Source organism: Dorea sp. AGR2135 (assembly GCF_000420885.1).
Lineage (GTDB): Bacteria > Bacillota > Clostridia > Lachnospirales > Lachnospiraceae > Dorea > Dorea formicigenerans.
Window position 1 is genome coordinate 1 of sequence record NZ_ATVU01000018.1, and the last position, 57,671, is coordinate 57,671.

Here is a 57,671-nt window from a genome sequence, read left to right on the forward strand (position 1 = left end):
ATTTTTCCATACACAATATAGGTTCCGGTATGTAGCTGTCCGATTACTTCATCACGAAATGCATTAGCTTCTCTTTTGGTTGTGAATCCCGCATGTTGCTGTGTCTTTGTACTTTCGTCTGCAAACGTCAGCAACACACGAAATCCATACCCATTTTTGATTGTTGTCACCGAATAGACCTTATATTCTACATATTTCTTAAAATCAAAGGTCTTATGCATGGCTATCCCTCCGTTCCGTTTTGTTGTGGTACAAACGTATTATTTACAAACGCAATAATCTTATCCTGCTCGTCCATAATCTCACAATAATATTCGTAAGTCGTATGAACGGAACTATGACCTAACAGACCAGATATTTTAAACAATGGAACTCCAAGCTCAATTAAAATGGTCGCAAACATATGCCGTTACGGTATAATAACGACAAACAGAAAAAGCCTTTATTTTCAAGGGGTTTGAGCGTTTGTCGTCTTTTATTCAATTCCTTTTCCAAGTTGAAAATTGACGAAAACTATAAAGAAAAAAGGAGGCTGTTTTATTAACGACAAAATTTAATAGTGCCAGCGGTCCGGCTTTATGTCTGACCGCTGATTGCCGTGGGCGTTTCACTTTTAAGGTGGGCGCCCTTTTTTCATACCTATTTTCAAGAGAAAGGAAATCCCCATGGAATTAAACGAAATGGAAAAAAAGCTGCTCTTTCAGGTTGAGGGCGATTATCAGACAAAGATCCTGAATGAACTTTATATGACCGTGCGGTATTCAAATAATTCCGAGCAACGGGAGGCGGCAGAAGGTCTTATGGCAAAACTTCGTGTTCTGTCAAATGCAGAGTGCATGGACTTGGTAAAAGATATTCAGAAGAATTACCGTCTGCCCTATCCAGCCCGGACGATTGGAGAAAAGATCGCAGAGGCCAGACAGCAATCAGGTGCAGAAAAATTGGAGGGGCATGACATCATGGCGCTTGAACGCTTTGACCCGGAGGTAAGGCACATGATCGTTTTTGATGTATTGTCTTACGATTCCCCTGTTGGCGACAAAGGCGATAAGATGCGCTTGTTCCTTACAGATGCCGGCTATCAGAAATTTTTAGAGAGCCAGGAACGGGGCGAAGTGAAACTGAAAAACCATGCGAAGGTCTCTGGCGGTCATCTCCATTATGACCACAGGGATCATGCCTTGTAACGGAATAGTCGAAGAAAGGAGGCGATACAATGGCAGTATTCCGTGTAGAGAAAACAAAGGACTTTACGATAATGAGCAATCACCATCTGCGCAATACGGAGTTGTCCTTAAAGGCAAAGGGGCTTTTATCACTTATGTTGTCGCTGCCGGAAGATTGGGATTATACCACGAAGGGACTCGCCCATATCTGCAAGGACGGTGTGGATTCTATCACTACTGCCCTGAAGGAACTGGAGCGGCATGGTTATCTCACCAGACAGCGCCTCCGCTATGATAACGGGCAGTTGGGAGACATTGAATATACGATCCATGAGCAGCCTGTAAGTACCGAAAACACAGGGCTTTCACCTAAACGGGAAAATCCAAGACAGGTAAAACCTGAACAGGCAAAACCTAAACAGGAGGAACCTGAACAGGAAAATCCGGCACAATTAAATACTAATCCATTAAAAACAAAAAAATCAAAAAAAGATAAATCAATAACTTATCCATCAATCTATCCGGCAGAGCCGGAAGCGGCGAGCCGCACGGATGGGATGGATCGGATAGAGCTGATAGAAGCCTATCGTGAAATCATCAAAGAAAATATCGAATATGACTTACTGGTCTTACGGTATGGCAGGGAACGTCTGGACGAAGCCCTTGAACTTATGCTTGAAGTGATTTTGTCGAAACGCCCTTACATTCGCATTGCCGGAGATGATTTTCCTAGGGAGATCGTCAAGAGCCGGTTCCTGAAGATCAATTCCGGCCACTTAGAGTATGTCTTTGACTGTATCGACAAGAACACTACGAAGGTCGGAAACATCAAAGCCTACCTGTTGGCGGCGCTGTATAATGCCCCGGCTACAATGGACAGCTATTACCGTGCCGAGGTCAATCACGACCTGTACGGCTGTTAGGCACCTTTGGGTGTCTTTTTTCATTTCATCACAGAAAGGAGGCAAAGCACAATGAAAAGAAACACTGTGCCGGTACTATGCCCGGCGTAACCAAAGAACAGATTCAGGCAGCGCGGGAAGCTGACTTGTTTACTTACCTGCAATTCCATGAACCCGGCGTGCTGAAACGGGATGGACCTAATTTCCGGCATAAGGAGCATGACAGTCTGGTATATGTGACCGGGAAAAGGTACTGGTACTGGAACAGCCGTGGACGGAGTATCAATGCGCTGGACTACCTGATCCAGATTCGGGGATATGGTCTTGTGGATGCGGTTCATGCTCTGGTAGGTGGCGAAATCCGACATACACCGGCTTACCGAAGTACGGCAGAAATACAGGTATCAAAAGAACCGGAAAAGAAAGCATTCTCTCTGCCCTGGGCCAGACGTTGCGCGACCGCTGCGGTCTCCTATTTGCAGAAACGGGGAATCAGCTCAGAAGTCATTCGCCAGTGTTTACAAGCCGGGATTTTTTACGAAGCCCGGTATCATGGAGAACCGGTTTGTGTGTTTGTAGGGAAAGATGATTCCGGGAAAGCGAAGTTTGCCTGTATGCGCAGTATCAGTGGCAATCTCAAAAAGGATGTCTATGGCAGCGACAAAGGATATAACTTTTGTTATCCCCCGCAAAGTCCGGGCAGCCGGCATGTGGCAGTTTTTGAAGCTCCTATTGATGCACTTTCCCATGCAACACTTCAAGAGCTGGAGGGATGGAAATGGAATGGTTATCGCTTGTCTTTGGGAGGTACTTCCCATGTGGCGCTGACTTCTTTCCTGGAACGCCACCCGGAGATCCGGCGTGTTACCCTTTATATGGACCACGACCTTGCCGGATTTGTCAATGCCCGGAAAATCAAGACCATGCTCCACGAAGATAAACGTTTCCGTCATATCCGGGTAAGTGTTAACCCTCCCCGGATGGGAAAAGATTACAATGAGAAATTGCTGCAGGTTCGGGAACAACTGCAAACCAGCCAGCACCAACGCCGCCCAAAAGAGGCGGCTGTTTCAATTTAGGGAGGATTTCAACATGAATGGATCTCAACAGATCTGCTTTACAGACAGCGCCGGAAAAGCATTGTTTTCCATTCCTGACAATGGTTTACTCTGCCTGTTCTATGGAAACGGGGACAGGCACTTTGCTGTTTGCCATCGTCTGGATGACACCCATGCAGAAATTGACGGGGTAAATTATTCGCTGCCGGACTTTGCCAAAAGGATGAAACACAACCAGATCAGCTTTGCTCCGGCATAAGGTTGGCAAACAAATAACAGGAGGATTTGAAAATGAAAAAAATTGAAAATACCGCTTTGCAGATGATTGCCGAGGCTTCCCGGTGTCCAGACTACGGCCCCGATATGGTGAAATCGCTGATGAAAAAGCTGGACATGAACGAAAAGGGCTTTGCGCTTTTGATGAATGTTGCCCCATCCACAGTGCGTCTTTGGACCAGCGGAGCTGCACAGCCCTGCGGCACAGCAAAACGCCTCATGCAGATTTATGAAACCGGTCCGGAGATTGTTGGCAAGATTGCCGGAGGGCAGCTACCGGCAGATGGGAGGGATTGATGAATGACGGAGACAGATAGCCAGCCGATTGCGGAAAATGAGCTGGTCAAAGAGCTGCTTGCCCTCCTAAAAGACAACAATACACCGGGATATGAAGAATTTGCCAGGCTGATCGAGCATGTGACCGGAATGGAGCAGCGTCTTTTGGAGGCAACCGAGGAACTAAAGGCAGTGCGTCAGGAAATGCAGGGATTACAGAACCATTCACTGAAAGACACTCTCCAAAAGAACTGTAAAGCTATGGAGACGAATATTTCCGTTATGCGTCACCGTCTTTCCGAACTCAAAGGCCAGATCATAAACGGGTGCAGGAATATCCTTGCCGATTTCAGGGAACGCGGTACTGTTGCTTTGAATGGGATCACACAGTTTTTACATGTCAGACCAGCGTTGGAATCCATTCAAAATGCAGCAGAAAAAAGTATGCAGGCCAGCAACAGGGCTGTTGCCAGAATTGACGCTTTCAGTACGGAATACCACGAAATGGGGCGGCATCTCAAAAATATGGGCCGTACCCTTCAAGGAAAACCTGCGGAGACAGATGCAAAAGAAAATGGGAAGATTGCCAGAGTGTTCAAAGGTGCTTTCAAAGTGGAGGGCGCCCTTATATCCTCCATTAACCGTAATGCGGAATGGGCGCTTAATACCCTTGCCCGGTTGGAACAGACTGCGGAAAGGCGCCCTTCTGTTTTGGAAGCAATGCGGGAACAGGCAGCAAAAACGGAACCGGCAAAAAAACAGCCGACACCTTCCCATGATAAGGAAAGCCGGTAATTGTCAGGTTCACATGAAAGGAGGAATTTGATTGGATCAGGAACCACTACCGCAGATTTATTTGATCCGCGATACAGACTTATCCGTCTTTGCGTATGAGATCCATATTTTTGCCGGAGATTTTCTTAGGGAATGCGAATTTAATATGCGTTCTCTGGCGACAAATACCGGGGCTGATTCCATTGCCATCATGGGGAAAAATCACATGTGGCTTTCCGACGCCTTGTTTGCTTATTGTTCTACGGCGGACCTTCATCAAATGATCTCAACAACGGAGTTTATCGGAGCGAGGGCTTTCCTGTTTCATACGGACCGCAGAGAGGGCGGTCACTTGTACGGAGATCTCCTGATGATGGATTTAGATACGCTGCGGCAGGATATAAAAAGAAATATCCTCTATCCTTGCGGTGTCAATATCGAACGCAAAGATGGTTCAGCGGCTACGGTCAGCCTGAAAGAATGGACTGAAATGGAGCTTTACGAAAAAGATGCTCTGAAAAGTTGGGGATTTTCTTATGCCCCGAATCAAGTTACGGAATGGCAGTACCACTATTCCGCGATGTTCAGACAGTGGATGGATCAGGCATTTCGTTATATGCCCCAGGATTTAGAAGAACGCCTGAATATGCAATATATGGAGGCAGCCCAGAACCCGGATATGGATAAGTACCGCATACCACAGGGAACGGCAAAGCAGATGCTTCTTTATGACGAAGTCCCTGTGTATCGCCTTCTTCCATCCGGTTCGGAGAAAATTGCGCCCATCGCGGCAATCTCTACGGGCCTGTGGTATGAAAATTACCGGGAGTTTGCCATTGCACCGGAGGATTTAGGCGCTCTGGACAAACTGATCCGCAGGGAAACTGACCGGCTCACAGGAAACCTCCCACAACTTCACAAAAACGAAGAACGCCGCCCTGCCCCGGAGCGATAAGAATTTTACACTGACTGGAGGTGATGAAGATTGGCAGGAGTGCATGAAGATTTCGGCGAAAAGATCGGCGGTGCGAAAAAAGACCTGTGGAAAGACCGCGGGCTGTATGCAGATGATCTGGAAGCCATGAATGAGCGCGAAGCCGAAAAATTTGTGAAAAAAGATAATGTCTGGAAAAAGCCGGACTATGCAGCCATGCTGGAGGAAGGGATTCCTCTTGGCGTGGTCTATTTTATAAAAAAAGCAAGGGACGGCTTAAACGCTTCCCCTCAGTATTACCGCACAGATGACACCCCGGAAAAACGGACTGCGAGACAAAAGGAATATATAAAAACAGTCCGGGAATTGCAGACAGTGCTTTCAGATGTCCGTACTGTGGAGGATGCTGTGAGAGCCTATGACCGCTTTTTCGTTGACAATGGATATTTAGAAAAGGTACAGGGCTGGGGAAGCGGAATCCATTACCGGGTAACGAAAAAGGGACAGGACAATCCCGTGATCACAAACAAATTGTCCAATACCATGCTGATCCGCTCGGCTGAATATTTTGAGCGCAACTTTACTCAGAAAGCAAAAAAGGAACAGTTTTGTGTTTCCAAAGAGCAGAAAATACCGAAAGGTTATGCGATCCACTTCAACGACGGGAAACATACCTATTCTAAAAATGAGGACTGGAAACCCGGTACCTATTATGTGACAAAAGGCTATTCGATCCTGCGGACCAATTTTGAGACCAAAGAAGCTGCCCTGAAATGGGTGCAGGAACTTGCCAAAGGCAGGAACAAAAACGGAAAGATCCGGTTTGTCCCTCCCCAGCTCGCCCATGTCAAACGTACCGGGCCGGATTACCGGAATGGTGTGGAGATCACCGGACAGCATTATCTTGATACATTTGGGTTCCGCGGCGGCGAGTTTGGAAACTGGATGAACCAGAACGACCGTCAGACCTCCCTTAACATGGGATTTGAAGCACTAAAGGATCTGGCGTCAGCCCTTAAGATCAGCGATAAAGATATTGCTTATCAGGGAACGCTTGCTATCGCTTTTGGTGCAAGAGGCAGCGGCAATGCTGCGGCTCATTATGAACCTTTGCGTACAGTCATCAATCTTACGAAAATGCACGGGGCAGGTTCGCTGGCACATGAATGGTGGCATGGACTTGACGATTATCTTGGTACAAAGATGGGCGCAAAAGGGATGCTGTCAGAACAGCCCCGCCTCTATGCGCCGTTCCAAAAACTCATTGACACCATGAAGTATAAACCGGAAACACCGGAACAGGCAGCAAAGCGCACGGAAGCACAAACAGAACGCACCCGGAAAAATGCGGCAAGCTGGCTGGATTCCTCGGTTCTTGCCTCCTTGAAACGGTATGGCAATGAGGAACAGATGGAAACCTACGCAGTCTTGCGGGAAGCATTTTTGTCCGGCGAACCCGGCTCTGTGGAACAGATCAGCGCATTTAAGAAGAATGTTACCGGCCGGGTAATTCCCAAAAGTGAACGGGAACGGCTGGAAATTTTTGAGCGTATGCTTTCCGGGATGCAGGCGCAGGAAGCTCCGCAGATTGGACGGACGGAAACTGATTTTTACCGTAATTCGGTACGCATGGGAAAAGAATGTGAAAAAGACGGCAGTTATTGGGACAGCAACGTGGAAATGACAGCCAGAGCCTTTGCCTGTTATATCAAGGACAAACTGCCCTACACATCGGATTATCTGGCAGGCCATGCCGACTGTGCCCTTACCCTGGTTTCCGGTAAAGATGGAGAAATGGAGGTATTGAAAGCCTTCCCTGTGGGGGAAGAACGCCGTGCGATCAACGCTGTTTTTGACGAGATCATTCAGGATTTGAAACGGGAACAGCTATTGACCCATGCCGATGTAACGCTTCCCCTCCCTGTTTCTGAACTTCGTGAGGCAGCGGACGGTCAGCTATCCATGTTCGGCGTCGGCCGTCCTTCCGTGATGGATCAACTTGCGGCAAACAGACCGGCAGATAAAAAATCACCGGCACAGACGGTTTCCAGAAAAAACCATGAGCCGGAAATATAGCAGGAGGTGAACAGCATTTTGGAAGAAAATAAAGATTACCATGCCTACCGGTATGGCGACCACTTGACGCCGGGATCAGAGCTTAAAATTGAACACAGCGTAGTTTGTGAAAATGTGGACATTTCTACTCTAATCACAATGGGAACAGATAGCCTGGAAGCTATGCGCCAAGGAAGTATCGACGGGGAGCAGAAAGCCTATGAAATCGTGGTGGCTGCCGCAAAACAGTGGGAACAGCAGGCAGCGGCAACACAGACGATCAACCGGGCTTTGGAATATCTTCGCACACCGGAGATCGAACATACCGGCAACCAGTGGAAAGACACCGATAACTGGAGGGCGGATCAGAAAATCAGCAACCGGGTCTATCAGATGACCTGCAGTATTTGGGAAGATACGAAATATGACCGGGAAACCAAACAAAGTGTTCCGATTGCCTGGTATGTGACATGGGAAGTCCGTATTCATTCCCCGAAGCAGGGATATGGAGCAAAGATTGCCGGACAAAACCAGAAACGATATACAGATAAGAACGCAGCCATAAAATACCTGAACGGGCGAAAGAAAGCCTATTCCCATTTATTCACGGAAATTTCCCCGCCAATCCCGAAAGAATATGAGCACCATTTTATGGTTCACGGTACTCTTTTACCTGGCTATACGGTTGAAGGACTGGAACAGGCCAAAACGGAACATGCCGCCGCCGAGGTTTCGGAGGGCGGTATTTTTACACCCGAAAACCGGGAGAAGCCTTCCGTCCTGGGGAAGCTCTCTGTGGCAAAAACTCAGGAAAAAACGCCAACCGCTCCCGGTACGGCAATGAAAAAGAAGGAGGATATACAATTATGAAAGTGTTAATGGTAGAGCCGGGCAAGTCCCCTTATGCTGCGGAGATCGAAAGTGGTCTGAAATCCTTGCAGGCGGCAGTGGGCGGAGATATTCAGGCGGTCTATCCGTATGAGGACCCGGTGGCTCTGATTTGTAATGAAGAAGGCAAGCTGATGGGGCTGCCTCTGAACCGGGCTCTCTTTGACGATGACGGCCACATCTATGATATTGTGTCCGGGAATTTTCTGATCGTTGGTCTTGGCGAGGAAGATTTTACAGACCTTTCCCCGGACCTGATGGAGAAATATGGGGAGCAGTTCAAGTACCCTGAAAAATTTGCAAGGATTGCCGGCGAGATCATTGCAGTCAAGCAGCCTGCAACCAATGAACACCGGGAAAAACCGATGATGCACCATTCCGGCCCGGATTTGTAGAAAGAAAGGAGCCAATTATGTTAATGGCAGTAAATGAACCTTATGCCCTTATGGTGCAGCCGGATGATATTCTGATCTCTCCCCGTGAGGTAGATGAACATTTTGGGACGATGGTATGCTTCCATCCCCGCTATGCGCTGGGCGACCATCACAACTATATGGACAAAGATGACTTCCTGCGGGAAATGTATTTAGATACCGTAGGACATGATGAAGCCGGCATGAAACGCTATGAACGGATGGTAAACATTGTAAGCAGCCGTTTCCGGCATGGACCAAAGACAGAGGAACGGGCAATCGATGAAGCAATGCAGAAAGTAATTTCGGAAAAGTATCTGATGCTCCCCCTCTATCTCTACGACCACTCCGGTCTTGCCATGAGTACAGAAAGTTTCTTAGGCAGGGCTCCTCATGCAGAATGGGACAGCGGACAGGTCGGCTGGATCTATGTTTCCAAAGAAGATGCCCTAAAGGAATTTGACGCTGACAAGATGACCGGTGCTATCCGTCAGAAAGCAGACGCACTGATGCGCAGCGAAGTCGCTGCTTACGATTCCTATCTGCGTGGCGAATGTTATGGGTTTGAGCTTTATAAAAACGGGGAGCTGTCGGATAGCTGCTGGGGCTTTATGGGTAACTTTTCCGATGTGTTGAAAGATATGGCGGAATACCTCCCGGATGAGTGCAAAGGGATGGTCGATCATCTGGAGGAACAGGATCGCCCGGCTACGATCATCAAGACGCTTTTGAAACACGCTAAAATTCAGGTCGCTCAGGCAGCAAAAGCCTTTGAACACGCTTCCCGACAGCAGGTTCTTGGGGAAAGCCGGTAAAAAGTTATTTCCATATTATAAATACCGATTTTATCAGAAAGGAGGATGCTCTTGCAGGAAGATCTCGAACAACGAACGGTTTCTGTTTCTATACAGGCAGCAAAACTGTCAGGGCGGGTACTGCGTGCGGCTATTGCTGCGGTACTCCAAAAGATGGAACAGGAACGCACAATGCCAAAAGTCGGGCGCAACAGCATGAAACGGCTGACTTATAAAGACCCAGGAGCCAATACCATTGAAGTTTCAGGGCGAATCCGCTCTTTTGAACGGTATGCCAGGAAACATCAGGTACGCTACCATATAGAAAAGGAACTTGGGACCGATCCCCCAAAATGGACGGTATATTTCAAGGCAAACCAGGCGGATGCACTGACGGCAGCTTTTAAGGAATATACAAAGAAAGACCTTACACGCAGCACCAGACCGTCGCTGCTTACACAGCTTCATAAGTTCAAAGAACTTGCGCAGTCGCTTGGCCGTGACCGTGTAAAGAACAAAGAACACGGAGGGCCGGAACGATGAAGATCGATGCAGAAACACTGAAAAAACAGGTTATTCTCCATCTTCCGTATCTTCTGTTCCTTCTGGTATTTGCCAAGCTGGGCGAGGCGGTGCGGCTGGCTCCCGGAGCAGACGCTTCCCAAAAGCTGTTAGGACTGTCCGAAGGCTTTGCCCTTGCGTTTCAGAGTATGTGGCCGGGGGCGGCAATGGACTGGCTGATCGGTTTATGCGGTGCAGCCATTATGCGGCTGGCAGTCTATCTTAGAGGGAAAGACGCTAAGAAATACCGCAAAAATGTGGAATACGGTTCAGCCCGTTGGGGAAATAAAGCCGATATTGCCCCGTTTATGGACCCAAAGCCGGAAAACAATATCATTCTTACCCAAAGTGAAGGACTGATGTTAAACGGAAGGCCCAAAAATCCGGCCAATGCAAGAAATAAAAATGTACTGGTAGTCGGAGGATCAGGTTCGGGAAAAACGCGCTTTTTCATCAAGCCCAATCTGATGCAAATGCACAGTTCCTACGTCGTCACCGATCCGAAAGGTACAGTCCTTGTGGAATGCGGAAAGATGTTGCAGCGAGGCACACCAAAGCTGGACAAAGACGGAAAGCCTGTGCGTAATGAAAAAGGAAAGATCATCTATGAGCCCTATAAAATACGGGTATTCAATACGATCAATTTCCAGAAAAGTATGCACTTTAACCCATTCGCCTACATTCATTCCGAGAAAGATATTCTGAAGATCGTCACTACCCTGATCGCCAATACCAAAGGCGAAGGAAAAGCCGGAGACGATTTCTGGGTCAAAGCAGAAACCCTGCTCTATACGGCACTGATCGGATATATCTACTATGAGGCCCCGGCAAACGAGCAGAATTTTGCCACACTGGTAGAAATGCTGAACGCAATGGAGGTCCGTGAGGATGATGAGTCGTTCAAAAATGCCGTTGACCTTCTCTTTGACGCACTGGAACAGAAAGACCCGGATCATTTTGCCCTGCGTCAATATAAGAAATATAAGCTCGCTGCCGGAAAAACAGCGAAGTCGATCCTTATTTCCTGTGCTTCCAGACTGGCTCCTTTTGACATTAAAGAAGTCAGGGAAATTACCATGTATGACGAACTGGATCTGGATATGCTGGGAGATGAACGGACTGCTCTTTTCCTTATTATGAGTGATACGGACGGAACCTTTGCATTTTTGATCAGTCTGATCTATTCCATTTTGTTTAACCGCTTGTGCGAGCGGGCGGATGATGTGTATGGGGGCAGGCTTCCCATCCATGTGCGCTGCCTGATCGATGAGGCGGCAAATATCGGACAGATTCCGAACCTGGAGCGTCTTATGGCGACCATCCGAAGCCGTGAGATCTCTGCCTGCCTTGTGCTGCAGGCGCAAAGCCAGCTCAAAGCCCTGTATAAAGACAACATGGACACCATCATCGGTAACTGTGACGCCTCTCTTTTCTTAGGAGGCAAAGAAGAAACTACCTTAAAAAGCTGGAACTCCCTATTGGGGAAAGAGACTATCGACCTGTATAACACCAGTGTCACAAAGGGCAATCAGGAATCCCACGGACAAAATTTTCAAAAGCTTGGAAAGGATCTGATGTCAGTGGATGAACTGGCGGTCATGGATGGGGGTAAATGTCTGCTGCAGATCAGGGGTGTGCGGCCGTTCCTCTCCCGGAAATACGATATAACCAAACACCCAAATTACAAACTGCTTTCCGATTTTAATGAGAAGAACGCTTTTAATATCGAAAAGTTTCTTTCTACCTGGATGCCGATGCGTCCCGGTGAACGATACCGCAATTATGAAGTCACAGCCGAAGATCTGGCTTCCCAGACTTTATAGAGTTGTTCCTGCCTGTCAAAGCATGATGCCCCGGCAGGCTTTGTTTTTGTCACGATGAAAGGAGGATTTTTTGAGGATTCGTGATTCTCCCTGAAAAGTAAATAACCGCAGGATTCTTCCTGCCCCATGCCGCCGTGCTGTTTGAAACAGATTTTTTTCTAAAAACAGTGCGGCGGCTTTTTTTGTTTCCGGCCTGATACGGCCATATCACAAATTAAAATTTCTGAAATTAAAGGAGGAACTATATGGAATTTTTTGCGAGCGCGATTGATACTTTGAAGATCCTTGTGATCGCCCTGGGCGCAGGTCTGGGCGCATGGGGTGTTGTAAACCTTCTCGAAGGTTACGGAAATGATAACCCAGGTGCAAAATCCCAGGGGATCAAGCAGCTTATGGCAGGCGGAGGTATCGCTCTGGTTGGTGCAACGCTGATCCCGCTGCTTTCCGGCCTGTTCGGTTAAGGGCTGACTTATGGGCAGTCTGTTTGAATGGATAACAGACTGGATTAAAGAGGGCCTGATCGATGCGATTACCGGACAGTACACCAGCATTTTCAACTCCGTCAACAATCAGGTTGCGGATGTGGCAAATCAAGTAGAACAGACCCCGCAGGGCTGGAATGGCGGCGTGTTCTCCATGATCCAAAATCTTTCGGAAACCGTCGTCATTCCCATTGCGGGCATGATCCTGACCTTTGTTCTGGTGTATGAGCTGATCCAGATGATTCTCGAAAAGAACAACATGCACGAATTCGATACATTCAACATCTTCAAGTGGATTTTCAAGACTTTTGTTGCCACTTACCTGCTCACCAACTGTTTTACGATTGTGATGGCGGTCTTTGATGTGGCCCAAAATGTGGTGTCGCAAAGTGCCGGTGTCATAAACGGGAACCTGGATGTGCAGGCGGCGTTGTCTGATCTGGAAACCCAGCTTGAAGCAATGGGAATGTGGGAACTGATTGGACTATGGCTGGAAACCAACATCATCAATCTGTGTATGTGGGTACTGTCCATCGTGATCTTTGTCATTGTATATGGCCGTATGATCGAGATTTATTTAACCGTGAGCCTTGCACCGATCCCGTTTTCCACAATGGCAAACCGGGAATGGGGACAAATGGGAACCGGGTATCTGCGTTCCCTTTTTGCCCTGGGCTTTCAGGGTTTTTTAATCCTGATCTGTGTTGCCATTTACGCAGTGCTGGTCCAGTCTATCCCATCGTCCGGCGACGTGCACGGCGCGATCTGGGGAACGGCGGGTTATACGGTACTGCTGGCCTTTGCCCTGTTTAAGACAGGTTCGTTATCCAAATCCATATTTAATACAAGATAGCATGAACAAAACCAATTCTAAAAAGGAGGATTTCATATATGAGTAAAACCAATACAGAAAAAATGGCGCCGGAGACACAGACGCCGGAAATGGCAAACGGCATGAAGCTGGATGTCCGCGTGCGTCCGATCGCCCCAATGGGAAACCTGCTGGCGTTTGCCAATGTTACGATTGGCGGATGCTTTAAGATTGAAGGTTTCCGTATCTGTTCCAGTGAAAAGGGGCTGTATGTCAATATGCCCGCAACCCAGGATAAGGGAGGCAACTGGAAAGATGTCTGCTGGCCGGTTACGGCAGAGTTCCGCAAGCAGCTCAACGATGCCCTGATCGATGGGTACGGGCAGGCTATTGAAAATTTGCAGGCAACTCTTGAAGCGACAAAGGGAGCTGCGGAAAAGCCTTCCCTGACCAGTGCATTGAAAGAAAATGCCGGTAAGGTCAAAGATCAGCCGACCAAACCTGCCCCATCTAAGAATGAGCAGGCTCGCTAATGCCGGAAACGAAACAGTATGGCATTATCTATGCCGATCCGCCCTGGCGCTATGACAGGAAACATGGAAGCGGCGTTGCGGAAAACCATTACCCCACGATGAGCATTGAAGAAATCTGTGCCCTGCCGGTATCGGAGCTTGCCGCAAAAGACAGCGCCCTTTTTCTGTGGGCGACCTTCCCGCAGCTCAATGAAGCCTTCCGGGTGATCGATGCCTGGGGATTCAAATATAAAACGCTGGCTTTTCTATGGCTCAAACAGAACCGAAAAGCGGATAGCTGGTTTTATGGCATGGGCTTTTGGACCCGATCCAATGCGGAGGTCTGCCTGCTGGCAACCAGAGGCCGACCGAAACGCCAGTGTGCGGGAATCCATCAGTTTGTGATCTCCCATATTGAGCAGCACAGCAAGAAACCGGACGAGGTGCGGGATAAGATCGTAAAACTCATGGGCGATCAGCCCAGAGTGGAACTGTTTGCAAGACAAAAGACACCCGGCTGGGATGTATGGGGCAATGAAGTGAACTGTACGCTGACTATGCCGGAGCGAAAGGGGTGATTTTGATAGAACAAGATGCAAAGCGGCTGCTTATGGAACGGTTGGACGAGTGTTTGAAGGTTCATGCGGATATGCTGGATGCACAGAACATCGGCAGTATTTACGAGTTACAGGGACTTTCGGAACTCCACTATTATCTGAAGGTTGAGCATGTATTTACTCCGGCGGAAGTAGAGGCGCTTCTTTCTTTTCAGGACCCGTTGGATGTAGCCCGATGGTGCTGGGAAGAAAATAACCATGAACACAGTTTCCCGATCTGCGATCTTCTCAAAGAAATTGATGCAGAGCAAAAATTTGAACATTTCACAAGCGAACCTTCCGCACAGGACAAATATACGCTCCTGATGAAACGGCTGGGACAGAATTACTTTGCTTACAGGGAAAGCCTTATGTCAAGAGATAAGGAATCCTTAATTGAAAAAGCTGCTGAAATTACAGCCATGCAGGAGGCGTATTCCTATCTGACAACAAAGTTTGAGTTCAGGGATGAAATGCTGGATGATGTGCTGGCGCTTGAGAATCCTTTGAAATACTTTGCAGACCGTTGGCTTATGCCGGTTTCAGATGTGTTCGACGTGGATATGGATATTCGGGAAAATATTGCCGGAATCCGAGACAGCCAGGAATACCTGTGTCAGAGAGAGCCGGCTGTTTCTGTCCTGGCACGGCTGCAAAATGCGGCTCAGGAAGTGCGGGAATGTCCGGCTGCGGAGAAACCGGTACGCGATTTCGGTGCACGGTAATGGGCCGGAAATTATATTACGATGGGAGGTGTATAGATGCCTTATGTACCTGTACCAAAGGATTTAACCAAAGTTAAGACTAAGCTGGCCTTCAATCTGACGAAGCGCCAGCTTATTTGTTTCAGCCTTGCCGGGCTTGTCGGCCTTCCGGTGTATTTCTTTACCCGCGGGGCGATCGGCAATTCGGCGGCTGTACTTTTGATGATCGGGCTGATGATGCCCTTTTTCTTCTTCGCCATGTATGAGCGTGACGGGCAGCCGGCAGAAAAGATCTTGAAGAACCGGCTCCGTTATAAGCTCTGGCCGAAGGACCGTCCATACAGGACGGATAACCTGTATAAATCTATGTCAAAGAAGGAGGTTACAAAGATTGCCAAAAAACAAGCAGCAGGAAGCTCAGGAAAAGCGTCTGCAAAAAAATATCAGGCAGGCCAAAAAGACCAGAGCCGATGCAAAGCAGGGCAAAACTAAGTCTGCCCGTTCCAAGCCGTCTAAAAAAGGCGGCTTTTTTGCCGGGCTGAAAGCAGATGCCCCGCAGACGGTCCAGCAGAGCATTCCCTACCGTGAAATGTACCGGGATGGAATCTGCCGGCTGACCGATACCCTTTACACCAAAACGGTACAGTTTTTTGATATTAACTATCAGCTTGCACAGGCAGATGATAAAGCACAGATCTTCGAGGGTTACTGCGATTTCTTAAATTACTTCGATGCCTCGATCCATGTGCAGCTTACCTTTATCAACCAGCGGGCCAATATGCAGGATTTTACCAGAAGCATTGACATCCCTCCCCGCGGCGACGAGTATGACGGAATCCGCAAGGAATACGGGGATATGTTAAAGAACCAGTTGCAGAAAGGAAATAACGGTCTCACCAAACGCAAATACATTACCTTTGGGATCGAGGCAGATGACCTGCGTACTGCGAAAATGCGTCTGGAACGCATTGAAACGGATGTGCTGGCAAATTTCAAGACCCTTGGAGTCCAGGCAAGATCCTTAAACGGACTGGAACGTCTGGAGCTTCTTCACAGCCAGCTTCACCCGGACGGTCAGGAAAAGTTTCATTTCCAGTGGTCGGATCTGCCTAAGACCGGTCTTTCTACCAAAGACTTCATTTCCCCATCCGGGCTGTCTTTTTCAAAGGATGGAAAGACATTCCGGGTAGGCGACCATTCCGGTGCTGTCTCCTTTTTGCAGATTTTGGCGCCGGAGCTTACTGACCGGCTTTTAGCGGATCTTCTTGACTTAAACGACGCCGTGACCGTCAACCTGCATATCCAGTCTATCGACCAGGCACAGGCGATCCGAAACATCAAGCGTAAAATGTCGGACCTGCAGAAAATGACCATTGAGGAACAAAAGAAAGCGGTCCGATCCGGGTATGATATGGACATCATTCCCACCGACCTTGCCACCTATGGAGAGGAAGCCAAAAATCTTTTGCAGGATTTACAGAGCCGCAATGAGCGCATGTTCCTTGTGACGGTACTGGTGGAAAATATCGCAGCCAAACGCCAAAAGCTGTTCAATGATATTTTTGCCGCTTCGGGTGTGGCACAGAAATACAACTGTGCCTTAAAACGGCTGGATTACCAGCAGGAACAGGGGCTTATGTCCTCGCTTGCTCTTGGTACGAACCAGATTGAAATTGAGCGCGGGCTTACGACCAGCAGCACAGCGATCTTTGTACCGTTTACCACTTGTGAACTGTTTCAGGAGGGCGAGGCGTTGTATTACGGCCTGAACGCCCTTTCCAATAACCTGATTATGGCGAACAGAAAAACTCTGAAAAACCCCAATGGGCTGTTTCTCGGTACCCCAGGAAGCGGTAAATCTTTCTCTGCCAAGCGTGAGATCGTCAATGTGTTCCTTCTGACGGAGGACGACATCATTATCGCTGACCCGGAAAATGAGTATGGGCCGCTGGTACAGCAGTTCGGTTCCCAGGGGCAGGTCATTGATATTTCCCCTACTTCCACGAACTACATCAACCCGATGGACATCAATCTGGACTATTCCGATGATGAAAACCCGATCACTTTGAAAAGTGATTTTATCCTGTCGCTGTGTGACCTTATCATCGGCGGCAAAGAAGGGCTTTCCCCTATTGAAAGGACGATTATTGATCGTTGTACCAGACTGGTGTACCGGGAATACCTGCAGGACCCGTGCCCGGACAATATGCCGATCTTAGGCGATCTTTACGAGCTGCTTTTGAAACAGTCTGAACCGGAGGCACAGAATATCGCAACTGCGCTGGAAATCTATGTCAATGGTTCCCTTAACGTGTTCAACCACCGTTCCAATATCCAAATGGATCAACACCGGGTACTGTGTTTCCAGCTTAAATCACTGGGAAAAGCCTTAAAGGAAATCGGGCTTTTGATCATGCAGGATGCGGTGTGGAACCGTGTCACGGCCAACCGTTCCAAACATAAAACAACCTGGTTCTATATCGACGAATTCCACCTTCTTTTGAAAGGGCAGACAGGAAGTTTCAGCGTGGAGATCTGGAAACGCTTCCGTAAATGGGGCGGAATCCCATCAGGTTTAACGCAGAACGTCAAGGACCTTCTGGCTTCCCGTGAGATCGAGAACATTTTTGAGAACTCAGACTTTATCTATATGCTCAACCAGGCCCAGGGAGACCGTCAGATTTTGGCAAAGCAGTTGGGAATTTCCCCGCACCAGCTTTCCTATGTGACCCATTCCGGTCCCGGCGAGGGGCTTTTGTTCTTTGGAAATGTGATCATCCCCTTTGTGGACCACTTCCCGAAGGACACACTGTTGTACAGCGTGCTTACCACAAGACCGGATGAAGTAGCGGGGACCAAAGCGTGAGACAAAAATTAAAATGGATCGGAGGTGAGAACAATGGCACACGACAGGGAATTTCAAAGGAAGCGCAAAGATACACGGATGCCGGCGCGTGATTCCCACGGGGAGGATCAACCGGCAGCCAGGCAGACCGAACAGGATTTTGACCTGCGCAGGGCACGGGACACCCCTTCTTCTGTCACCGGCAAAACCCACAGGCAGGACATTCCTGTACAGACGGAGTTTTCCCAGCTATCACCGGAAACACCGGCGTCCTTGTTGGAACAGGGCGAGGCTTATGCAACCGCTTTGGATGTTTCAGATCGCTTTGAGATACCGGATGCTGCCGGAACAGAGTCCCCGACACAGGACAACGGACGAAGCAATTTCCGGCAGGAGGTTTCCAGGCGTTCTCTTGTAACAGAGGATGTGACAGACCATGATACCGGACAATATACACCTTCTTCCGAAGGATCAGCCCCACCGAGCGGCACAGACAGATCCGGTCAGGAACATCGTTATCGGACACATCAGCATGGGAACAAATATCAGCAGCGTTTTCAGGAAGCGGCACAGGCGGAGGAACAGGCAGCACAAAAGGAAAAGAGTGTGGATAGCGAACCGCCGAAAACGTCCAAGCTGGAATTTACTGCGGATGAACTGCCGCCGGAGGCAAAGGATAAAAAGCTCACCCATGCAAGACGGAAGGCGGAACGGACTGCACAAAAAGCAGAGCAGGCGCAAAATCGTCTGCCGGCCCGGAAGAAACTGCGCATGGAGACGGTTTCCGACCCGGAGACCGGAAAAGCCAAAAAACACTTAAAATTTGAAAAGGAGGTTAAATCCCAAAAGGCCCATGTAAAAGGACCTGTACCCCTGCGTCCGGTCAAGGCGGGCGCCAATACTGCTATTGGGTACGCCCATAAAAAGATTTATGAGGCAGAGGATGAAAATGTGGGGATCAAGGCAGCCCACCGTTCTGAACTTGTAGGCGAGGCGGGACTTCGCACGGCATATTACCGGCATAAAACTGCCCCCTACCGAAAGGCAGCGAAATTACAGCAAAAATCAGCAAAGGCAAACGCAAGACTTGCTTACCGGCAGGCTCTTAGCGACCACCCGGAGCTGAAGAAACATGCGATTGCCCGGATATGGCAGAAACAAAAACTGAAAAGGCAGTATGCCAAGGCTGCCCGTGAAGCCGGGAAACAGGCAAAAAATGCTGCAGTCGCAACAGAGAGGGTCAGCGTCGGTATTGTCCATGCGGTCAAACGGCACCCTGTGATCTGCCTTGTCCTCCTGCTTCTCCTTTTGGTAATTTTCCTGATCATGTCCCTGTTTTCCACGTTCTCCAATATCGGAACCGGTGGTCTTGGAAGTCTGGCTGCTTCTACCTATCTTGCAGACGATCAGGACATCAATCAGGCGGACCTTACCTATACCGAGTGGGAAACAGATCTGCAAATGGAAATAGACCGGGTGGAATCAGACCGCCCCGGCTATGACGAATACCGGTATAACCTGGGTGCGATCGAGCATGACCCGTATGTGCTGATGGGGTATCTGACTTCTGCTTATCAGGGATTTACTTACGATGAAGTGGAAAGCGTGCTGCGGCAGCTTTTCCAGGAACAATATACCCTGTCCTTTTCAGAAGAAACCGAGATCCGTTACCGCACCGAAACTTCCGTTGACCCGGAAACCGGAGAAGAAACCCAGGAGGAAGTGCCTTATGAATGGCGCATCTTAAATGTCAAGCTCACGGTCACACCTTTGGAAAACCTGGTCGTTTCCCGGATGAACGCAGACCAGAAAGAGATCTGCGAGATCCTGCTGCAGACAAAAGGAAACCGCCAGTATGTCAAAAATGTCTTTGGCACCAACTGGCTCCCTTATGTGACCAGTTATTATGGTTACCGGGTACATCCCATCAGCGGGGAAAAGAACTATCACACCGGTGTGGACATCGGGATGCCGGAGGGCACAGAGATCCTTGCCGGGCATGACGGAACGGTCACCCTTGCGGGAAATGCCGGCGGTTATGGCTTATGTGTTGCTATTGAAGGCGAGGCATACGAAGGACATACCCTGACGACCAAATACGGGCACTGTTCCCAGATCCTTGTTTCTGCCGGGCAGGAGGTCAAAGCCGGGGATGTGATCGCAAAGGTTGGGAATACCGGAAATTCCACCGGTCCCCACTTGCACTTAGAGGTCCTGGTTGACGGTCAGTATTTGAATCCCCTGTATTTTGCTGATACCGGCGATACCAGCGAACGGCACCTGCCGGAAGTTGGTTCAGGTGGCACAGGAAACTACTTCGATTATGACATTCCACCGGAAGCCCTTGCAGATGAACAGTTTGCCGCAATGATGACCGAGGCGGAAAAATATCTTGGCTATCCGTATGTATGGGGAGGCGCAAGCCCTTCCACTTCCTTTGACTGTTCCGGCTATGTGTCCTGGGTGATCAACAACTGCGGCGTCGGCTGGAATTTCGGAAGGCTGACTGCGGACGGTCTTTTAGGTGTATGTACGCCGGTATCAAGCGCAGATGCAAAACCGGGCGACCTGATCTTCTTCCAGGGGACCTACAATACCAGCGGCGCAAGCCATGTAGGGATCTATGTAGGAAATGGAATGATGATCCACTGCGGAGACCCGATCTCTTATGCCAACATCAATACAAGCTACTGGCAGCAGCATTTTTATACATTTGGGCGTCTGCCTTAACAGATTGGAGGTAATAAATTGAATCTTAAAATTGAAAAACTGGAAAAGGAAATTGAAAAGACCAAAACAAAGATTGCGGAAATGCAGGCAAAGCTCCATAAGCTGGAGGAACAGAAAACGGAGCTGGAAAATACCGATTATGTGGCGGTGGCGCGCAGTTTCAAACTGACACCCCAGCAGCTTGCGGATTTTTTGAAATCACAGCAGGCGGCCCCTTCGGAAACTGTTTTACCGCAGGAGAAGGAGGATGTGCATGAGGCTTAAAAAACTTTCCCTGCTGCTGGCGCTTACGCTTCTTGTAAGTGTCAGCGCATTACCTGTAACGGCTCATGCCGGCGGTTCCAAAGACACCACACCGCCAACGCTGACTGCTTCCCTGGAGGGCGATGCCCTGAAAATAGAAAGCAGTGACGATCTATCCGGCGTGGAGGCGGTCTTTGTTGATGAAAACCGTATCAACTCCCTCACCGATGGGAAAGCGTCGGTTGCACTGAAAGATTATGCAGGAACAGAAAAACAGGTAAGCATATACGCAAAGGATTATGCAGGAAACCGTTCTGATGCGGTAAAGCTGGATAATCCGTATTACAAAGAACCGGCTCCTGAAAAGAAACCTGCTGCGGCAGCACCTCAGAGTCCGTCCGGTACACAGACAAAACCGCCTAAGGAAGAAAAACCTTCCGGCTCAAACGCTGCAACTCCTTCCGGCGGCGGAAATTCTTCCGGTTCAGATAACAGTACCGGACAGCAGGAAAATACTTCTGCGGTCCCTGAAGGTGCATTTACCCCGGAAGGCACCGGAACGGTACAGGACAATATCAGCGGTACAGACGGGGAAAAACAGTTTTACACCATCACTACGGACGCGGGCAATGTTTTTTATCTGGTGATCGACGGGAAACGGGAAGATAACAATGTCTACTTCTTAAACGGCGTCACAGAGTCCGACCTGATGGCGCTTGCAGAAAAGAACAATGGCAGCATGAGCATGATTCCCCAGGAAGAAAGTTGCAGCTGCACAGAAAAATGTGAGGCTGGAAAGGTCAATACCGGCTGTCCGGTCTGCAAAAATGACTTAAATGGCTGCAAAGGAAAAGAAAAGCCGGCGGAAACTGAAAAACCGGCAGAACCGGAAAAGCCGAAGAAAGAAACCGGCAGCGTCGGCACGATCCTGTTTATCCTTGCTGCCTTACTTGCGGTCGGCGGGATCGGTTACTATGTAAAAATCGTGCGTCCGAAACAGCAGGCCGAGGACGATGCGGAATTTGAGGATGACGGTTATGGCGAAGGCTTTGACCCGGATGAGGCATACGGGGAGCCGGAATATCTTTCCGAGGATGATTTTGACGACAAGGACAGCAAATAAGGCTGTCCTTTTAGATTTTATGAAAGTGAGGATTTTTTCATGGAACATATCATAACCAGGCGCCGCGGCTTTCGCAAGCTGTTGGCGTTTTTGCTTTGTATGGCAAGCATTTTGGGGCTTCTTCCGGCTCAGGCTTTTGCCATGTCTGTCGGACAGACGGCAAGCTCCTGGCTGGGCGATCAGTATGTAGGCTCTGATGGGAACCACTACCGCGCCCCAGCGCCTTACACCTATCTTGCCTACCATGCAGACGGAACCATCGACGTACACACCAGTTCCGGGGGCAATGCTTACCGGCATTATATGCTGACGGATTCTGACGGGATCAGCCATCAGGTTTACTGTGTGGAGAGCGGGATTCCTTACCATACTTCGGAAAACACCTATGTTTCGGAAAGCGGAACCAACAGCCAATACCTGAACCTGCTTCCTGCCGAGGCAAGGAGGGGGATCACCCTGACTGCGATCTATGGCTGGAAACCCGGTGCGGCGCTCCCTGTTTCCGGGATCAACGAGGACGACTATAAGATGGCGACCCAGATCATCCTCTGGGAATACCAGCAGCAGCTTAGAAGCGATCCGTACAGCCGCCACGGAAACGGCCACGCAGACGCCGACCAGTATTTTAGCGTGATCGCCGGACGACCGGCAGAAAAAGCCTATGACTGGATTCTGGCACAGGTTGCTTCCCATTCCACAGTCCCTTCCTTTACTTCTTCTAAGAAAAGCGAAGCACCGGAACTGGAACTGAAATGGGATGTAGAAAAAAAGATCTATACCCTGACGGTCACAGATACCAACAACTTGAAGATCGACCTGGAGGCTTTGAAAGGCAGCGGCGTTTCTGTGACAAGAAACGGAAATGAATACACCTTTACCAGCAGGCAGATGATGATGGACCCGGTGCTGTTTGAATTCCGAAAGAATATCCCGGTGGCAAACGACATGCTGATCTGGGGCAGACCCGGCTACCAGACCATGATGACCGGCGCCAGCGATCCGGTTTCCTTCTTTGTAAAAATCAAAACGGAAACTTACGGTACCGCAAAACTTGTCAAGACCAGTGAGGACGGCATTGTTTCCGGTATCACCTTCCATATCTCCGGTACGGACATTTTGGGAAATGAAGTCAATGAGGAAGTTACGACCGGAGAAAACGGCCAGATTGAAAAGAAGCTCCTGCCGGGAACCTATCTGGTAAAAGAACTTCCGGTGGACCGCTATGTGACCCCTTCCGCACAGTACGTGACCATTGAAAGCGGGCAGACTTCTTCGGTACATTTCAGCAATATTCTGAAGAAGTTCCGTGTCCATGTGGTAAAGAGTGATGCTGACACCGGAAATGCCCAGGGGGATGCTACTCTTGCAGGGGCGACCTATGGGATCTTCCGTGATGGCGAACTGATCGACACTTATACTACCGGGCCGGATGGCAGCTTTATGACCCGCTATTATGTATGCGGGGATGGCTGGACGATCCGGGAAATCGAACCGAGCACCGGGTATCTTCTGAATGAAACCATTTATGAAGTGGGTGCATCCCCTTCCCTGTATGAAGTGGAACTCAATACCACAGAAAATCAGGTGACGGAAACGGTTATTTACGGAAATATCCAGCTTGTCAAGCACACCGATGACCTGGACCCGGATGTGCCTGAGGGCGAAAATACCGACGATCCCAATGCTGGTATCATCGAACGCCCGGAAGCAGGCGCAGTCTTTGAAGTTTACTTAAAGGCAGCCGGAAGCTATGACGCAGCAAAGGAAAGTGAACGTGACCTTCTTACCACGGATGCGGATGGTTTTGCTTCCAGTAAACCGCTTCCTTATGGGCATTATACGGTCCATCAGATCGCAGGCGAGGAAGGCAAAGCCTTTGTCCCGGACTTTACGGTATTTATTTCCTCTGACGGAAAGACTTATAGCTACATTCTGAACAACCGCACCATCACAGCCCGTCTGAAAGTTGAAAAATGTGACGCAGAGACCGGAAAGATTATCCCTGTGACCGGAACCGGTTTTCAGATCAAGGATCTTTCCACCGGGGAATTTATCACCCAGACAGTCTACTATCCGAACCCGGAAACACTGGATACCTTCTATGTTTCTGACGAGGGCTGGCTGATGCTGCCGGAGCCTTTGGCCGCCGGGGATTATGAACTTTATGAGGTGGCTGCCCCTTATGGCTATGTGCTTTCCGATCAGCCGGTACCGTTTACCATTGACGGCAGCGAGGCGGTTGTGACGGTCACTCAGTACAATATGCCGCAGAAAGGCCAGCTTACCATCACAAAGACCGGAGAAGTATTTGCTTCTGTCCAGGAAAACGACGGACTGTACCAGCCGGTGTATGAGGTTGCCGGACTTCCCGGAGCGGTCTATGACGTGATCGCAGATGAAGATATTTATACCGGTGACGGTACCTTGCGGGCAGAAAAAGATACGGTTGTGGAAACCCTTACGACCGGCGAGGACGGCTCAGCGAAAAGCGGGCTTCTCTATCTTGGCCGTTACCGTCTGGAGGAACGTCAGGCTCCTTCCGGTTGTGTGCTGAATCCTCAACCGGAATATGTGGAACTGACCTATGCGGGTGAGACCGTGGAGGTCACACAGGCAGCAACAGGTCTTTATGACGAACGACAGAAAGTAGATGTCACACTTTTCAAGGCAATGGAGACCGACGACCTGTTCGGTCTTGGCATGAACGAGGAATATAAGGATATTTCCTTTGGACTTTATGCTTCCGCAGACCTGACGGCGGCAGATGGCAGCGTGATCCCGGCAGATGGACTTCTGGAAGTGGTCTCTGTTTCGTCTGATGAATCCGGCGGTTACAGCGCTTCCTTCGCCTCCGACCTGCCTTTTGGCAGCTATTATGTCAAGGAACGCACGACCAACGGCGCCTATATCCTTTCGGATCAGAAATATCCGGTCGTCTTTGAATACGCCGGACAGGAAACCGCACTGGTACAGATCCTTGTCAATGAAGGCGAGGCTGTTTCCAATGAACTTCTCCGCGGACGTGTAGACGGTGTAAAAGTTGGGGAAAACCCGGAAGGCGGCGAAGATGTCACACTGGCCGGTGCGCTCATGGGACTGTTTAGACCTGATACAGAAGAATTTACCGAAGAAAATGCACTGCTTACTGCTGTTACCGGAAAAGACGGCAGTTTTTCCTTTGAGAACATTCCTTACGGACACTGGATCGTCAAAGAGATCTCTGCCCCTGACCTTTATACAGTAAGCCCGCAGCAGCACCATGTATATATCGGTGCAGACGGACAGCATATCGAGATCCGTGTGGAAAACACCCTGATCCGCGGCAGCGTGCAGGTGACCAAAACCGAAGCTGTGGAAGAACCGTCCCCTGTGGAAAAGGAGGATAAGAAAGACAAGAATTCTTTCCTGCGCTTCTTGCCCGGTGCAGTGTTCGACCTGTATGCAGATTCCAACGCCAACCAGGAATATGATCCTGACGATCAAAAGATCGGTACGCTGAAAGAAACCGATGCAGGCTATCATACGGCGGAAAACCTTCTGGCTGGCGGCTACTTTATCAAAGAAAGCAAAGCGCCGGAGGGCTATCAGCCTGACCCTAACGCTTACTATTTCTCCATCACAGAAGATGGACAGATCGCAGTTGTGGAAAATGGAGAAGCCGGGCACGGATTTACCAATGAGGCTTACCGTGGCAACTTAAAGATCACAAAGGATTCCAGCGACGGGCGCAAAGATGGTTTTGCCATCGAGGTCAAGAGCGCGGACGGCTCCTACTGCGAGACATTCACCACTCCAAAATCCGGTGTAATTGAAGTAAAGGGCCTTCGTGTCGGTATTTATACCGTAACAGAAGTTGCAAACCGGGCAAGCAAGGATTACATCATCCCTGATGCCGCTACGGTGGAGATCAAAGCTGACCAGACATCTACGGTCCAGTTCTTTAATGAAAAACCGGAAAAGCCGGGGAAGCCGGAAAAACCTTCTGTTCCGTCCAATCCTTCCACCCCTCAAAAGCCGGTACCGCAGACCGGGGATGATCCGTATATTTTCCTATATGGCGGACTGTTGGCAGCCGCACTGATCGGCGGCAGCGTATTTGCTGTGTATTATTTCAAAAAGGGAAAATACAGCAGGACTTCCCCGAAAAGAACGGCTGTCGGGGCTTCTGTCCTTTCACTCTGCACTCTGGTGGCTTTTGGCAGTGGATTTTTAGTGTTCCGTGACCTGAACCAGTATGCAGAGAGTAAAGACGCCTATCGGAATCTTGCCGGATATGTAGAAGTACCGGAGCAGACAGACTCCCCGGAACAGGCAACCTATCCGACAGAAACAAAACAGGACGATGCCGATATTGTCCTGCCTTCGGTAGACTTTGAAGCGCTCCGTGAAAATGGACCGGACATCATCGGATGGCTTTCCCTTCCTGATACGGTGCTCAATTATCCGGTGACGCAGACTGACAACAACGAGTATTACCTGAACCATCTTTATGACGGGACCTATAACAAGGTTGGCTGCCTGTTTGCCGATTATGAAAACCAGGCAGATTTTTCAGACCGCAATACGATTGTCTACGGCCATAATATGCGGGATGGTTCCATGTTTGCCCTGCTGAACCGGTACGATGAACAAAGTTACTTTGATACCCACAGGCAGATGTATCTCGTTACTCCGAAGGGTGGTTATGTCATGGAGATCTTTGCGGCGTTTGCAGCAAAGCCGGAAGAATCCGGCAGTGAAACTTCTCCCTGGCAGCTTTCCTGGAAGGATGACGGTGCTTATACTACCTGGCTTACAGCTATGAAGGAACGTTCCGCGGTGGAAAGTGATGTGACTGTGACCTGCAGCGATAAGGTACTGACCCTTTCTACCTGTACGCCGGGCGGCACAGGACGCTTCCTTGTCATGGGAAAACTCGTGAAAGTAGATAACGAAATATAGATTTTAGACGGTGCGGGGGCAAAAGCTCCCGCACCTGCTGTTTACAAGGAGGATTTTATTTTATGGTAAATACCATGATTTCCATTCCTGGCTATGTCCATCTTTACCGCTCGCTTTTGCGGTTTTACGACATGCCGGAAAATGAAGTCCGGGAAATGCTCTATCTTCTGAATACGGCAAACCTGGACTGCTACGAGTATTATCACCCGGACCGCAGTGTGATCCAGAGCGGACCGGTCGCTTTTTGCGGATGGTTGGAAACGAAAGACTGCCGCCCTTACCGCACAGAGGTACAGCTTTACAAATCGCTGCTGTTTTTGAAGCGCAGCATTGACCGTGACCTAATCGTATCAGCTCAGAGGGAGGCTCTGCAAACCCTGCGCTGTATTATCTCTAATTTGGAATACCGTTTTTATAAAGCCTATGGTATGGAGATCGAGGACAAACGCACGGTCTATGGAGAATGTACCTACCGTCTGGTTCCCAGGGAGGATGAACCCAGCGTGTGCCTGATGCACGACTGGATCTACCTGCCAACTGCCTGATGTCACGAATAATATATAAAATATGTGACATATATGAAAACTGTACTGCCTTTCAAAATTTTTGATTTTTGATGTATAAATCAGATTTTTAATGGGAACATTCAAAATAAGAGGAATAGGACCTATTGCAATCATGTCACGAATAATATATAATATTCGTGACATGAAGGGAGGCGGTATTGTGGACAACGGATATACAAAACGAATACGGGAGCGTGTTCTTTCTCTTGAAGATGGAACTATTTTTGTAATGTCTGATTTTGCGGATATTGCAGATACATCCACTATTCGTCAAAGTTTAAGCCGTTTAGTGCAATCGGGAACATTGCGCCGTATTTTGAAAGGAGTTTATGAAAAACCAAAATATAGCAAACTTCTGGATGAATATGTGGCGGCAGACCCGGAAGCGGTGGCGAACGCATTGGCACGAAGTTATCACTGGACGATTGCCCCATGTGGGAATACAGCATTGAACCTGTTAGGTCTTTCAACACAGGTAACAGCAGTATGGTCCTATATCAGCGATGGTCCATATAAGACCTACGAGTGGAACTCTACAAAGCTGGAATTTAAGCACCGGACCAATAAGGAGATTACCGGATTGTCCTATATGACAAGTTTGGTTATACAGGCATTAAAAACGCTTGGCAGATCGAATGTTACGCCAGAAGTCATACAGATGCTTTCCGAAAAACTGACAGATAAGGATAAACAGGCTTGTTTGAAGGAAGCAACCGAGTCTACGGATTGGGTTTACGATACGATACGGCAGATTTGTGGAGGTGAAAAGATACAATGAGAAATATAGCAAGACTTTCAGATAACGACCGCAGGGAGCTGTTCAGAAATACAGCAGATAAAATGGGGCTGAATGATGCCATCGTGGAAAAAGACTTTTGGGTATGTTTTACGCTGGATTATTTATTTCACCGCTCACCATGGAAAGAGTCCATCACCTTTAAGGGTGGTACCAGCCTTTCAAAAGCCTTTCACCTGATCAGCCGGTTTTCAGAAGATATTGATTTGATTTTGGACTGGCGTGTATTAGGATATGGCAAAGATGAACCATGGGAGAAACGTTCCAATACAAAACAGGATGCTTTTAACAAAGAATCCAATGCGCGTGCGGAGGTATTTCTGTCCGAAACATTCTGCCCGGCAGTCAAAGCCGGCTTATCCCAGGAAATCGGTTGTGAAGCAAATGTCTACATAGATGAAAAGGATAAACAGACGGTCATTTTCGCCTATCCGCACCTTTTTACGAATACGGCGACTTTACAGGTGATCCGTTTAGAGATTGGTGCGCTGGCAGCGTGGACTCCTGCAAAAACAGCGCTGATCGAACCATACGCGGCAAAATATTATCCGAAGATTTTTGAGCAAAAAGAAACCGCAATCCTTACCGTTGCCCCGGAACGGACCTTCTGGGAAAAAGCCACAATCCTACACCATGAAGCGAACAGACCGGAACATTTGGAAATGCCGCAGCGGTATTCCAGACATTATTATGATCTCTACCGCATGGCTGCAACACCGGTCAAAGAAGCTGCTTTTTCCAGGCTGGATCTCCTGAAGAAAGTTGTAGATTTCAAAATGATATTCTATCCCAGAGCATGGGCGAAGTACCCGGAGGCTGTGCCGGGCACATTAAAATTACTCCCGCCGGAATACCGGTTCGCAGCATTGGAAGCGGACTATAACTCTATGCAGGATATGTTGTATGGAGATGTTCCGACATTTGAGACAGTCATAGCAGCGGTCCGGGAACTGGAAAAAGAGATCAATACACTATAAACAATTACATATCCGTTTATTTGCCGGCTATTCTAAGATGCTTTAGAATAGCCGGTTTCTTGTTTTCAAAGGAGGGATGCTATATTACGCAAAATGAAGTCAATGCCGTTTTTGACGAACAGGTACGGCTTTGCGCTGATACCTTGAAACGGAAAACCAAAGAATACACCGGGGATGACCCGGACCGGCTGGGAGCATTTAAGGCAGCGGCAGCTTTACAGCATACAACGCCCCAGCGTGCCCTTGCCGGTATGCTGGCAAAGCATATTGTTTCTCTGTACGATATGTGCTTTGCCGAGGAAGCGGTTTATCCGATGGACACATGGGATGAAAAGATCACAGACAGTCTTAACTATCTGTTCTTACTGAAAGCGATTGTAAAGGAGGGACATACCAATTAAACGAATCGAAGTAAAAATTTTGAACTGCCAGGCGGTGGCGGAAGCAGAAAAAAACATGGTCTTTGCGGCAAGGCTTACCCAACAGGGACATAAGATTGCCTCAATGGACGACCTGATGGAGCTCTACGAAAAATCATTCAGCGTTCAGACAGTAGCAGCTATGGGGGCGCTTCCCCATCCTACCATCCAGAAATTTGCGGTGATCACGGTAGCCATTGTCGGCGCCAGCAGGCGTTTTCTGGCGCAGATCACCCGCCACCAGAACGAAGTAAAATTTATGAGTGCATCGCTGCAGTACAGCAACTATACGGGACAGGCGGATTTCGCTGTCCCGTATTCTATTATGACGGCTCCGGCAGTGGTACGGGAATTGTACTTAAAAAGCTGTCATGAAAGCATGAAATGTTATGAAGCCCTGTGCACTGCCGGAAGCGGGCACGATGCGGCCGGCTATGCCACGCCCCAGGGATTACGAAATGTACTGCTCATCAGCGCCACCCCTTATCAGTGGAAACATATCATCGGCCAGCGGGTATGCCGAAGAAATACAGATGAAACAAGGATCGTGCTGTTAAAGGTCTGGAAAGAACTTTATGACCTAAGCCCTGCCTTGTTTGCCCCGTCACTGACCGGGCCTTTCTGTCAGTTGGATCGATGTCTGGAAGGGAAAATGACCTGCGGGCGAAAACTGCAGGCAGATATGACGCCGGAGGATATTTTAGAAAAAGATTATCCCGCTCTTTGGGAAGGAGGCTGCCGATGAAAATAAAACTGATCGACTTTGGCGTACCGGAGCACCAGCGTCCTTACCGTCCGCATGGCAATGATGCCGGAGCGGATGTTTATCTGCCCCATGACTGTACCTTACAGCCCGGAGAAGTCGCCAAAATTCCTCTCGGTTTTGGACTGGAAATACCGGATGGATATGCAGGATATATCTTTCCCCGTACCAGCATGGCGGTAAAAGGTCTGGTCTGTGAACTTCCGCCTGTGGATTCCGGCTACCGTGGAGAGATCCATGCGATCATCAGCAATGTAAGCAATCAGGCGCAGTCTCTTTTTAAGGGAGTCCGTATCGGGCAGCTTGTGATCACGCCAATCGTCATTGCGGATTTTGTAACCGATCTGGGAACAGAACGAGGAACCGGCAGCTTTGGCAGTACCGGCGAATAGAAAAAGGCTGTTTGGAGAACAGTTTTTGAATACTTATCGGTATAGGGAGCGGATATTTCGAGAACATTATAAAATATAATAAAGAAAGTCACGAAAAAAGCGGCCATTACCGTGACCGCTTACTTTCTGCTATTGAGTTCTTTCATAATACCGAGGATATATTGCATGGATTGAGGATCAAGCTGTCTTGCCTCTGCAATGAATTCCTTCAAGGTTTCCGGGTAGGTATTTCCTTCATCAAAGAATTCCTGCGGAGTCACACCCAGATATTCGCAGATGTAGAAAAAAGACTGCATAGCGGGAAGTGACTTTTTATTCTCAATATTATTGATGTAGTTGTTTGCCTGACCTAACGATAACGACATATCGCGTGCGGAAACTCCTTTCTGTGTCCGCAGCTTCGCTAATCGTTCCGGGACAAAATCTTCATACATCGCCTTCACCTCCCATTCTGTAATAGATTGTACCTTACACCACTTTATTATCCGCAAATAGAAAAAGGGTATTATCGTTGACTTGCTAAATAAAATCTATTACTATGTGAAAAGTGAAGAATTTTACCTATCAGATGGAGGGATGACCGATGAAAGGAAAGACTTGCTGTGTTACCGGACACAGGGATTTGCCGCAGAATGAGATTAACAAAATAAAAGCCGCTTTGGAACATGGGATCGATGCTGCCGTTACAGATGGATTCACCTGTTTTATGAGTGGCTTTGCAGATGGCGTGGATCAGTATTTTGCAGAGCTGGTGTTGGAAAGAAAGCAGACCAATCCGGCGCTGGAGCTGATCGCAGTGATTCCTTACCGCAAGCGTCTGGACAGCCTGAATAAGAAAACAAGAACCCGTGAACTGCTGGAGGCTTGTGCGGATGTTGTTGTCATACAGGAAAAATATCTCCCAAGTGTCTACTCCCACAGAAACCGCTATATGGTGGAGCACTCCGACCGAGTGATCGCTGTATATGACGGACGGGAAACCGGCGGTACGGCAAAGACGATCCGCTTCACCCATCGGATGAAGAAGGAACTGCGGGAAATCCCGGTTGGAGAGATCGTCCTGCCGGATCATTTGAAACCAAAAACAAAATAGATACCTGTTGATGCGCTCACTTTGAAGTGGGCGTTTTTCTTTACCCATTTTTAGGAGGAATGCTTATGTGGAACCTGATTTCACATTTCCTTACTTTTGCCGGAGGAATGGCTTCCGGTGTTATGCTGATGTGTCTTATGCAAGTCGGAAAAGAGAACACGGAACATTCCGAAACCAAACACAACGCAGATCTGACGGACAAAAAGGAGGACAACGATTGAATCAGAATTTTGTAGAATATGTAAAAAGCCATATCAAGGAATACCTGCCTATGGAATACCAGAACGCAGTAATTTCCGTCAATGAAGTAACAAAAAGCAACGACCGGATGCTGACCGGACTGACGATCCTTTTACCCGGAGAACGGGCTGCACCAACAATCTATTTGGAAGCACTCGCCGAGCAGGTGGAACGCGGGATGCCTTTAGATACTGCCATGAAACAGATTGCACAGATCCAGTTGGAAAATTATAACCGGGTTCCGCTGGACATCTCTATGCTGGAAAACTATGAGGCGGTCCGTCCTATGCTGGCGGTACAGATGTGCGATCCAGAAACGAATCAGGAATATCTGAAAGGAAAGCCTTATACTTCCTGCGGGGAGCTGGCGGCTTATTACAGGATTCAGGTTGCGGCAGATGAGGAAGGAACTGCTTCTGTTGCTGTTACCGAAAGCATGATGCAGATGTGGGGTATCACAAAAGAACAGCTTCATAAAGATGCGGTGCAGGCCGCAAATGCCAGAAGTCCTGTCTGCCTTTATGACATGGAAGAAGTCATGGCAGAAAGTATCTTCTCTGTAAAACCTGAAAACCTCTTTAACCGGGAAGAACCGCTGGACATAGGTTTTGTACCCATTTATATCCTGACAAATCAGGAAAAATTAAACGGTGCGTCTGTATCAGTACAGGAAGGTGTTCTGGAAAAAGTGGGCGGATTGCTTGGCACCAATTTTTATGTCCTTCCTTCATCGATCCACGAGCTGCTGATTTTGCCGGATAATGGTTCCATGCAGCTTTCCGAATTGGAAGCTATGGTACGGGAGGTCAATGCTACCCAGGTAGCCCCGGAGGACCGCCTTTCGGATAAAGTCCAGTATTATGACCGTGAGACAAAGCTGCTGCAGCGTGGACAGGAAAAAAGCGTTTTAGGACGGCTCTCGGATAAAAAAGCACAGATTCAGCAGGCAGATCACGCAATACCGAAGCAGCCCAACCGCAGTGAAGTAAGTTTGTAAGAAATGGAGGTTACAAAAATATGAAACTTGTGATTGCAGAAAAGCCCTCTGTTGCTATGTCACTGGCAGCAGTATTAGGCGCAACAGAAAGAAAAGATGGTTATCTCGAAGGTTCCGGCTATCTGGTGAGCTGGTGCGTGGGACATCTTTTGGAACTGGCACAGCCAGAGGCTTACAAAGAACAGTATGCCAAATGGCGGTATGAGGACCTTCCGATCCTACCGGAAAACTGGAAATATGAAGTTCCAAAGGATAAGAAAACGCAGCTTGCTCTTTTGTGCCGGCTGATGAAGGACAAACGGGTTGATTCCGTGGTATGCGCTACGGATGCCGGGCGTGAAGGAGAACTGATCTTCCGTCTGGTCTATGAATATGCCGGATGTAATAAGCCTATGGAACGCCTTTGGATTTCCAGTATGGAGGATGCGGCGATCCGTGAGGGTTTTGACCATCTCCGTCCCGGCAGTGATTACGATAAGCTCTATGATGCGGCAGTATGCCGGGCAGGAGCCGACTGGATGATTGGGATCAATGCCACCCGGCTTTTTTCTGTCCTGTATGGTGTCACACTAAATGTCGGCCGTGTTATGTCACCGACGCTGGCACTTTTGGTACAGCGTGAGTCGGATATTGAATCCTTCATCAGCAAGCCTTTTTATGTGCCGGAGATCACCTGCGGAGGTTTTACTGCTTCCGGCGAAAAAATGACGGAACGATCCGAGGCTGAAAAAATCCGTATGGACTGTGACCACAACTCCGCTTTTGTGCGTTCTGTGGAAAAGCAGGTAAAAACCATACAGCCTCCCCGCCTTTATGACCTTACAACTCTGCAAAGGGAATGTAACCGTATTTATGGCTATACGGCTCAACAGACACTTGATTATGTGCAATCTCTCTATGAAAAGAAGCTGGCAACCTATCCGAGAACGGACAGCCAGTATTTAACGAAGGACATGCAGGCAACCGCCGCTTCCCTGATCCTGTGGCTGCGTGACAAGATGCCCTTTGGAAAAGGCTGCGCCGGAGAGCCGGACATTGACCGGGTAACAGATGACAGCAATGTGACCGACCACCATGCCATCATCCCAACTGTGGAGATTGCAAGGACAGACCTGTCAGAGCTTCCTTCCGGGGAACGGGATGTGCTTACCCTGCTTGCCGTCAGACTGCTTTGTGCCACAACGCAGGCAAACCGGTTTGAAGCGGTCACCGCTATATTGGACTGCCGGGGATATACTTTTACGGCAAAAGGAAAGACCATCTTACAGTCTGGTTGGAAAGAGGTGGAACGGATTCACCGTATGAGTATCAGGCAGAATGAAACGGAACACAGCGAAAACGAAGATGCCGCTCTCCCTGTATTGAAGGAAGGACAGACTTTTGAAACTGTATCAGCAAGTCTCCGTGAAGGGAAAACTTCACCGCCGAAACATTATACGGAGGACACACTGCTGTCCGCTATGGAAACGGCCGGTGCGGAAGATATGCCGGACGATGCCGAGCGTAAAGGATTGGGGACTCCGGCTACCCGTGCGGCAACACTGGAAAAGCTGGTTTCTGCCGGATTTGTACAGCGAAAGAAAAAGCAGCTCATTCCTACCGAAAAAGGAAGGAACCTGATCGCAGTCCTGCCGGACAATATCAAATCTCCCATCTTAACTGCAGAATGGGAATCTATGCTGAAACAAGTGGAACATGGCGAACTGTCGGCAACGTCTTTTATGGATCAGATTGCAGATATGAGCCGGACGCTGGTAAAAGAACATACTGCCCCGGAGGAACGTTTTGCGGATCTGTTCCCTTCTTCCAAAGGAACTGTGCATGAAGCCGTGGGGGTATGTCCTCGCTGTGGCGCCCCGGTATATGAAGGAAAGAAAGGTTTTTTCTGCGACAACAGGGAATGCTCTTTTGCTCTTTGGAAAGATAACCGTTTCTTTTCCAGCAAGAAAAAATCCATCACAAAGTCTGTGGCAGCGGCTCTTTTGAAAGAGGGCCGTATTTCTATGTCCGGGCTTTACAGTGAAAAAACAGGAAAGACCTATGATGCGGAAGTGATCCTGGATGATACCGGCGGTAAATATGTGAATTTCAAGCTGGAATTTCCCATAAAGAAAGGCAGGCGTAAATGAGTGATCGAAAAACCTTTGAATATGGCGGTTATCACTTCACGCCCATACGAAAATTTCACAAAAAAGAAGGCGACTTTTTCGCCATATCGAAACGGCTGGCAAGTGACCCCAACTTAGGGCTGTGTACCTATCAGGATTGGCAAAAAGCACCTTATGATTACAAAGGCTTTTATACCGTTGCAACCGACAAAGAATGTGATGTTTTCCGCTGCGAAGAAAACGGCTTATTATATGTGCCTGGAAAAAACGAACTTTTTATTTACCATGAACCGAAACAGAAAAAGCGGAACTCTATCGCCGATGCCCTTTCACAGCCCAGGAATGTTACTGATACAACCGGAATTTCCAGCGGCCGGAAAAGCAGTGTCCCGGAAAGGTAGGCGTTATGGCAGAGAGAGAATTGAACCGCTCGGAGCGGGCTGCGATCCGAAAGCTGGTTACGGAGCTTTGCGCCAACTATGACTCCCAGGATAAGATCTGCCTTCCTCTGGACAGCTCTTGCTATATGCTGAATAAATGGTGGATCGGCGCTTATTGCAGGTACTTTGAAAAAGCGGTGCTGCCGGTGGATGCAGCACTGGAATCAGCCATTACCGGCGAGGACACCTCCATGAGACAGAAAATATGTCCTGTGTGTGGAAAAGTGTATCTTCCTATAACCAGCCAAGCATATTGTTCTGATGCCTGCCGGATCTATGCAAGACGGAAATCCGAGCGGGAACGCAAACGTAGGAAGCGGCAAAACCAACCATGATATGTCCGCAACTTAGCCCCAAAAGTCCTTGATTTTCAAGGGCTTTTTGTACCTGTTTTTAAGGGAGCTGTATAAGAATACTCCGGTGCTTTGAAATAAGGTTAAGTTGCGGACAAAACATATATTTTAACAAAAACGATAGGAGGCGATTTTTTGAATATCAACACGATTACTGCAGAGGACCTTCGCCGTATGTCAGATAAGGAAGGACTGATTTTACAGGGCTGTGGCGGGGATCTGACAGAGTGGGTGGACGGGATCAATGAAATGCTGACAAATGCAGGCATATTGAAAGATGGCAGTCAGTTTGAGAATGTGTCTGCTTTTCAGCACGGCGAACTGACCTGTTTGCTTTACCCGTTTGATGATGTGAAACTGGATATAGGAAAACTTGCCCTGTGGCGTTTACAGACCCATGAAGTCTATGGCGGCACATGGCTGTCGGACTTTGTGCCGAATTATTTAGGCGGATTTATAGAAACACCGGAAGCGTTGGCAGATAAACCGGATTGTCCACTGATCGGAGCAGATGGGAACATTTTTAATCTGCTGGGTATTGCTTCCCGTACTTTGCGGGAGCATGGTCTGAAAGAACAGGCAAAAGAAATGTCTGATCGGGTATTTGCTTCCGGCAGTTATGGAGAAGCGCTCTGTATCATTGGCGAATATGTCAACATCACAGATTCCGAACCGGAGCATAAGAATTCTCTCCGTCAGCAGCTAAAAGCAACAAAACCGGCAGACCCGGTAAAAAAGCAACAAACTTCCAAACAGCAGGAACGATAAGGAGGGATGCGGAATGGAAAAGAAACTGACCTATGGTGTATGGGCAGTACGAAGCAGCACTTCTATTTTCGGACCGGCACAAAGCTGGTGCAAGGAAAATGGAAAACCGTTGGAGTTTGATACCAAAGCTGATGCTGAAAACTATGCAAAGGAAACCAACGAGCATACGACAGCAAATGTCCGATACTATGTGAAAGAAAAAGAACCGGAACCCGGTGCTGTTCGGAAAGGAACATCTCAACCGGAGCTGGATGCGCGCAGCCATGAAGAAGTGACACCAAGAAATGATGCAGCGGAAAAACAAAACGAGATTCCGGGCAGACAGATTCCTTCTCAAACAGATCCGTTGGTAGAAATCCGCTCTGCGGTTCATAGTAATTACGTGGGTATGGTCGCTATGCTGGGTGCGGACAACCGTGTGTATTTGGGGCGTGAGGAACGCTGCCATTACCAGGATATGCAGCCATCTTACTATGACAATCAGGACGGTTCCCTGTGTTTTGTCTGTGATCAGCCCGACATGTATTATTTTCTTTATGGAGAAGGCTGGGCGCATACCCAGACGGAAATGCTGGAACGAGGGCTTACCCTGCGCCAGTATGAAGAATTTGCGAGACTGCAAAATGGCGTCCTTGCACAGTTTACCACCCAAAGAGAAATCCTGTTTGCCGGACAGCCGTTTCAGGCGCCGGAAAGTTATCTTCGCAATGCGGAACTTTATGAGGAAGGACAAACCGGTAACTACAATATGCTGGATGGCAGGCTGAACAACGAACCTCCTGTGCGCCCGGATCTGACAGATGGACAGACGGATGAAGAAATCCGGGAGCTGGTGCCGGAAACAAAGCCGTCTTTGATGGATCGTCTGAAAGCAGACAAACCGGAACATGAAGCAAGGCAGATGATCCCTCTTGTGCCGGAAAGGGAACGCTGATGGCCGGGGTAAGATTTGAGGATGTAGATCTTCTGGGTGCTCTTTCCCGTATCGTAGATCTTCATACCCAACATTATAAAGAGGACTTAACGTATATGCTCCAACCATCCTCGTGGTTGTCTCAATTCTCGGACTGAAAATATTTTCAAACCAATATTCCAGATAATCTCCAAGCATTACATCTGTCTTTTGCATTTTTGCAATCTGGAGATCTCTCTGCTTCTTCTGGTATCTTTTTTCATATTCCCAGTAACTTTTCTCTGCTTCTTCCGGCGTTTCAAAGCCACCTTTTTTCCCATATTTTGTCGTCAGATCGTCCTGCAGCTCTTTGGTTCTGTGATACCATGATTTTCCTTCAAAAAAGACAACTCTCTTTTCCTTTGACATTGTCTCCTGCTGCGTTTCTTTCTGTTTCATTCTGCTCTCACTCTTTCTCTCTCCTCGTCTCCATTCAGCCACTTATCAAAAGAATTGCATGGGATACGATACGATCTGCCAATCTTCAACACCCGGAATGGTTTTCTGTCATAATAAACATTTTCTATAAATTCATATGCCTTGGAGCGTCCTAGCCCAAGCAAATTTTGAACATCTTCTACTTTATATACTTTCTTTTCCATTTCATTCTCTATCATTGCCATGACGTTATCCTCCTCGTCCTAATCTTTGCGCTTTACTACCGGTAGTTTTTAGCTGTGTAACATCTAAAAACGGTACACCACTAAGATATCCATTTTCGTCTACATCGTCCAATGTGCGAATTTTCAAATCGCACACTTGACTTTTACGTGTTACTTGTTCTTTCTTCCTATATAATAGTCGTACCCATTCCGGACATTGCAGAACATACATAATTCCTTATATCGCTGCTCCGGATTCACCCGCCGGATATAATGTCCCGGCACCTCATAAAAATTGCCTGCACATACTCTACGCAAGCTCACGACTAACGGTTTTTCAATTATCTTCGGTATCCCGGTACTTCTTCGGATTGCTTTATTGATTTTCTCCATTTCAGTACGATCTAAGGTACACACATAATTTTCCAACCGTCTTTTATCTAAAGTTCTAAGCTGCTCCAACAGCACTACAGAATCCTTTTCCAAACCTTCCATTTCCGGGACTGCAATGTGTGTCGGCAGTTTCATTTTTTCTTTACTAGTAATTGCTGCCACGATCACTGTCGGACTGTATTTATTTCCTATATTATTCTGAATCACCAGCACCGGACGATAACCGCCCTGTTCACTTCCAAATACAGGATCGAGGTCGGCGTGATAAATATCCCCACGCCTGACGTTTCTATCTTCCATCTTTGCTTTATCTCCTCTCGACTTTCTAACTGTTGTTATCCCTAAATATGTAAAATACAAGCCTATTTGTCCGCGACGTCCCGACTTGTAATTGGGAAATCATCAGACGGCTGACTGCTAATCAGCTCCACAGGATTTTATTTAAAATAAATATATGGGATTGGGATTTTTCCTCTCCAGGGATCTCCTGAAGCTGCCCTCACTTGTTGCGGCATCAAAGAAATATTTTGTATACACGACTTTATGACCGGACAGGAGTATCATTATGCCTGTTGTCTGTCATCGCCCTGTCAGAAGCAATCTGACAATTATAACCAAATATTTTTCGCTCAACAGTCTGGACAATACAACCTGAAACCAAAAGGAAGTATACGGGTGGGATTTCGCTGTCTTTACCCAGCCTGTGTCATAGCGTATCTGTTAATGTGACTTACGCTCATCACGATAACAACAGGAATGTGCCTGATGAATGTATATGAATTTGTCAAGGTTCGTCCTGCTCCCCAGTTTTTGTGATAAAAGAAGAAACAGGCGGATCAGAATATTTCTCTTTCCACCTGTTTCCTCACTTAAATGCTATTTTTCAACCCACTATCTCAAAATCTTTTTCAAATTTCTGATTGCTGCTTTTACAGACTTTGCTACCATCTGAAAAGAGCATCCTTCTTCCTGTGCAATCTGCTCATAATTCTTATCTTCAAAATAATACTTCATCAATCGTCTTCTCTGAATTTCCGACAACTGCTGGATTGCACTATGTAACCGTTCCGTGTCCAGTTTATTCAGAACCGTATCCTCTACACTTTCTTCTTTCTGAAATATCCGTTCATATAAACTGGAATCCCAGATTTCTGACTGTTCCAAATGCCTGTCCACAATATTCATATGCGACACGTCCTGCAATTCAAACGTATTAAAAGCCTCATATACATTCTTTCCTATTTCCAAATCCTTGTACTCTTTTTCACCATTGCGAAATGAAACATAATATTTTCCGTCCTTCTCATAGATTTCATATGGGTTGTATTTATCTTTTCTTCTTTTGGACTGTCTGCCTTCCATGTCCTTTCCTCCAATCTGAATTTTTTTGAATTCAGATCAGTAGGCGGGGCACGACATCGACATATTGTCCGAGTATTTTCTAAAAATTGGAAACAAAAAACGCCAGATTTCCGCGATGGAAAACTGGCGCGCCAAGAACAGCCACTATTATACTGAATTGCATGGAACGATAGTGCCGATGCAATGGTATACTTGCCCGGAGGAGGAGTAATGCTTTTTTTAACTGATGTAGATCATGTGAGCTTTGAAAAAGCAAACGAGACACGACAAAATAACCTCCAATCGGCTACCGTGTCCCTGCAAGTCGTCATAGGTTTGTGTAAACGCAAAGAAACGGCGGCTCTGAAAATCAAAGCCGCCGTTTTAAATGAGCGTGTCAAATTGTCTGCTCTACGACGGCTTTTTTTCTTTTGCCGTCGTCCGGCAGGTTGTTTCTTTTTCGCTTATCTTAACAAGCAATTCTCACAGAAATGTCACTGACATTCTCTGTTTCGACAAAATAATGGGTTGAAATCTCACTAACCTGTGAGATTTGAAAATTTATTGCCTTTTCTTCATCGAATTTCTTTTTTCTGAAACAGGGCAATTCCCAAAACAGAAGTTAGAAATGTCACCAACAGAGAATATCCCATCCATCTGTAAGGGGCCTTTGCTATGCTTTCATCCGTCATTCCCTCTGTGTCAAACGCATCTGCAAGTTGGATGGCCTGTCCAGAGGGTAGCAGATCGCTAAGAACTTCAAGAACAATCCGTGGTGTACCTTCAATGTATTGAGGGTTCGGAAGCTGTTCAACTTGTGTAGGGATACCCATTTCATTGACAGTCACATAGTTATCGTATAGTTTTGGTTCTCCAAGTTTCTGATGGATAAAAGAACCGGATACCAGTAGAACCAAAGCCAGTATCATACTCACAACTACATTGCCTGCCTTATTTGTATTCAGGATAGCAAGTAGCGTCATAATGCTGGCGAAGGTTATAGAAATCATAAGACTGCTTATCATGCACAGAAAAATTGTAGCTGTTTCTGTTATCAGTTCACCGCCATTCATGTTTCCTATTACAAAAACTCCAACGGTATAGGACAGCGAAATCAATACACTGGCAATCGCACACACAATAAGATTTGCTAAGTAAATCCGTATTCGAGAATGGCCGACTATTATCTTATTGCGAATTGTACCATCGCTGTACTCGGAACCAATAAACAGGCTCGTAAAGATTGCAGATATAAGCCCCATCAGTGGTAAGCACTCAAAAAGGCATCTATCTAGCACAAATCCTATACGAGCCTCCGAAGCTATATTTAATGCAGTATACACTCCGTATGCAAACATACAAAGCACAAAAACCAAAATATAACTTTTTTCAGCATACGAATAAATGTTGATACCAACAGTCTACTCATGGCTAACACCTCCGATTAAATCAACATAGTAGCTTTCCAGATTTTCTTCCTGTTCCTGAATGGACAGCAGATCACAATGGTACTTCTCCAGGACAGATGTAAGCTGGGAAATATTTAATCTGTGATAAATCTCTGTCACATTGGGAGCAGGCATTTTGTAAGGTTGGCCTGTCTGCTTCAAAACGGCGGCCAACGCTTTGCCATCTGTTACTTCAATTCGGATAGACTTGCGGAACGAGTTTTCCAAATCATCCGCACTGATTTCTTTAATCATCTTTCCGTTGTCGATAAAGCCGTAATGCGTAGCAAGACGGGACAGCTCATCGAGAATGTGGCTGGATACCAAAATAGTAATACCATACTGCTGATTGAGGTTCAAAAGAAGCTGCCGCATTTCAATGATGCCCTGCGGGTCGAGTCCGTTGATTGGCTCGTCTAACACCAAAAACCTTGGATTTCCCACAAGAGCAATCGCAATTCCTAATCGCTGCCTCATACCTAAGCTAAAATTCTTTGCCTTTTTCCTGCCGGTACCCTCCAAGCCCACCATCTTCAGAAGTTGAGGAATGGTATCGAATGATCGTAGTCCCAACACACGATACTGTTCCTTTAAGTTTCCGGTGGCCGACATATCCAGATAGATAGCCGGTGTTTCAATCACGGCCCCCATTTCTTTTCTTGCGTTCAGGATTTCGTGTTTTCGGCTGCTAATTCCATATAGGGAATAATCCCCGAAAGTAGCTTCTTGCAGTCCGCAAATTATCCGAAGCAAGGTTGTTTTGCCAGCACCATTTTTTCCTACTAATCCATAGATAACCCCCTGCGGAATGTGTATGGAAAAATTGTCTAATGCTTTATGGTGGCCGTAAATCTTCGTCAAATTCTCGGCTTTGAGAATATAATCCAAAATATTACCCCCTTTTGATGATACTCGCTGTGTGCGAGTTTCTTTGTCTTATAGCATCATAAAATAGAAACCTCACAGAAATGTCACCGTCAGCCCCATTTTGTCGGCTAAAAATTCACATTTTTGTGACATTTGAAAACGGCCACCCTTTCGGATGACCGTTTCGTGTCTGCGTATTTTATTCAGCAATGCGTAGCCGCTCTACCACCGTTTTTTGTGCCATTTTGTTATAGCAAACCAAAGGAACAATGGCTGTAATGAGGATCAGAGGGATAATACAGAGAAATACCGGAAGCAGAGTAAAATGCCATGTAAAATAGGTTAATTCTGCACCCATCATCCGAACCACCGTTAGACTTGCTATAACGGAAAGTATCAGAGAACCTAAAAGGCCCAAGATAGAATAACCAATCCCTTCATATATCAACATTTGCTTAACCTGCCGTCCTGTCATACCTACCGATTGCAGCATTGCAATTTCTCTGTACCGAGACAAGATAGACGTTGTTATGGAGTTAATAAAGTTCAGTATACCGATCAGAGCCAATATCGCACAAAGAGCACCGCCCACAAGACGGTACATATTGATCATCCCGTCAAAGGTCTGCCGTAGGGTCACTTTTGAAAGATAATCCAAAGCAGTGTCCGTATTCGTAGTGTAATTTTTCAGCCAGTTTTCTGTGGCAAGCTGGTGTTCTTCATCCACATTGAAGATTGTTTTCATGGCCGGCTGGTCAGCGGATACCATATTTCCCAAAAGTTCATTGGTTGGGAAAATATAGTCCAATCCCATGTCTACCTGCAAAGGAGTTTGTAATGCGCTTGGAATACTTACCACAGCCAGCACATCATACACTTTATTTGTACCATCAAGCTGTGTCACGCTAATTTGATCGCCCGGTTTATACAAGCAAAGAGACCCATCACCCATCATTCGCAATGGAGTTACATACACGCCGGTTCCGGCTTTCCACTGTTCCGTGTTTAGTTCACCGTCTAACACCTGTACATATTCTGCCGAAAAATCATCCAAGCCATATACATTCACACCATGTTCCTGTCGAACCCTATAATTTTCCAGTTCATTTGCAATATCACTGGAAGAAGCAGAGAGTTCCTGTAATCGGGCGAGGTCGTTTTCAGAAAGCGGCTGTTTGGAAGTCCATAAGTAGATATTTCCTATATCTTCAAGACCATTCAAACTTTCTGTCTGGCTAATAAAATCTTGGCTTACATTCGCTGTGTTATATGGCGCATAATTGTTGATTACTGTTGTATCGGAAACTGTAAAATCTGTAAGGCTGAAATCAGCCACAAACTTATCAAAGTCAAAGGAGGTCACATAGGTATAAACGCTATTCAAGAGAACAATACTAAGGGCAAAAGACAAAGTAACGATCATTACTTTTTTCTTGTTTCGAGTCAGATTGTTCTTTGCCATCATCATTGTGCTGATATGCTTACTGCGCCGCTGCTTTTTCTTTCCACCAGTCTGTTCAATATAGTGCAGTGCCTCCATCGGAGAAACTTTAGCCGCCAATATCGCAGGTTTTTGACAGCTAATGAAAACTGTAATTGCGGAAAAGAAAATCGCTACCAAAAAGATCAATGGATTTACCGTAGTAACGATCCTTATATCATCAGTTAGCATATTTACAATCGCAGGCAGCAACAACCGACCAATCGGCCATCCCAACAATAGTCCAATAGGAATACCCATAATAGATAGCTTAATTGCTTTTCTATAAACGATTTTCCTTATTTGTCTTGCGGTGGTTCCCAGTGTTTTCAACATTCCATAAAACCGAATATCCTGCGCGATAGAAATATAAAACACATTGTAGATTAGAAGATAACCTGCGATAAAGATAACCGCAATACCGGCCACAAGGGGCAGCATGGAAGAAAGATTGACCGTTGCCATTCCGTAAGCGTCGTTAATACTTACCCGTTCATCTAAACCGTATTCGGAAGTCACATCTAATGCCTGCTTTTCAATATTCCATGCCGTAGGCATCATCATAACAGCATCAATATAACCGGTTCCCACAGGTGGGGTTGTTCCGTCCGTTTCCCCGTGGATGACCGGAGCTACCTGTTCCGTATATGCTTTGGATAATAGCATTGTTTGACGGTACGCCACAGCATCCCCATGGGGTAGACAGACTTTCTTCTCCCTTCTCCACATATCCATTCCATAAGTTAAAAGCCAGTCTCGTCAATCGTGCCGATCCGCCTGTTTGCCACCCTTCATGCAGTGCTTCCGGTTTAATCAAACGCTCCTTAAAATCAAACATGCGGTCTACATGGTTTCTGGTATCTTCGGAAATTCCCACACAATAAAAAAATGAACTGTAATAACTGTCGTGCTTTCCGCATTTTGCTAACATCTGATAAAAAAATTTTTCGTGTTCCTTTGATGAAAATCTGATTTCTGACATAGTTGCCTCCTTTTCCGGCACTAAAAAAACGCCACAAATTGTGACGATTTCCAGTGCCTTGCTTTTCATTATTCAAAATATTTTTAATTTTACATTCTTCCCCGGTTGATACTGTCCTCTCCCGGCTTTGTGGTCATCAGTTTATACAACCTTGTATTGGTTGGGAATCTATTGACGAACGGTACAAGCGAACTTCCGTATTTCACCAGACCACAACCGGCATCTGCATTTGTGATATATCCCATCTGTTCTGCGGAGATATTCAGAAGTGTCGCCAACTTTGCTCTGTCCGGCTCTGCCTGATTAAGCATCACGATATACTCACTGTTGGAAATCATCGTACTTGCAAGAACAGAATCTAACAGATATTCCACGTTCTGAGTGATTGCTGTCGGGAATGCATTACGCTTACGAAATCTTCGCCATGCAGAGTTAAAAAATGCTCCGGAATACTCATTTTCAAATACTACATGAAACTCGTCTAAGAAAATATGGGTTCGCTTTCCCTGTTTCCAGTTCTCCGTTACCCGGTTCAACATTGCATCAGTGATAACCAGAAGTCCCATGGTCTTTAGCTGCTTTCCTAAATCCAGAATGTCGTATACCATGATACGGTTATTCACATCAACATTACTTTCATGTGCAAATGCGTCCAGACTTCCATTTGTAAATAATTCTGATACCAGTGCCAGATCCTGTGCTTCCGGTTCTTCCTGTTCTAAGAATTTTTCACGCAACACCCGCAAAGTCGGCACTGCTCCGCCACGCTGATATTCCTCATAGACTTCCCCTACACATCGGTCAATAATGGAACGTTCCTTTGCATTGATTCCTTTTTTATCCAACTGTTCAAACAGAGATAAGATAAACTGTGACTTCTCAATCACTGGATCACCGCCATCTCCATATCCGTCTACCATATCCATTGCATTGATATGGTCCCGGCTTCCTGCAGCAATGCGAACCACTTCTCCGCCCATTGCTTCAACCAAAGATGCATACTCTCGCTCTGGATCACAAATCAATATATCGTCCTGCGTTGCCAGTGCCAGAAATACAATCTGCATTTTTGCATTAAAGGATTTTCCACTTCCCGGCACACCTAAAAGGAATGAATTTGGATTTAACAGTTTTTCTTTATTACACATAATTAAATTATGGGAGATTGCATTTTCTCCACAATAGATACCACCTGCGTCCATAATCTCCTGCACCCGGAATGGCATCAACACTGCTACACTCTCCGAAGTCAGTGTACGGACTGCTGGAATCTTCCGGTGTCCGATGGGTAGTGCTGTATTCAGTCCGTCCATCTGCTGAAATTTCAGAACCGAAAACTGGCATAACTTTTTCCGTCCGATTGTCAGAAGTGTTTCCGTATCTGCGTCAAGCTGTTTTTTCGATTCCGCGGTATGCACCATAGTCAGTATACCGAACATCATACGCTGATCACGTGTGGTCAGGTCGTCCATGAATTCTTTGCTTTCTTTTCTCTGCTGTTCCAAATCATAAGGAATCACTGCGGAAAAGTTATTGTTGGCATTCTGCCGTCTCTGCCAGTTCGTGATATTTGTCTCCACACCAAGCAGACGTTTTTCCACTTCCTGTACTGCTTCATCAGTCGGAACCGGAATCACATCAATGCTCAACATCAGATTCCGATTCATGTCGGTCAGTTCTGCTATCATATCGTCTTTGATGTAAGAAGCATATTCCCGAAGAAAAAGTACCCTTCCATAACGATCTCCCATGCGGAAATAATCTTTTTCAAATTCAAAGGTATCCGGACAGATATAATCTTTGAAGCTGTGTCCTTTTCTCATATTCTCCTGAATATCAAAATGGAAACCAGATTCTTCTCCTGTACGGTAAAAATCATGCAGAATCCGTAACTTATCTTCTCCATTTATCTCTACACATTTGGAACCCAATCTTGCAAAATGACTGTTCAGCTCTGTTGTCACTCGTGCAAAATACGTTCTGGCTTCTTCGATTGTTTTCTTATAGCAGGATACTGTCACATATTTTTCCTGCACCATGCTGTTGGAACTGGTTGCCTTATCTAAAAGCATATTGTTGTACTCTTTCCGATATAAATCCAGTCCGTCCTCCTGCATCGGAATCAGAATTGCTTTTTCAAAATCCACCTTATTCAAGCGGCGATTATTGATCGTTATTTTTGTTGTTCCACCGCAATCGAAAGAATTTAATAAATCCATATATTCCAGGAACATGGTTTCCTTATCTACTTTGCTTGCCACCGCATAGTTGATATCCGTAAATTTATAAGTACGTGCAAATTTATTTCTCCCGATTTTAAATATCCCATCAGACCAGATAGTCTCGATGGGAATTACCTGCTGTACGCTTCTTGGAATTACAAATTTTTCTTTATCCTGCTTGAAAATATTACTCAGCGTTTTTATCATTCTTCTTGCGTCCCTCCTTCTTCAGACTTTCTTTCTCATATTTTTTAATGATTGGTTCTACCGCATCAAAATAAAGATTTTCTGACCGGAACACCAGTTTTTTCGGCATCAGGATTTCTGATTTTATCCATGCCCAGATAAACTGCTCCGCTGTCATTCCATGATATTTTACAAACCCGAACACTACACATGGGGCAACTCCCAGTACACAAATCCAACTCACTGTTTCCATACTCATGTATGGGTGAAGCAAAAAATAAAGCCCAACGGCAATCCCGCAGGCTAATCCTGAAAAGATAAACTGTCTCAGGGACAATCCGAAAAAGATTGCCTCTGTGTAATCCCTGATTTCCTTGTTAATTTTTACTTCCAAAACGATACACCTCCAAATCGCACATTTGTTATATTTTTCCTGTTCTGTTACACTTTGGGTAAATGAAAGGGGGACTGACCTATGCCAATCACTGTTATGATTTCACTTGTTGTTACCGTTGCTCTATTCCTGATTTCTCTGCTGTTTCGGATTGCTGCCAGATTAAATCTGACCTTACCGCTGTTATACTTCCTTGCTGTTTCCACGATTCTGAATCCATGGGCAGCAAGCCATGAGAAACTAGCATTTGCAATCCTCTATCTGCTGACTGCCTTTTCTGTTCTTAGCTGGATTTCTGCTCTACGACGCAAGTGGCAGGAACATCAATACTACAAAGCTATGAAAGACGATATGTCCTTCCAGATTTCTCGTGCCAGACAGAGAGGGATTCCTTTAGATTCTGTTCATTTTGATTCTCAGGGGAATATGCGGTATAATAACAGCAACAACATTGTAGAATAAATTTTAAGGATGCTTTCGGGCGTCCTTTTTACAATCCCATCATTTCCCGTACTACCCTGTCTGACATCTTCACTGCTCCGACCAGTACAAGCATATTGAAAATCAATTCTCCAATATAGCTCCACACCATAGTGACTGCAGCTGCATCTGGATCGACTACTGGCGGTGATGATGCAAATAATGAAAAAATAATGCAGGCAAGTACCACGATTGCTCCCTCCAAACACACTGCTGCGTATGATTTCAAAAAACTTCTTCCGATATTCTGGCTCGGCTCTCCTGCGAAGGAAGATAACGGAATCGGTGCAATGGCAGTATAAAGGTACAATCGAAAAAATCTTCCATATACACTCATAATCATAATGAAACTCAACACTGTAATAAACAGTCCGCCTATTAACGTTACTGCCCATAGTGGGATACTTTCAAAAAATCCACAATCTTCTACCGCTTCTATGATTTCGTCCGGTAAAACAGTATCTTCCGTACTTCCAAATCCTGCGGTCTGCATGATCGTACTGGTCACTCCTTGTATGATGTTGAATAATGCCATCATCAGCTCCAGTCCATACGTGACTACGCCTTTTGCAATCGCAAAACGTATAAATATTTTTAATGCATGTTCCGGTCTTTTTACCTCTGTAAAACTTCCACAAGTCTTGACCACTCCAACTACAAAGAAAAGCACTAACAAAGCATAGCCGATTGCCTGCAACGCTCCATGAATCTGCACAATCACCTGCCAGATACCGCCACCCTTAAAGTTTTCCGGTGACTGTGTGAGTATCTGCCAGATTTCCGCAAGTTTACTGTTCCAGGTATCCAAGGCATTTTGCAAGTTCTGTACTACCCAGTTATCTGACACGTTCTAAACACCTCCTGTCTTAGTCGGAACGGTGCGGCTCCATGTGGACCTGCACCGTCCCATTTCTTTTATTTTTCTATTCTTCTTAACCCGTAATCAAATTCAGGATTTCTTTTGCAAATGTAATGATTACACCACCTGCTAATGTTAAGAATCCATTGGCTCGCTGACTTGGATCGTGAGATTTCAGTGATAAACCAACCTGTACAATTCCAAACCCTAATAAAATCATTCCAATTGCACGGATTAGTCCAAAGATAAAGTTTGAAAGGTTATTAATAACGGTCAGCGGATCGTCCGCTGCAAATACGGTACTTGCTCCTGCTGTCATAATCAGTATCATTGCACTATACACTGCCATAGCACGTTTCATTTTCGCTGTCATTGGCAGCTTCTCTGTTCGCTTTTTTTCATCTTGCTTCTTTCCCATTTTTAACTTCATTTTTGATAGCCTCCTATATATTTTTACTCATATTTCTGGATGATCTCTTCCAGTTCTTCATCGGATAATAATTCATATCCTGGTGTCTCTAATGTTTCATCTGTAAACTCATCTTCCAGACTGTCTCCCAATGAGATACTCGCCACTGCCTGATCAACCGTACCATGCAGATATGGTTTTCCATTCCCATCAGTTGTAAGTCCCACATTCGGATGTTTCATAATATCAAATTTTTCATCAAGGATTGGTCGTTCTCCACGTATAAAAAGGATTGCATACCGGTTATCTAGCATACGTACTTCATCTGGTGTCATCAATTCCCGTCCGGTAATCTGGTAATTGGTAGAATAATTTCCGGAATGCCCCGTTGATTTTCCATAGGTGTTCGTATCAATCGTTGCCTTTCCCAGAAGTTCACTAACATATTTGTGTGTTCCCTGTTCATTTCCACCCAGATACAGAAATTCATCATGAGGTAAGGTTCAGCTTGTCCTTTACAGGACTTGCATCCCCTCCCTCCCAAACCGCACGTACACCTCTCGATGTATACGGCTTTCCGCTTATTATATTTGCGGTATTAAGAATGAATCAGTTTATGACATTCGGGGCATACCACAAGAGTTTTCCGTCTCCTTTTGCGCATAAGGAGTACCCACTCCGCATTCTGGAAAAAGCTGTTCCAATTTATTTAAAACTTCTGGCTGCGTGATCATAGATGCTCCATATTGCTTTTCTACATTCGTAAGTGCATACAGCATATCATGTGAACGAAGTCCAAAATCAACATTTTCATCTAACAGGTTTGTTGCATGTCCTTCTTCATTAAAAATACTCAACAACATTTCGTCCATTGACTGAAGAATCGGTGTATTTACAGGCTGTATATTTGCTCTGGCCTGCTGGAACATTTCCTTTGCATCCACATTCCACATCTTAAGATGTTCATTTTTCACCTTCATAGTCGCTTTTCCATCGTTAGACTCTACCGGAAAATCCACATAACAGATAGCCGACAGATCTTCGATATTTTCATGAGGCATTTCCTGTAACATTCGTTTGTTTGCCTGCGTGTTCACAAGCATCACTGCCAGATGTTCCTTCACAGAATCATAATCCATTGGGTTGATACTACTGTGCACAAATGGAGCGTTTCCTGCTTCTTCCATACATCTTGCAATTTCATTCATCACTTTCTCAACGGGTTCGCCCAGACGTATTTCATTAAAGAACGGCTCTACATAAACAACTGGGCACACATTTTCTTCCTGTAGTCTTACCTGTACTCCTACCATCTGGACTCCATTATTTTTATTCATCTGCATTACCTGAAATTCTGCATTCTCATATTTTTCTGGGAGAAAATTCCTGATGTCCTTTGCTACACTTTCCGCAAACACTTTTTCTGCTATCATTTCTCTTGCAATCATTTCTTCTGTTCTCCCTTCTTCTTGTCCATTTTCTTTAAATATTCCTGATATCGTCTTTCTGCTTTCTTCTTGTCTTTCATTGATACTTCAACCTGCATCTTGTATCTCCTTTCTTTTTGTCTACTGAATCTTGTTAATCTGCAACAGGCACATCAACACAACTCCTATGATGCCACCTACTAATACTCCACAAATAAACTTCAACATTGTTACTTTCTCCTTTTCCATTTTCTGAGGGTTTCAGGGATTCTCCCTGACAAACTGCCACCGGACTGACAGACAGGAAACCTGTGTGGCAATCCAAAGGCGTTGCTTGCTGGTATTGTGTATTCTTCTGCACCAGTCTCACCGTTCCGGGTATCAGAAGATTTACTTGCCGAAAAAACAATTGCTTTTTTCATTCTTTCAGTTCACACTGCCCGCAAGTTTTACACAAATATTCGCACTCTGTGCATCGTACATTTTCATCAGTTACCATGCATTCTTCACTCACCGGGCAATACTTTTGACAACTTTCACACTGCTCCGTACAGCCTTCTTCTGACACTTTCTCCGCAATAATTCCAAGTAATTCATTCTGTTCTTTTTCTTCTTTCAACTGTGTTTCCAGAAAAATTTCCAATAGATCTTCACTGTCCACATCGTCTTCCATCGTCAAAATCAGCTCTTTCTTATACACGACATTCAGCTCATATCTTGCAATTTTCATATTTTTTTCACCTTCTATCTCTCATATTTTTCATAACCAGACATACTCTTTTTCGTGTTTTTTTCTCGCTTTGTAATTGCCAGATTTAGCTTGATGCAGAGCTGATCGTTGTAATCTTTTCCTTGTTTTGGTGGTACATCTTTTACCTGATATTGCTTCGGAAGTACTGTAGAAATTGCTTTTGTGGCAAGTCTTCCAATACGGTCATTATCCAAATGAAATACGATTGTCTTCACCTCTGGATGCATTTTTAGTGCTCTTGCCAACGCTGCAGGGACTTTACTTTTTTCAATTTCTTTTGCTGGCTGGTAGACACCTGCCAGTGACAATAAATGTTCTCTTCTCCACTCCTTCCCCTCCAATTTCTGCAATGTTGCATAAGATAGCAGATCAATGGCTGACTCAAACAGATGCATCGTATCACATGATTTCTCTGTGAAAATGGAAAAAGAATAGTTCTTATCACTTCCATTTGCTTCTCCGATAAAACTTGTTCCGGTTCCCCTAATGGCTGCATATTTCGGATTATCTTTCTCATCCATCCCTACAAACACCGCGTTGTGATGAAATGCACTTTCATAAACTCTTCCGGACTCTAAACAAAACTGAATGATTTCCTTATCAATCCCACGTCCTAAAAGATACGCAATCACTTTCTGATCATCTTGATTTTTCTTTGGCAACAGTAACTGTTTCTCCATCGGAACATTCTCAGATACAAAAAGAGGCGGCTGAATATTTGCCCGTTCTGCAAGCAATTCAACCGCCTCTAAAAAACTGTATCCTCTTACTTTGATCAGATAATCCAATGCTGATCTGCCACCGGTTCTCTGACTCCACCACATCCATTTCCCATTTGATATTTTCAAACTATCGTGTGTTCTGGTAGTGTAGGTGTTGCCAGAAAAGTGAACTAATTCGTATGGTTCATAATTTTTCAGGTACGTAAGCAAATCCATCCGCTTGACCTCCCGCACGACCGATGGTGGTATATATGGCATAATTTTCATCTCCTTTCTTGCCTTAGATTGATATTATTGGGGATAATATCCGGGCATGAAAATAGCCAGATGATTCCTTGAGTTGGAACCATCTGGCTATGTAAATATATAAAATTATTGAATATCACCTAAGCGTTCAATTATATCTTTTAAATAATCAACTAATGCATGCTTAGCTAAATCTTTGTTTATCCCATTTACCTGCATTTCCTCTACTTTTCTTTTAAATGTACAAATTATTTCCTTATCATTTGTAAAAAAATCGTTTATGTTTTTAGCACCATATACTGTTTTAAAAATATCTATTATAAGACGTAACTCCATTACAGAAGCTTTTTTCATTTTATCAATTAAAATATCTATATCCAACAAATCAATAAAACCATATCTCATTATAAAATCGTTATAATGTTCCTCACAATAATCTGCTAATTTTTCAATTCCATTATCTGATTTTAATATTTCTGATATTTCTCCCGCCTTTATGGTTTGATTCTTTTTTTTAGCTTGAAATTTTAATTGATCTATATATTTATCATATTCTTTCCGTAATTCAGGATTTTTTTCAAATGAAAAACTATGCCTTTCAACATCAACCACTTCTTTCGAATTCTCTATATTCCGATTCATTATATTTATGAAATCATCAATATTGCCAACATCATGTTTCCAGTATTGCAAAACCATTAATTGTCCTATAATTCCCTGATACTCATAAAATAAATATTTATTTTGCTTAATTTCTTCCTTTAATTCTTTTACTAAAAAATTTACCTCGTCATCTTCTTTCTCCCACCAGTTTCTTAGTTTTCCATATGCTTCTCCTCTTTTTGAACTATCATATTGAGCCTCTTTCTCAGCATACTCTATTCGCAACTGGTCTACAACATCCACAAACTCTCCTTCGGAAAAACTTAAGGTTGTACAATATTTTTCTAGAAACTTGAACCCTCTTATGCGATTAAAAATACCATTTCCTAAAGGTACATACCCTATTTCAGTCGTCAGTTCAAGATCTTTTACAGAACCACCATTACGATAATAAATAGCAAACAAAACAATATATTCTAAAAACTCATTCATAATTTTATTGAAATACTTAACTGTATTAAAACTTTTCGAAATCATTTCTCTATAAACTTTTCGAATTGTTGCTAATATAAAATTAAGTGTTCTCAAATTACAACATTCTGATTTCTTAAAATGATGCAATATTAATGTTTTATTATCGTTTAAATATTGTTTAAATTGTGTATCTGCATTATATTCATTTATTATTGAATCATATACTCTATCCATCTGTGGTTCAAATTTTATTGTTAAACCAATTACTTTTTCTCTTATTGACTTATACAATATATCTTCATTAAAAAGCATCTTCGTTACACTTTGTAATTTTTTAATATCCAAGTTTTCATCTTCGTTAGATTCATTTTCCAGATTCAATTTTCTTCCAGACATAACAACTTGATATTTATTTTCTAATCTTTGATTCAAATTAATTTTTCCAATTTCTTTTTCATTCGCTAAGATAACAACCTTACAATTATTATGCTCAACCAGACGATTTATATAACCCAATATTTCATTAATAGACAAATAACATCTTTCCAAATCATCAAAGCAAATTATCCAATTGTTTATATCTATTTTTGAAATTGTTTCTTTTATTTTAGATAAATCAATGTTTATAGCTCCCAATGATGCTGTAAGAATATTACTCGCTGTCGTCATAACCGTATCTGCAGTTTCCAACTTTTTCTTACCTTTTCTTCCAAAATATTGAAATATTATCTCTCTTGAAACTTCTTCTGCCGATTTAATTCCATACAATGAAACATATGCATATTTTCTTCTTTTTGACTTACCATTATCAATTGTTTCCATTATATTCATCAAAGAATGGGTTAAAAAATAAGTTTTACCAACTCCCCATTCTCCATCTATCATAACAGCATACTCAGATTTAGGATTATCCAAATATTCTTTTATAACTTGCTCTATTTCATCACAATACATATAATTAAATTTCTCCTTTATTTTTCATGCCTTGATCCAACAAATTATCTTTTATTAATCAATTGGAAATTATAATCTGGAATCAATAATACACATGTACTCAATACCCATATAAATCCTTTTTCAAAATTTCTGCTGACTTCATTTTGAACATTTAGTATCTCAGATAAATCTATCTGTTCAAATTGCTTTCTAACATCATTTTCATTTGCATCTTCCTTTTGAATTCTAGCTGCCTTGCGAATATTATGACATACAATCTCTTGTAAAACTCTTCTCATATACTCCCAATATGTCCGATTCTCACATGTATATCCGATTTTTGTAATCCAATCTTTTAATTGATATTTTAATGTTTTTTCCTTCTTCTCATCTCCTACAATACACAATATTTCTTCCAATTTTTTCTCTAACTCATTCGTAGAAATTTTCAATATTGCATCACAACATCCATTTCTTTTTTCAACATCACTTACCCGATATCTATCTCCTGCAAGTAAATCATCAATTCTATGTGGCAACTCAACCGCCTTTTCAATAATACTTTCTGACTTTACCAACCCTTTATATTTATCTCCCGGCTGCAATGATACCGGAATTTTCCGATTTATATACTCTTCATCTGGTATAGATTTTAAATGCAAATATGATTCAATCATTGGATAATTCAGGTACAATTTCCCCATATCAGTCGAGTCCTCAAAGCAATGCTGCATTTCTAAAATCTTTTCTTCAGAAAATGCCGGATCATGCCGTTCATAATCAAATACAAGAATAATATTGGTAAAATCATTTCTATAATAGATTGTCTCCGGATGTTCCTTTTTACTGATTACAAACGGTAAATCAACATCCATTTCATCTTTTGCCCAATCATTTCCGTATTCTTTTACAATATCCTCATATAACTTATAAATGTTCGTACCGTAAATCCATACATCATCTATATCAATATTCATTTCTGGAAAACATTTGAAAATAAGCCAAAATAATTCATCCTTTTCATGTTTTCCTTCTACAACCAGTAAGCTCCGGCTACGCCGCCTTGTCTCTACTGCGTAATTATTCATATTTTTCAAACTCCCCACTAATATACATCTTTTCAAGATTGTGACCTTCTCTCAGCTCCCGTTGAGTCGCATTACAAAGAGCTGTTAATGTTCCCTTTCTTGATAAAATAAACAGGCAATCCGGTCTCATAATTCTATTTGTCATCAAGTTCGTATTATGCGATGTCATAATCATTTGGCATTTTGGATACTTCTGTTTAAAGAAACGAATCACATTTTCTGCCATTTCATAATGGTAAAACGCATCAAATTCATCTAAATAGATCAAAGACGCATCCCATACTTTCGGAACCAGTCTCCGATATAACTCTGCTAATGCCAATGTACCACTTGATGCATTTTCATAAAATGGAACTAATTGTTCATGTGAAAAATACAGTTCTCTTTGTCCGTCTGGTAATTTTTTTAATACCAATTTACATTCTATACCCATTGCATTTAAAAAATCTTCAAAATCCTTCAGATGTTCCGGATTTTCCAGACTCTCATAAAAACTTTGATTCATTCTTACAAAGCGATACTGCATCCCATTTCCTACTGTAATCATCATCATTCTTCTAACATAATTCGATAACCGGATAAGAGCTGAATCATTTTTCAAAGCCACATTACTGATCAGCCATCTCAAAAATGGAAGTTTGGGTTCGCTGATCTCATCATCTTCTCCAACTTCCAAAGATTGTAAATAACGATCTATATTGGCAGTTTCTGCATCAATATAATCTAAATTATCAAAATTGTATTCTCGCAAACCAAAATTACATTTAAAAATGCTTTTTCCATTTACAGATAATTCTTCTTCACGTAATTCCTGATTTGATAATCTCGAATATTTGTAACTTAATTCTGTATCTTCAAATCTGAATTCATATTGAAACATTGCTGCATCTTCTTTGGAATCTGCGTTGAGTAAAATTCCATTACTCGCATATCTTGTTCCGCCAAACATTGTTGAACCAATATCAAGAATTGCTCTTCCAAGGTTCGTCTTACCAGTCGCATTACGTCCATAAATCAACATTTTGCCGATGATACCATCTGAAAGACAATCTATATTAAACTGATAACCTGCAATATTTTCAAAATCTATCGTAATTTCATCTTTAAAATTTTTGTAATTCTTTAACGTGAATTTTTTAAGCATATCTTATACCATCCTCTCAAAAAATTATTAATGTATAATTCTATGCTTACAGTATAACCAATTTTCACTCTGTTCGCAACAACATGCCGTAAAAAAATTACGGCATGTTGTGACATGGTTTCAATTTTTATTTCTCATTTTACTTCTGGTTCTTGTTTTTGTATGAATTCTTGCACACTTGTAAGCAATATCGGAATCAACACCACCATAATCATATGTGATATTATCATTTCTTGCACTGCCCAGTTTCTCGTAATAGATGAAATAGGATAAATATCTCCATATCCCGACGAAAAGAAAGACACAAAACTAAAATAAATATATTTTTCATTATTGGCACTACCCATATTATCTTCATTTAAAGCAATATTTAAATCTGGTTCTATAATGCCTTTTTTTCCGTTTTCATCTTGTATCATAATGTCTAACGGACACAATTTTTCTTTATCTTGTTCATCATAATTCCCATTCACACTCCACGTTTTTCCATCAATTTTTTTCTCTATTTTCTTTCTATGTAAAGAGACATTTTCACCTTGTATTTCAAGTAAATTCATTTGAAACGCAAAATATACGTTATTATGATATGCCACATACAAATTAGCATATACACTAATTACAACCCCCACTATAATTACATATTCTAAACATACACATATTACAAATTTTATTTTCTCTCTTTTTTTCTTATTACTGTATTTTTTCACTCCCCATAATGACAGCCATACCCATATAGCTACCATACAACATATAAACATAAAAAATATATACTGAAATTCCCACGCCGTTCCTGTCACCATCTTCAATAACGTTTTCTGAGAAATAGTAAGTGACCAAAGCCAAATT

58 protein-coding genes and 5 pseudogenes (1 of these 63 running past the window's edge) are annotated in these 57,671 nt (G+C 45.0%); 39 read left to right on the plus strand and 24 right to left on the minus strand.

Annotation, left to right across the window (positions count from 1 at the left end; all coding sequences use genetic code 11):
* Together G593_RS18600 and G593_RS19570 are read right to left on the minus strand one after the other, a co-directional pair.
* Nucleotides 1-221 (minus strand): annotated as a pseudogene (locus G593_RS18600) (site-specific integrase); the annotation flags it as partial.
* 2 nt (nt 222-223) lie between these two features.
* Nucleotides 224-409, minus strand: a pseudogene (locus G593_RS19570) (tyrosine-type recombinase/integrase); the annotation flags it as partial.
* Between the two features lie 256 nt (nt 410-665).
* On the opposite strand from G593_RS19570, the gene G593_RS0111595 reads away from it, so the two are divergent.
* The 30 genes from G593_RS0111595 (at nt 666) to G593_RS0111740 (ending at nt 30,820) form a co-directional block, all read left to right on the plus strand.
* On the plus strand, nt 666-1,187 hold the full coding sequence (locus G593_RS0111595) for a DUF5720 family protein (protein WP_029731775.1): 522 nt from the start codon (nt 666-668) through the stop codon (nt 1,185-1,187).
* 29 nt (nt 1,188-1,216) lie between these two features.
* On the plus strand, nt 1,217-2,089 hold the full coding sequence (locus G593_RS0111600) for a DUF6017 domain-containing protein (RefSeq protein WP_029731776.1): 873 nt from the start codon (nt 1,217-1,219) through the stop codon (nt 2,087-2,089).
* Nucleotides 2,090-2,166: 77 nt separating this feature from the next.
* Nucleotides 2,167-3,147 carry a DUF3991 domain-containing protein gene (locus tag G593_RS0111605; RefSeq protein WP_029731777.1) on the plus strand — a complete coding sequence of 327 codons (981 nt, stop codon included), beginning with the start codon at nt 2,167-2,169 and terminating at the stop codon, nt 3,145-3,147.
* 13 nt (nt 3,148-3,160) lie between these two features.
* Nucleotides 3,161-3,385: a hypothetical protein gene (locus tag G593_RS0111610; RefSeq protein WP_029731778.1), complete on the plus strand. Its 225-nt coding sequence runs from the start codon at nt 3,161-3,163 to the stop codon at nt 3,383-3,385.
* A 32-nt stretch (nt 3,386-3,417) separates the two neighbouring features.
* Nucleotides 3,418-3,699, plus strand: a complete 282-nt coding sequence (locus G593_RS0111615) for a helix-turn-helix domain-containing protein (protein ID WP_005361060.1) — start codon at nt 3,418-3,420, stop codon at nt 3,697-3,699.
* 3 nt (nt 3,700-3,702) lie between these two features.
* Nucleotides 3,703-4,473 (plus strand): DUF6674 family protein, encoded by a 771-nt coding sequence (locus G593_RS0111620; protein ID WP_029731779.1) that lies wholly within the window; start codon nt 3,703-3,705, stop codon nt 4,471-4,473.
* 31 nt (nt 4,474-4,504) lie between these two features.
* Nucleotides 4,505-5,407, plus strand: coding sequence for a hypothetical protein (locus tag G593_RS0111625; protein ID WP_029731780.1), 903 nt, complete (start codon nt 4,505-4,507; stop codon nt 5,405-5,407).
* Between the two features lie 126 nt (nt 5,408-5,533).
* The gene (locus tag G593_RS0111630) at nt 5,534-7,462 is read left to right on the plus strand and encodes an LPD1 domain-containing protein (protein WP_242827087.1); all 1,929 of its coding nucleotides are present in this window, start codon (nt 5,534-5,536) and stop codon (nt 7,460-7,462) included.
* An 18-nt stretch (nt 7,463-7,480) separates the two neighbouring features.
* Entirely contained in the window at nt 7,481-8,311 is an 831-nt protein-coding gene (locus G593_RS0111635; protein WP_029731782.1) for a hypothetical protein, read from the plus strand.
* Nucleotides 8,308-8,724, plus strand: a complete 417-nt coding sequence (locus G593_RS0111640) for a DUF3846 domain-containing protein (protein ID WP_029731783.1) — start codon at nt 8,308-8,310, stop codon at nt 8,722-8,724. The genes G593_RS0111635 and G593_RS0111640 overlap by 4 nt, the downstream gene beginning before the upstream one ends.
* Before the next feature lie 17 nt (nt 8,725-8,741).
* Nucleotides 8,742-9,557 carry a hypothetical protein gene (locus G593_RS0111645; RefSeq protein WP_029731784.1) on the plus strand — a complete coding sequence of 272 codons (816 nt, stop codon included), beginning with the start codon at nt 8,742-8,744 and terminating at the stop codon, nt 9,555-9,557.
* Nucleotides 9,558-9,602: 45 nt separating this feature from the next.
* Nucleotides 9,603-10,079 carry a PcfB family protein gene (locus G593_RS0111650; protein ID WP_223385988.1) on the plus strand — a complete coding sequence of 159 codons (477 nt, stop codon included), beginning with the start codon at nt 9,603-9,605 and terminating at the stop codon, nt 10,077-10,079.
* Nucleotides 10,076-11,920, plus strand: coding sequence for a VirD4-like conjugal transfer protein, CD1115 family (locus tag G593_RS0111655; protein ID WP_029731786.1), 1,845 nt, complete (start codon nt 10,076-10,078; stop codon nt 11,918-11,920). Before G593_RS0111650 ends, G593_RS0111655 begins: the two co-directional genes overlap by 4 nt.
* Before the next feature lie 245 nt (nt 11,921-12,165).
* Nucleotides 12,166-12,381, plus strand: coding sequence for a Maff2 family mobile element protein (locus G593_RS0111660; protein ID WP_029731787.1), 216 nt, complete (start codon nt 12,166-12,168; stop codon nt 12,379-12,381).
* 10 nt (nt 12,382-12,391) lie between these two features.
* On the plus strand, nt 12,392-13,255 hold the full coding sequence (locus G593_RS0111665) for a VirB6/TrbL-like conjugal transfer protein, CD1112 family (protein ID WP_029731788.1): 864 nt from the start codon (nt 12,392-12,394) through the stop codon (nt 13,253-13,255).
* A gap of 38 nt (nt 13,256-13,293) precedes the next feature.
* Entirely contained in the window at nt 13,294-13,746 is a 453-nt protein-coding gene (locus tag G593_RS0111670) for a SpoVG family protein (RefSeq protein WP_029731789.1), read from the plus strand.
* On the plus strand, nt 13,746-14,303 hold the full coding sequence (locus tag G593_RS0111675; RefSeq protein WP_029731790.1) for an MT-A70 family methyltransferase: 558 nt from the start codon (nt 13,746-13,748) through the stop codon (nt 14,301-14,303). The genes G593_RS0111670 and G593_RS0111675 overlap by 1 nt, the downstream gene beginning before the upstream one ends.
* Nucleotides 14,304-14,305: 2 nt before the next feature.
* Nucleotides 14,306-15,046: a hypothetical protein gene (locus tag G593_RS0111680; protein WP_217780176.1), complete on the plus strand. Its 741-nt coding sequence runs from the start codon at nt 14,306-14,308 to the stop codon at nt 15,044-15,046.
* A 36-nt stretch (nt 15,047-15,082) separates the two neighbouring features.
* Nucleotides 15,083-15,517: a PrgI family protein gene (locus tag G593_RS0111685; RefSeq protein WP_005361092.1), complete on the plus strand. Its 435-nt coding sequence runs from the start codon at nt 15,083-15,085 to the stop codon at nt 15,515-15,517.
* Entirely contained in the window at nt 15,456-17,891 is a 2,436-nt protein-coding gene (locus G593_RS0111690; RefSeq protein ID WP_442852374.1) for a VirB4-like conjugal transfer ATPase, CD1110 family, read from the plus strand. The genes G593_RS0111685 and G593_RS0111690 overlap by 62 nt, the downstream gene beginning before the upstream one ends.
* A gap of 33 nt (nt 17,892-17,924) precedes the next feature.
* Complete coding sequence (locus G593_RS0111695; RefSeq protein ID WP_029731793.1) at nt 17,925-20,600, plus strand: CD1108 family mobile element protein; 2,676 nt, start codon at nt 17,925-17,927, stop codon at nt 20,598-20,600.
* An 18-nt stretch (nt 20,601-20,618) separates the two neighbouring features.
* A complete protein-coding gene (locus G593_RS0111700; protein ID WP_029731794.1) occupies nt 20,619-20,864 on the plus strand; it encodes a DUF4315 family protein in 246 nt (81 codons plus the stop codon).
* Entirely contained in the window at nt 20,854-21,966 is a 1,113-nt protein-coding gene (locus G593_RS0111705) for a DUF4366 domain-containing protein (RefSeq protein ID WP_029731795.1), read from the plus strand. The genes G593_RS0111700 and G593_RS0111705 overlap by 11 nt, the downstream gene beginning before the upstream one ends.
* 39 nt (nt 21,967-22,005) lie before the next feature.
* Nucleotides 22,006-26,907 carry a class B sortase gene (gene srtB, locus G593_RS0111710; protein WP_029731796.1) on the plus strand — a complete coding sequence of 1,634 codons (4,902 nt, stop codon included), beginning with the start codon at nt 22,006-22,008 and terminating at the stop codon, nt 26,905-26,907.
* Between the two features lie 62 nt (nt 26,908-26,969).
* Nucleotides 26,970-27,452 (plus strand): hypothetical protein, encoded by a 483-nt coding sequence (locus tag G593_RS0111715; RefSeq protein ID WP_015542949.1) that lies wholly within the window; start codon nt 26,970-26,972, stop codon nt 27,450-27,452.
* A 181-nt stretch (nt 27,453-27,633) separates the two neighbouring features.
* The gene (locus tag G593_RS0111720; protein ID WP_029731797.1) at nt 27,634-28,251 is read left to right on the plus strand and encodes a DUF6088 family protein; all 618 of its coding nucleotides are present in this window, start codon (nt 27,634-27,636) and stop codon (nt 28,249-28,251) included.
* A complete protein-coding gene (locus tag G593_RS0111725) occupies nt 28,248-29,246 on the plus strand; it encodes a nucleotidyl transferase AbiEii/AbiGii toxin family protein (protein ID WP_029731798.1) in 999 nt (332 codons plus the stop codon). The genes G593_RS0111720 and G593_RS0111725 overlap by 4 nt, the downstream gene beginning before the upstream one ends.
* Nucleotides 29,247-29,329: 83 nt before the next feature.
* Nucleotides 29,330-29,647, plus strand: coding sequence for a hypothetical protein (locus G593_RS0111730; protein WP_029731799.1), 318 nt, complete (start codon nt 29,330-29,332; stop codon nt 29,645-29,647).
* Entirely contained in the window at nt 29,643-30,410 is a 768-nt protein-coding gene (locus G593_RS0111735) for an FAD-dependent thymidylate synthase (RefSeq protein ID WP_255348530.1), read from the plus strand. Before G593_RS0111730 ends, G593_RS0111735 begins: the two co-directional genes overlap by 5 nt.
* On the plus strand, nt 30,407-30,820 hold the full coding sequence (locus tag G593_RS0111740; RefSeq protein ID WP_029731801.1) for a dUTP diphosphatase: 414 nt from the start codon (nt 30,407-30,409) through the stop codon (nt 30,818-30,820). Before G593_RS0111735 ends, G593_RS0111740 begins: the two co-directional genes overlap by 4 nt.
* 119 nt (nt 30,821-30,939) lie before the next feature.
* On the opposite strand, the gene G593_RS0111745 is transcribed toward G593_RS0111740, so the two are convergent.
* Complete coding sequence (locus G593_RS0111745) at nt 30,940-31,254, minus strand: helix-turn-helix domain-containing protein (RefSeq protein WP_005361112.1); 315 nt, start codon at nt 31,252-31,254, stop codon at nt 30,940-30,942.
* Nucleotides 31,255-31,403: 149 nt separating this feature from the next.
* Here G593_RS0111745 and G593_RS0111750 point away from each other — a divergent pair, with 149 nt between their 5' ends.
* The 8 genes from G593_RS0111750 to G593_RS0111785 all read left to right on the plus strand — a co-directional run bounded on the left by G593_RS0111750 (nt 31,404) and on the right by G593_RS0111785 (nt 37,753).
* Nucleotides 31,404-31,913 carry an SLOG family protein gene (locus G593_RS0111750; protein ID WP_029731802.1) on the plus strand — a complete coding sequence of 170 codons (510 nt, stop codon included), beginning with the start codon at nt 31,404-31,406 and terminating at the stop codon, nt 31,911-31,913.
* Between the two features lie 65 nt (nt 31,914-31,978).
* Nucleotides 31,979-32,134, plus strand: a complete 156-nt coding sequence (locus tag G593_RS20840) for a DUF3789 domain-containing protein (protein ID WP_081646540.1) — start codon at nt 31,979-31,981, stop codon at nt 32,132-32,134.
* A complete protein-coding gene (locus tag G593_RS0111760) occupies nt 32,131-33,150 on the plus strand; it encodes a DUF5688 family protein (protein WP_029731803.1) in 1,020 nt (339 codons plus the stop codon). Before G593_RS20840 ends, G593_RS0111760 begins: the two co-directional genes overlap by 4 nt.
* 20 nt (nt 33,151-33,170) lie before the next feature.
* Nucleotides 33,171-35,279 carry a DNA topoisomerase 3 gene (locus G593_RS0111765; protein WP_029731804.1) on the plus strand — a complete coding sequence of 703 codons (2,109 nt, stop codon included), beginning with the start codon at nt 33,171-33,173 and terminating at the stop codon, nt 35,277-35,279.
* A complete protein-coding gene (locus G593_RS0111770) occupies nt 35,276-35,659 on the plus strand; it encodes a hypothetical protein (RefSeq protein ID WP_029731805.1) in 384 nt (127 codons plus the stop codon). Before G593_RS0111765 ends, G593_RS0111770 begins: the two co-directional genes overlap by 4 nt.
* 5 nt (nt 35,660-35,664) lie before the next feature.
* Nucleotides 35,665-36,033, plus strand: a complete 369-nt coding sequence (locus G593_RS0111775) for a cysteine-rich VLP protein (RefSeq protein WP_029731806.1) — start codon at nt 35,665-35,667, stop codon at nt 36,031-36,033.
* Between the two features lie 192 nt (nt 36,034-36,225).
* Nucleotides 36,226-36,819: a hypothetical protein gene (locus G593_RS0111780; RefSeq protein WP_442852375.1), complete on the plus strand. Its 594-nt coding sequence runs from the start codon at nt 36,226-36,228 to the stop codon at nt 36,817-36,819.
* A gap of 13 nt (nt 36,820-36,832) precedes the next feature.
* Nucleotides 36,833-37,753 (plus strand): DUF4316 domain-containing protein, encoded by a 921-nt coding sequence (locus tag G593_RS0111785; protein ID WP_029731808.1) that lies wholly within the window; start codon nt 36,833-36,835, stop codon nt 37,751-37,753.
* 413 nt (nt 37,754-38,166) lie between these two features.
* Here G593_RS0111785 and G593_RS0111795 read toward each other — a convergent pair whose 3' ends face one another.
* The 9 genes from G593_RS0111795 to G593_RS0111840 form a co-directional block, all read right to left on the minus strand.
* Complete coding sequence (locus G593_RS0111795) at nt 38,167-38,394, minus strand: helix-turn-helix domain-containing protein (protein WP_005337954.1); 228 nt, start codon at nt 38,392-38,394, stop codon at nt 38,167-38,169.
* A gap of 150 nt (nt 38,395-38,544) precedes the next feature.
* Complete coding sequence (locus G593_RS0111800; protein ID WP_029731809.1) at nt 38,545-39,066, minus strand: type II toxin-antitoxin system PemK/MazF family toxin; 522 nt, start codon at nt 39,064-39,066, stop codon at nt 38,545-38,547.
* A 591-nt stretch (nt 39,067-39,657) separates the two neighbouring features.
* Entirely contained in the window at nt 39,658-40,128 is a 471-nt protein-coding gene (locus G593_RS0111805; RefSeq protein ID WP_029731810.1) for an RNA polymerase sigma factor, read from the minus strand.
* A gap of 554 nt (nt 40,129-40,682) precedes the next feature.
* Nucleotides 40,683-41,483 carry an ABC transporter permease subunit gene (locus G593_RS0111815; RefSeq protein WP_081646541.1) on the minus strand — a complete coding sequence of 267 codons (801 nt, stop codon included), beginning with the start codon at nt 41,481-41,483 and terminating at the stop codon, nt 40,683-40,685.
* Between the two features lie 45 nt (nt 41,484-41,528).
* On the minus strand, nt 41,529-42,443 hold the full coding sequence (locus G593_RS0111820) for an ATP-binding cassette domain-containing protein (protein ID WP_029731812.1): 915 nt from the start codon (nt 42,441-42,443) through the stop codon (nt 41,529-41,531).
* 178 nt (nt 42,444-42,621) lie between these two features.
* Nucleotides 42,622-44,586, minus strand: a complete 1,965-nt coding sequence (locus tag G593_RS0111825) for an ABC transporter permease (RefSeq protein WP_242827084.1) — start codon at nt 44,584-44,586, stop codon at nt 42,622-42,624.
* The gene (locus tag G593_RS0111830) at nt 44,474-44,884 is read right to left on the minus strand and encodes a DUF6075 family protein (protein WP_242827085.1); all 411 of its coding nucleotides are present in this window, start codon (nt 44,882-44,884) and stop codon (nt 44,474-44,476) included. The genes G593_RS0111825 and G593_RS0111830 overlap by 113 nt, the downstream gene beginning before the upstream one ends.
* An 89-nt stretch (nt 44,885-44,973) precedes the next feature.
* Nucleotides 44,974-47,313, minus strand: a complete 2,340-nt coding sequence (locus tag G593_RS0111835) for a VirB4-like conjugal transfer ATPase, CD1110 family (protein ID WP_029731815.1) — start codon at nt 47,311-47,313, stop codon at nt 44,974-44,976.
* The gene (locus G593_RS0111840; protein WP_029731816.1) at nt 47,294-47,686 is read right to left on the minus strand and encodes a PrgI family protein; all 393 of its coding nucleotides are present in this window, start codon (nt 47,684-47,686) and stop codon (nt 47,294-47,296) included. The genes G593_RS0111835 and G593_RS0111840 overlap by 20 nt, the downstream gene beginning before the upstream one ends.
* An 81-nt stretch (nt 47,687-47,767) precedes the next feature.
* On the opposite strand from G593_RS0111840, the gene G593_RS0111845 reads away from it, so the two are divergent.
* Entirely contained in the window at nt 47,768-48,148 is a 381-nt protein-coding gene (locus G593_RS0111845) for a hypothetical protein (RefSeq protein ID WP_029731817.1), read from the plus strand.
* Nucleotides 48,149-48,176: 28 nt separating this feature from the next.
* On the opposite strand, the gene G593_RS0111850 is transcribed toward G593_RS0111845, so the two are convergent.
* From G593_RS0111850 to G593_RS0111905, 12 genes and pseudogenes are all read right to left on the minus strand, one after another.
* On the minus strand, nt 48,177-49,013 hold the full coding sequence (locus G593_RS0111850; protein ID WP_005342520.1) for a hypothetical protein: 837 nt from the start codon (nt 49,011-49,013) through the stop codon (nt 48,177-48,179).
* Between the two features lie 85 nt (nt 49,014-49,098).
* Nucleotides 49,099-49,455 carry a hypothetical protein gene (locus G593_RS0111855; RefSeq protein WP_029731818.1) on the minus strand — a complete coding sequence of 119 codons (357 nt, stop codon included), beginning with the start codon at nt 49,453-49,455 and terminating at the stop codon, nt 49,099-49,101.
* A gap of 23 nt (nt 49,456-49,478) precedes the next feature.
* Nucleotides 49,479-49,925 (minus strand): annotated as a pseudogene (locus G593_RS0111860) (type IV secretory system conjugative DNA transfer family protein); the annotation flags it as partial.
* Between the two features lie 107 nt (nt 49,926-50,032).
* Nucleotides 50,033-50,119 (minus strand): annotated as a pseudogene (locus G593_RS21770) (HNH endonuclease); the annotation flags it as partial.
* A 22-nt stretch (nt 50,120-50,141) separates the two neighbouring features.
* Nucleotides 50,142-50,882 (minus strand): annotated as a pseudogene (locus G593_RS0111865) (DUF5688 family protein); the annotation flags it as partial.
* Between the two features lie 120 nt (nt 50,883-51,002).
* Nucleotides 51,003-51,110, minus strand: coding sequence for a DUF3789 domain-containing protein (locus G593_RS19585; protein WP_081646542.1), 108 nt, complete (start codon nt 51,108-51,110; stop codon nt 51,003-51,005).
* A gap of 169 nt (nt 51,111-51,279) precedes the next feature.
* Complete coding sequence (locus tag G593_RS0111880) at nt 51,280-51,591, minus strand: hypothetical protein (protein ID WP_029731821.1); 312 nt, start codon at nt 51,589-51,591, stop codon at nt 51,280-51,282.
* A 14-nt stretch (nt 51,592-51,605) separates the two neighbouring features.
* On the minus strand, nt 51,606-52,592 hold the full coding sequence (locus G593_RS0111885) for a DUF3991 and TOPRIM domain-containing protein (protein WP_029731822.1): 987 nt from the start codon (nt 52,590-52,592) through the stop codon (nt 51,606-51,608).
* Nucleotides 52,593-52,706: 114 nt separating this feature from the next.
* Complete coding sequence (locus G593_RS0111890; RefSeq protein WP_005342746.1) at nt 52,707-54,611, minus strand: P-loop NTPase fold protein; 1,905 nt, start codon at nt 54,609-54,611, stop codon at nt 52,707-52,709.
* Between the two features lie 44 nt (nt 54,612-54,655).
* A complete protein-coding gene (locus G593_RS0111895; protein WP_005341733.1) occupies nt 54,656-55,681 on the minus strand; it encodes a hypothetical protein in 1,026 nt (341 codons plus the stop codon).
* Nucleotides 55,674-56,825, minus strand: coding sequence for an AAA family ATPase (locus G593_RS0111900; RefSeq protein ID WP_005341732.1), 1,152 nt, complete (start codon nt 56,823-56,825; stop codon nt 55,674-55,676). Before G593_RS0111900 ends, G593_RS0111895 begins: the two co-directional genes overlap by 8 nt.
* A 134-nt stretch (nt 56,826-56,959) precedes the next feature.
* Nucleotides 56,960-57,671, minus strand: partial view of an ion channel gene (locus tag G593_RS0111905; RefSeq protein WP_005341731.1) — the 3' portion only. The gene runs 350 nt beyond the window's last position; the window shows 712 of its 1,062 coding nt (coding positions 351-1,062); its start codon lies beyond the right edge, outside the window — the gene reads right to left on this strand; it ends in the stop codon at nt 56,960-56,962.

Coding starts and splice junctions, on each gene's coding strand:
- G593_RS0111595 (WP_029731775.1), top strand. CDS start 666: ATGGAATTAAACGAAATGGAAAAAAAGCTGCTCTTTCAGGTTGAGGGC.
- G593_RS0111600 (WP_029731776.1), top strand. CDS start 1,217: ATGGCAGTATTCCGTGTAGAGAAAACAAAGGACTTTACGATAATGAGC.
- G593_RS0111605 (WP_029731777.1), top strand. CDS start 2,167: ATGCCCGGCGTAACCAAAGAACAGATTCAGGCAGCGCGGGAAGCTGAC.
- G593_RS0111610 (WP_029731778.1), top strand. CDS start 3,161: ATGAATGGATCTCAACAGATCTGCTTTACAGACAGCGCCGGAAAAGCA.
- G593_RS0111615 (WP_005361060.1), top strand. CDS start 3,418: ATGAAAAAAATTGAAAATACCGCTTTGCAGATGATTGCCGAGGCTTCC.
- G593_RS0111620 (WP_029731779.1), top strand. CDS start 3,703: ATGACGGAGACAGATAGCCAGCCGATTGCGGAAAATGAGCTGGTCAAA.
- G593_RS0111630 (WP_242827087.1), top strand. CDS start 5,534: ATGAATGAGCGCGAAGCCGAAAAATTTGTGAAAAAAGATAATGTCTGG.
- G593_RS0111640 (WP_029731783.1), top strand. CDS start 8,308: ATGAAAGTGTTAATGGTAGAGCCGGGCAAGTCCCCTTATGCTGCGGAG.
- G593_RS0111645 (WP_029731784.1), top strand. CDS start 8,742: ATGTTAATGGCAGTAAATGAACCTTATGCCCTTATGGTGCAGCCGGAT.
- G593_RS0111650 (WP_223385988.1), top strand. CDS start 9,603: ATGCTCTTGCAGGAAGATCTCGAACAACGAACGGTTTCTGTTTCTATA.
- G593_RS0111655 (WP_029731786.1), top strand. CDS start 10,076: ATGAAGATCGATGCAGAAACACTGAAAAAACAGGTTATTCTCCATCTT.
- G593_RS0111660 (WP_029731787.1), top strand. CDS start 12,166: ATGGAATTTTTTGCGAGCGCGATTGATACTTTGAAGATCCTTGTGATC.
- G593_RS0111665 (WP_029731788.1), top strand. CDS start 12,392: ATGGGCAGTCTGTTTGAATGGATAACAGACTGGATTAAAGAGGGCCTG.
- G593_RS0111670 (WP_029731789.1), top strand. CDS start 13,294: ATGAGTAAAACCAATACAGAAAAAATGGCGCCGGAGACACAGACGCCG.
- G593_RS0111675 (WP_029731790.1), top strand. CDS start 13,746: ATGCCGGAAACGAAACAGTATGGCATTATCTATGCCGATCCGCCCTGG.
- G593_RS0111685 (WP_005361092.1), top strand. CDS start 15,083: ATGCCTTATGTACCTGTACCAAAGGATTTAACCAAAGTTAAGACTAAG.
- G593_RS0111695 (WP_029731793.1), top strand. CDS start 17,925: ATGGCACACGACAGGGAATTTCAAAGGAAGCGCAAAGATACACGGATG.
- G593_RS0111705 (WP_029731795.1), top strand. CDS start 20,854: ATGAGGCTTAAAAAACTTTCCCTGCTGCTGGCGCTTACGCTTCTTGTA.
- srtB (WP_029731796.1), top strand. CDS start 22,006: ATGGAACATATCATAACCAGGCGCCGCGGCTTTCGCAAGCTGTTGGCG.
- G593_RS0111715 (WP_015542949.1), top strand. CDS start 26,970: ATGGTAAATACCATGATTTCCATTCCTGGCTATGTCCATCTTTACCGC.
- G593_RS0111725 (WP_029731798.1), top strand. CDS start 28,248: ATGAGAAATATAGCAAGACTTTCAGATAACGACCGCAGGGAGCTGTTC.
- G593_RS0111740 (WP_029731801.1), top strand. CDS start 30,407: ATGAAAATAAAACTGATCGACTTTGGCGTACCGGAGCACCAGCGTCCT.
- G593_RS0111745 (WP_005361112.1), bottom strand. CDS start 31,254: ATGTATGAAGATTTTGTCCCGGAACGATTAGCGAAGCTGCGGACACAG.
- G593_RS0111750 (WP_029731802.1), top strand. CDS start 31,404: ATGAAAGGAAAGACTTGCTGTGTTACCGGACACAGGGATTTGCCGCAG.
- G593_RS20840 (WP_081646540.1), top strand. CDS start 31,979: ATGTGGAACCTGATTTCACATTTCCTTACTTTTGCCGGAGGAATGGCT.
- G593_RS0111765 (WP_029731804.1), top strand. CDS start 33,171: ATGAAACTTGTGATTGCAGAAAAGCCCTCTGTTGCTATGTCACTGGCA.
- G593_RS0111770 (WP_029731805.1), top strand. CDS start 35,276: ATGAGTGATCGAAAAACCTTTGAATATGGCGGTTATCACTTCACGCCC.
- G593_RS0111775 (WP_029731806.1), top strand. CDS start 35,665: ATGGCAGAGAGAGAATTGAACCGCTCGGAGCGGGCTGCGATCCGAAAG.
- G593_RS0111780 (WP_442852375.1), top strand. CDS start 36,226: ATGTCAGATAAGGAAGGACTGATTTTACAGGGCTGTGGCGGGGATCTG.
- G593_RS0111785 (WP_029731808.1), top strand. CDS start 36,833: ATGGAAAAGAAACTGACCTATGGTGTATGGGCAGTACGAAGCAGCACT.
- G593_RS0111795 (WP_005337954.1), bottom strand. CDS start 38,394: ATGGCAATGATAGAGAATGAAATGGAAAAGAAAGTATATAAAGTAGAA.
- G593_RS0111800 (WP_029731809.1), bottom strand. CDS start 39,066: ATGGAAGATAGAAACGTCAGGCGTGGGGATATTTATCACGCCGACCTC.
- G593_RS0111805 (WP_029731810.1), bottom strand. CDS start 40,128: ATGGAAGGCAGACAGTCCAAAAGAAGAAAAGATAAATACAACCCATAT.
- G593_RS0111830 (WP_242827085.1), bottom strand. CDS start 44,884: ATGTCAGAAATCAGATTTTCATCAAAGGAACACGAAAAATTTTTTTAT.
- G593_RS0111835 (WP_029731815.1), bottom strand. CDS start 47,313: ATGATAAAAACGCTGAGTAATATTTTCAAGCAGGATAAAGAAAAATTT.
- G593_RS0111845 (WP_029731817.1), top strand. CDS start 47,768: ATGCCAATCACTGTTATGATTTCACTTGTTGTTACCGTTGCTCTATTC.
- G593_RS0111855 (WP_029731818.1), bottom strand. CDS start 49,455: ATGAAGTTAAAAATGGGAAAGAAGCAAGATGAAAAAAAGCGAACAGAG.
- G593_RS19585 (WP_081646542.1), bottom strand. CDS start 51,110: ATGGAAAAGGAGAAAGTAACAATGTTGAAGTTTATTTGTGGAGTATTA.
- G593_RS0111880 (WP_029731821.1), bottom strand. CDS start 51,591: ATGAAAATTGCAAGATATGAGCTGAATGTCGTGTATAAGAAAGAGCTG.
- G593_RS0111885 (WP_029731822.1), bottom strand. CDS start 52,592: ATGCCATATATACCACCATCGGTCGTGCGGGAGGTCAAGCGGATGGAT.
- G593_RS0111890 (WP_005342746.1), bottom strand. CDS start 54,611: ATGTATTGTGATGAAATAGAGCAAGTTATAAAAGAATATTTGGATAAT.
- G593_RS0111895 (WP_005341733.1), bottom strand. CDS start 55,681: ATGAATAATTACGCAGTAGAGACAAGGCGGCGTAGCCGGAGCTTACTG.
- G593_RS0111900 (WP_005341732.1), bottom strand. CDS start 56,825: ATGCTTAAAAAATTCACGTTAAAGAATTACAAAAATTTTAAAGATGAA.